The sequence below is a fragment of the Marinomonas phaeophyticola genome (assembly GCF_026966905.1).
In the GTDB taxonomy this organism is placed as follows: domain Bacteria; phylum Pseudomonadota; class Gammaproteobacteria; order Pseudomonadales; family Marinomonadaceae; genus Marinomonas; species Marinomonas phaeophyticola.
In genome coordinates, this window is record NZ_JAPUBN010000015.1 from 230,685 (window position 1) to 288,355 (window position 57,671).

At 41.2% G+C, this 57,671-nt stretch carries 54 protein-coding genes, 1 pseudogene and 1 riboswitch (2 of these 56 cut by a window edge); of the genes and pseudogenes, 30 read left to right on the top strand and 25 right to left on the bottom strand.

Going from position 1 to position 57,671, the window contains the following annotated elements; genetic code table 11:
- The 3 genes from O1D97_RS10160 to O1D97_RS10170 form a co-directional block, all read right to left on the bottom strand.
- Positions 1–7, bottom strand: partial view of a carbohydrate ABC transporter permease gene (locus tag O1D97_RS10160; protein WP_269125267.1) — the start only. Its footprint begins 923 nt before the window's first position; the window shows 7 of its 930 coding nt (coding positions 1–7); the start codon lies at positions 5–7; its stop codon lies off the left edge, out of view.
- A 67-nt stretch (positions 8–74) separates the two neighbouring features.
- Complete coding sequence (locus O1D97_RS10165; RefSeq protein WP_269125269.1) at positions 75–1,322, bottom strand: ABC transporter substrate-binding protein; 1,248 nt, start codon at positions 1,320–1,322, stop codon at positions 75–77.
- 265 nt (positions 1,323–1,587) lie between these two features.
- Positions 1,588–2,493, bottom strand: a complete 906-nt coding sequence (locus O1D97_RS10170) for a LysR family transcriptional regulator (RefSeq protein WP_269125271.1) — start codon at positions 2,491–2,493, stop codon at positions 1,588–1,590.
- A gap of 158 nt (positions 2,494–2,651) precedes the next feature.
- Between O1D97_RS10170 and O1D97_RS10175 the strand changes: the two genes are divergently transcribed.
- Entirely contained in the window at positions 2,652–3,341 is a 690-nt protein-coding gene (locus O1D97_RS10175; RefSeq protein ID WP_269125272.1) for a type 1 glutamine amidotransferase domain-containing protein, read from the top strand.
- Between the two features lie 92 nt (positions 3,342–3,433).
- On the opposite strand, the gene O1D97_RS10180 is transcribed toward O1D97_RS10175, so the two are convergent.
- On the bottom strand, positions 3,434–3,730 hold the full coding sequence (locus O1D97_RS10180) for a Dabb family protein (RefSeq protein WP_269125273.1): 297 nt from the start codon (positions 3,728–3,730) through the stop codon (positions 3,434–3,436).
- A 152-nt stretch (positions 3,731–3,882) separates the two neighbouring features.
- Here O1D97_RS10180 and O1D97_RS10185 point away from each other — a divergent pair, with 152 nt between their 5' ends.
- The gene (locus tag O1D97_RS10185; RefSeq protein ID WP_269125275.1) at positions 3,883–4,473 is read left to right on the top strand and encodes a LysE family translocator; all 591 of its coding nucleotides are present in this window, start codon (positions 3,883–3,885) and stop codon (positions 4,471–4,473) included.
- A gap of 34 nt (positions 4,474–4,507) precedes the next feature.
- Here O1D97_RS10185 and O1D97_RS10190 read toward each other — a convergent pair whose 3' ends face one another.
- Positions 4,508–5,359, bottom strand: coding sequence for an AraC family transcriptional regulator (locus tag O1D97_RS10190; RefSeq protein WP_269125277.1), 852 nt, complete (start codon positions 5,357–5,359; stop codon positions 4,508–4,510).
- A gap of 162 nt (positions 5,360–5,521) precedes the next feature.
- Here O1D97_RS10190 and O1D97_RS10195 point away from each other — a divergent pair, with 162 nt between their 5' ends.
- The 12 genes from O1D97_RS10195 (at position 5,522) to O1D97_RS10250 (ending at position 17,096) form a co-directional block, all read left to right on the top strand.
- Positions 5,522–5,767, top strand: coding sequence for a hypothetical protein (locus O1D97_RS10195; RefSeq protein ID WP_269125279.1), 246 nt, complete (start codon positions 5,522–5,524; stop codon positions 5,765–5,767).
- Positions 5,768–6,265: 498 nt separating this feature from the next.
- Complete coding sequence (locus tag O1D97_RS10200; protein WP_330221469.1) at positions 6,266–7,228, top strand: TRAP transporter substrate-binding protein; 963 nt, start codon at positions 6,266–6,268, stop codon at positions 7,226–7,228.
- A gap of 57 nt (positions 7,229–7,285) precedes the next feature.
- Positions 7,286–7,819 (top strand): TRAP transporter small permease, encoded by a 534-nt coding sequence (locus O1D97_RS10205; protein WP_269125282.1) that lies wholly within the window; start codon positions 7,286–7,288, stop codon positions 7,817–7,819.
- A complete protein-coding gene (locus O1D97_RS10210) occupies positions 7,819–9,126 on the top strand; it encodes a TRAP transporter large permease (RefSeq protein WP_269125284.1) in 1,308 nt (435 codons plus the stop codon). Before O1D97_RS10205 ends, O1D97_RS10210 begins: the two co-directional genes overlap by 1 nt.
- 4 nt (positions 9,127–9,130) lie before the next feature.
- A complete protein-coding gene (locus tag O1D97_RS10215) occupies positions 9,131–9,637 on the top strand; it encodes a winged helix DNA-binding protein (protein WP_269125286.1) in 507 nt (168 codons plus the stop codon).
- A 210-nt stretch (positions 9,638–9,847) separates the two neighbouring features.
- The gene (locus O1D97_RS10220) at positions 9,848–10,657 is read left to right on the top strand and encodes a putative hydro-lyase (RefSeq protein ID WP_269125288.1); all 810 of its coding nucleotides are present in this window, start codon (positions 9,848–9,850) and stop codon (positions 10,655–10,657) included.
- Positions 10,658–10,686: 29 nt separating this feature from the next.
- The gene (locus O1D97_RS10225; RefSeq protein WP_269125290.1) at positions 10,687–11,418 is read left to right on the top strand and encodes a 5-oxoprolinase subunit PxpA; all 732 of its coding nucleotides are present in this window, start codon (positions 10,687–10,689) and stop codon (positions 11,416–11,418) included.
- A complete protein-coding gene (pxpB, locus tag O1D97_RS10230; RefSeq protein WP_269125292.1) occupies positions 11,418–12,110 on the top strand; it encodes a 5-oxoprolinase subunit PxpB in 693 nt (230 codons plus the stop codon). The genes O1D97_RS10225 and pxpB overlap by 1 nt, the downstream gene beginning before the upstream one ends.
- Positions 12,107–13,033, top strand: a complete 927-nt coding sequence (locus O1D97_RS10235; RefSeq protein ID WP_269125294.1) for a 5-oxoprolinase subunit C family protein — start codon at positions 12,107–12,109, stop codon at positions 13,031–13,033. Before pxpB ends, O1D97_RS10235 begins: the two co-directional genes overlap by 4 nt.
- Before the next feature lie 50 nt (positions 13,034–13,083).
- On the top strand, positions 13,084–13,944 hold the full coding sequence (locus O1D97_RS10240) for a DUF4392 domain-containing protein (protein ID WP_269125296.1): 861 nt from the start codon (positions 13,084–13,086) through the stop codon (positions 13,942–13,944).
- A 58-nt stretch (positions 13,945–14,002) separates the two neighbouring features.
- Positions 14,003–14,860, top strand: coding sequence for a D-amino acid aminotransferase (locus tag O1D97_RS10245; protein WP_269125298.1), 858 nt, complete (start codon positions 14,003–14,005; stop codon positions 14,858–14,860).
- A 343-nt stretch (positions 14,861–15,203) separates the two neighbouring features.
- Positions 15,204–17,096, top strand: coding sequence for a methyl-accepting chemotaxis protein (locus tag O1D97_RS10250; protein ID WP_269125300.1), 1,893 nt, complete (start codon positions 15,204–15,206; stop codon positions 17,094–17,096).
- Positions 17,097–17,176: 80 nt separating this feature from the next.
- Here the strand turns inward: O1D97_RS10250 and O1D97_RS10255 are convergent, their stop codons facing one another.
- Both O1D97_RS10255 and O1D97_RS10260 read right to left on the bottom strand, forming a co-directional pair.
- Positions 17,177–18,565, bottom strand: a complete 1,389-nt coding sequence (locus tag O1D97_RS10255; RefSeq protein WP_269125302.1) for an ATP-binding protein — start codon at positions 18,563–18,565, stop codon at positions 17,177–17,179.
- A gap of 62 nt (positions 18,566–18,627) precedes the next feature.
- Positions 18,628–19,377 carry a response regulator gene (locus tag O1D97_RS10260; RefSeq protein WP_269125304.1) on the bottom strand — a complete coding sequence of 250 codons (750 nt, stop codon included), beginning with the start codon at positions 19,375–19,377 and terminating at the stop codon, positions 18,628–18,630.
- 161 nt (positions 19,378–19,538) lie between these two features.
- On the opposite strand from O1D97_RS10260, the gene O1D97_RS10265 reads away from it, so the two are divergent.
- The 7 genes from O1D97_RS10265 to O1D97_RS10295 all read left to right on the top strand — a co-directional run bounded on the left by O1D97_RS10265 (position 19,539) and on the right by O1D97_RS10295 (position 28,576).
- Positions 19,539–20,564, top strand: coding sequence for a carbohydrate kinase family protein (locus O1D97_RS10265; RefSeq protein ID WP_269125306.1), 1,026 nt, complete (start codon positions 19,539–19,541; stop codon positions 20,562–20,564).
- A 400-nt stretch (positions 20,565–20,964) separates the two neighbouring features.
- Entirely contained in the window at positions 20,965–22,332 is a 1,368-nt protein-coding gene (locus tag O1D97_RS10270) for an ABC transporter substrate-binding protein (protein ID WP_269125308.1), read from the top strand.
- Positions 22,333–22,495: 163 nt separating this feature from the next.
- Positions 22,496–23,506: a carbohydrate ABC transporter permease gene (locus tag O1D97_RS10275; RefSeq protein WP_269125310.1), complete on the top strand. Its 1,011-nt coding sequence runs from the start codon at positions 22,496–22,498 to the stop codon at positions 23,504–23,506.
- Between the two features lie 2 nt (positions 23,507–23,508).
- The gene (locus tag O1D97_RS10280) at positions 23,509–24,651 is read left to right on the top strand and encodes a carbohydrate ABC transporter permease (protein WP_269125312.1); all 1,143 of its coding nucleotides are present in this window, start codon (positions 23,509–23,511) and stop codon (positions 24,649–24,651) included.
- Positions 24,652–24,762: 111 nt separating this feature from the next.
- Entirely contained in the window at positions 24,763–25,860 is a 1,098-nt protein-coding gene (locus tag O1D97_RS10285) for an ABC transporter ATP-binding protein (RefSeq protein ID WP_269125314.1), read from the top strand.
- A 19-nt stretch (positions 25,861–25,879) separates the two neighbouring features.
- A complete protein-coding gene (locus tag O1D97_RS10290) occupies positions 25,880–27,496 on the top strand; it encodes an alpha-glucosidase (protein ID WP_269125316.1) in 1,617 nt (538 codons plus the stop codon).
- A 21-nt stretch (positions 27,497–27,517) separates the two neighbouring features.
- Positions 27,518–28,576 carry a LacI family DNA-binding transcriptional regulator gene (locus O1D97_RS10295; RefSeq protein WP_269125318.1) on the top strand — a complete coding sequence of 353 codons (1,059 nt, stop codon included), beginning with the start codon at positions 27,518–27,520 and terminating at the stop codon, positions 28,574–28,576.
- A gap of 3 nt (positions 28,577–28,579) precedes the next feature.
- Here the strand turns inward: O1D97_RS10295 and O1D97_RS10300 are convergent, their stop codons facing one another.
- The 12 genes and pseudogenes from O1D97_RS10300 to O1D97_RS10355 form a co-directional block, all read right to left on the bottom strand.
- Entirely contained in the window at positions 28,580–29,293 is a 714-nt protein-coding gene (locus tag O1D97_RS10300; protein ID WP_269125320.1) for a 3'-5' exonuclease, read from the bottom strand.
- Positions 29,290–31,155 (bottom strand): DUF294 nucleotidyltransferase-like domain-containing protein, encoded by a 1,866-nt coding sequence (locus O1D97_RS10305; protein ID WP_269125322.1) that lies wholly within the window; start codon positions 31,153–31,155, stop codon positions 29,290–29,292. Before O1D97_RS10305 ends, O1D97_RS10300 begins: the two co-directional genes overlap by 4 nt.
- A 4-nt stretch (positions 31,156–31,159) precedes the next feature.
- Positions 31,160–31,729, bottom strand: coding sequence for a TMEM165/GDT1 family protein (locus O1D97_RS10310; RefSeq protein WP_269125324.1), 570 nt, complete (start codon positions 31,727–31,729; stop codon positions 31,160–31,162).
- A 275-nt stretch (positions 31,730–32,004) separates the two neighbouring features.
- Positions 32,005–33,589, bottom strand: a pseudogene (locus O1D97_RS10315) (BCCT family transporter).
- A 342-nt stretch (positions 33,590–33,931) separates the two neighbouring features.
- Complete coding sequence (gene hemW / locus O1D97_RS10320; RefSeq protein ID WP_269125326.1) at positions 33,932–35,110, bottom strand: radical SAM family heme chaperone HemW; 1,179 nt, start codon at positions 35,108–35,110, stop codon at positions 33,932–33,934.
- A complete protein-coding gene (rdgB, locus tag O1D97_RS10325) occupies positions 35,110–35,715 on the bottom strand; it encodes an RdgB/HAM1 family non-canonical purine NTP pyrophosphatase (protein WP_269125328.1) in 606 nt (201 codons plus the stop codon). The genes hemW and rdgB overlap by 1 nt, the downstream gene beginning before the upstream one ends.
- Before the next feature lie 7 nt (positions 35,716–35,722).
- Positions 35,723–36,157, bottom strand: coding sequence for a DUF4426 domain-containing protein (locus tag O1D97_RS10330; protein ID WP_269125330.1), 435 nt, complete (start codon positions 36,155–36,157; stop codon positions 35,723–35,725).
- Positions 36,158–36,166: 9 nt separating this feature from the next.
- Positions 36,167–36,757, bottom strand: coding sequence for a methionine biosynthesis protein MetW (metW, locus tag O1D97_RS10335; RefSeq protein WP_269125332.1), 591 nt, complete (start codon positions 36,755–36,757; stop codon positions 36,167–36,169).
- Entirely contained in the window at positions 36,757–37,914 is a 1,158-nt protein-coding gene (gene metX, locus O1D97_RS10340) for a homoserine O-succinyltransferase MetX (RefSeq protein ID WP_269125334.1), read from the bottom strand. Before metX ends, metW begins: the two co-directional genes overlap by 1 nt.
- Before the next feature lie 217 nt (positions 37,915–38,131).
- Positions 38,132–40,015: a methyl-accepting chemotaxis protein gene (locus tag O1D97_RS10345; RefSeq protein WP_269125336.1), complete on the bottom strand. Its 1,884-nt coding sequence runs from the start codon at positions 40,013–40,015 to the stop codon at positions 38,132–38,134.
- Positions 40,016–40,196: 181 nt separating this feature from the next.
- Positions 40,197–40,796, bottom strand: a complete 600-nt coding sequence (gene rsmD / locus O1D97_RS10350; protein ID WP_269125338.1) for a 16S rRNA (guanine(966)-N(2))-methyltransferase RsmD — start codon at positions 40,794–40,796, stop codon at positions 40,197–40,199.
- The gene (locus O1D97_RS10355) at positions 40,793–42,103 is read right to left on the bottom strand and encodes a hypothetical protein (protein ID WP_269125340.1); all 1,311 of its coding nucleotides are present in this window, start codon (positions 42,101–42,103) and stop codon (positions 40,793–40,795) included. Before O1D97_RS10355 ends, rsmD begins: the two co-directional genes overlap by 4 nt.
- Before the next feature lie 190 nt (positions 42,104–42,293).
- On the opposite strand from O1D97_RS10355, the gene ftsY reads away from it, so the two are divergent.
- The 5 genes from ftsY to rpoH all read left to right on the top strand — a co-directional run bounded on the left by ftsY (position 42,294) and on the right by rpoH (position 46,341).
- Positions 42,294–43,589, top strand: coding sequence for a signal recognition particle-docking protein FtsY (ftsY, locus tag O1D97_RS10360; protein ID WP_269125342.1), 1,296 nt, complete (start codon positions 42,294–42,296; stop codon positions 43,587–43,589).
- Positions 43,590–43,661: 72 nt separating this feature from the next.
- Complete coding sequence (ftsE, locus tag O1D97_RS10365; protein WP_269125344.1) at positions 43,662–44,333, top strand: cell division ATP-binding protein FtsE; 672 nt, start codon at positions 43,662–43,664, stop codon at positions 44,331–44,333.
- Positions 44,334–45,152, top strand: a complete 819-nt coding sequence (gene ftsX / locus O1D97_RS10370; protein ID WP_269125347.1) for a permease-like cell division protein FtsX — start codon at positions 44,334–44,336, stop codon at positions 45,150–45,152. It abuts the gene before it with no gap.
- A 17-nt stretch (positions 45,153–45,169) separates the two neighbouring features.
- Positions 45,170–45,343, top strand: coding sequence for a hypothetical protein (locus tag O1D97_RS10375; RefSeq protein ID WP_269125348.1), 174 nt, complete (start codon positions 45,170–45,172; stop codon positions 45,341–45,343).
- Between the two features lie 131 nt (positions 45,344–45,474).
- Positions 45,475–46,341 (top strand): RNA polymerase sigma factor RpoH, encoded by an 867-nt coding sequence (gene rpoH, locus O1D97_RS10380; RefSeq protein ID WP_269125351.1) that lies wholly within the window; start codon positions 45,475–45,477, stop codon positions 46,339–46,341.
- A gap of 76 nt (positions 46,342–46,417) precedes the next feature.
- On the opposite strand, the gene O1D97_RS10385 is transcribed toward rpoH, so the two are convergent.
- From O1D97_RS10385 to metK, 6 genes are all read right to left on the bottom strand, one after another.
- Positions 46,418–47,275, bottom strand: coding sequence for an energy transducer TonB (locus tag O1D97_RS10385; protein ID WP_269125353.1), 858 nt, complete (start codon positions 47,273–47,275; stop codon positions 46,418–46,420).
- A 9-nt stretch (positions 47,276–47,284) separates the two neighbouring features.
- Positions 47,285–48,232: a glutathione synthase gene (gene gshB / locus O1D97_RS10390; RefSeq protein WP_269125355.1), complete on the bottom strand. Its 948-nt coding sequence runs from the start codon at positions 48,230–48,232 to the stop codon at positions 47,285–47,287.
- Between the two features lie 148 nt (positions 48,233–48,380).
- Positions 48,381–48,971: an OmpA family protein gene (locus tag O1D97_RS10395; protein ID WP_269125356.1), complete on the bottom strand. Its 591-nt coding sequence runs from the start codon at positions 48,969–48,971 to the stop codon at positions 48,381–48,383.
- Between the two features lie 5 nt (positions 48,972–48,976).
- Positions 48,977–50,452 carry a TolC family outer membrane protein gene (locus O1D97_RS10400; RefSeq protein WP_269125357.1) on the bottom strand — a complete coding sequence of 492 codons (1,476 nt, stop codon included), beginning with the start codon at positions 50,450–50,452 and terminating at the stop codon, positions 48,977–48,979.
- Positions 50,453–50,597: 145 nt separating this feature from the next.
- Positions 50,598–51,332, bottom strand: coding sequence for a 16S rRNA (uracil(1498)-N(3))-methyltransferase (locus O1D97_RS10405; RefSeq protein ID WP_269125359.1), 735 nt, complete (start codon positions 51,330–51,332; stop codon positions 50,598–50,600).
- 51 nt (positions 51,333–51,383) lie between these two features.
- A complete protein-coding gene (gene metK, locus O1D97_RS10410; RefSeq protein WP_269125361.1) occupies positions 51,384–52,547 on the bottom strand; it encodes a methionine adenosyltransferase in 1,164 nt (387 codons plus the stop codon).
- Positions 52,548–52,624: 77 nt separating this feature from the next.
- A riboswitch (SAM riboswitch) is annotated at positions 52,625–52,700 on the bottom strand.
- 191 nt (positions 52,701–52,891) lie between these two features.
- Here metK and tkt point away from each other — a divergent pair.
- The 4 genes from tkt to fba form a co-directional block, all read left to right on the top strand.
- Positions 52,892–54,886 carry a transketolase gene (gene tkt / locus O1D97_RS10415; RefSeq protein WP_269125363.1) on the top strand — a complete coding sequence of 665 codons (1,995 nt, stop codon included), beginning with the start codon at positions 52,892–52,894 and terminating at the stop codon, positions 54,884–54,886.
- A 78-nt stretch (positions 54,887–54,964) separates the two neighbouring features.
- Positions 54,965–55,984: a type I glyceraldehyde-3-phosphate dehydrogenase gene (locus O1D97_RS10420; RefSeq protein WP_269125365.1), complete on the top strand. Its 1,020-nt coding sequence runs from the start codon at positions 54,965–54,967 to the stop codon at positions 55,982–55,984.
- A gap of 36 nt (positions 55,985–56,020) precedes the next feature.
- Positions 56,021–57,184: a phosphoglycerate kinase gene (locus O1D97_RS10425; RefSeq protein WP_269125367.1), complete on the top strand. Its 1,164-nt coding sequence runs from the start codon at positions 56,021–56,023 to the stop codon at positions 57,182–57,184.
- A gap of 157 nt (positions 57,185–57,341) precedes the next feature.
- Positions 57,342–57,671, top strand: partial view of a class II fructose-bisphosphate aldolase gene (fba, locus tag O1D97_RS10430; RefSeq protein ID WP_269125369.1) — the 5' end (the start) only. 738 nt of this gene lie beyond the right edge of the window; the window shows 330 of its 1,068 coding nt (coding positions 1–330); the start codon lies at positions 57,342–57,344; its stop codon lies beyond the right edge, outside the window.

The window sequence follows — 57,671 nt, forward strand, 5'->3', positions numbered from 1 at the left end:
TTTTCATAGTGTGATGCTTCAATCAGGAGAGAATATAAGAGGCTGGCTCGCTTGTAGCCAGCCTCGAAGAACGCTTACATACTTGCTTTAACGGCTCTAGCTAATTTGTCTACAGCCACTTCTGGAGTCATAGATTCATCATTGAAGTAGTTTGTTACTACATCATAGATAGCGCCTTGGACCATTGAAGAAGCCGCCATTCCATGAGCCATACTTGGTAGTAGATTACCTGTAGATGAGCTTGCTAGGAATGAGTCCATAGAAGAGTGTGCACAGGTGTCAAACTTCTCACGAGACATGTTTAGACGTGCAGGAATAGAACCTTTATTCAAGTTGAATGTTTCTTGGAATTCTGGTTCTAGGATCAGACGAGCCAAATCTTGTTGTGCTTTTTGGTTGTCTTCGCCTTTCACTTTAAACATCGCTAAGCTGTCGATGTTGAAGGTGAACATTTCACTTGTGCCTGGTGCTGGGTAGCAAACGTAATCAATACCTGCTTTTTTACCCGCTGCTGTAAATTCACCTTTCGCCCAGTCACCCATGATTTGCATTGCCGCATCACCATTGATAACCATAGACGTGGCAATGTTCCAATCACGACCAGAGAAACCGGAATCAACATAACCACGTACTTTTTTGAAGGTACGGAATACATCAATCATGTCTTCACTGCGCAGTGTTGTATCAGAAAGGCCAATAAAGGCACTGTTGTAGAATTTTGCGCCTTTTTCTAAAGCAATTGCTTCAAATAAGGTCGCGTCTTGCCATGCTTGTCCACCGTGAGCAAGAGGTGTGAAGCCTGCGGCTTTAATTTTATCGGCTTCGGTGATGAATTGTTTCCAAGTGGTTGGAATGCTTGCGCCAGATTTGCGGAAGACTTCAGGATTCGCCCATAACCAGTTTACACGGTGAACGTTTACAGGCGCCGCAACGTAATGACCTTCATGCTTCATTGTATTGCTAACTACTTGAGGTAGAACAACATCCCAGTCGCCTTTTTTAGCCACATCATCAAGATTTGTTAAGAAGCCTAGATCACCCCATTCTTGGATAGTTGGGCCTTTGATTTGAGCACTGGCTGGTGGGTTACCTGAAATAGCACGGGATTTTAAAACGGTCATGGCGGATTCACCTGCGCCACCTGCTACAGCGAAATCTTTCCACGTATGGCCTTCCTCTTCCATCAATCCTTTTAGGACATTGATAGAGGCCGCTTCACCGCCAGATGTCCACCAATGAAGTACTTCTACTTCACCAGCGTGAGTAGTTGCAGCAGAGATGGAGAAAGCAACGGCGGTTAAACTTAATGCAAGTTTTTTCATGTTAGTAACCCTTGTTATTTTTTTTATAGTCACCCACTTAATTAAAGTGGATTTTTAAGAATATTTTATCGTTTTCTGATTGGGTGTTTTTTATTACGACTGTTCTTAGAACAGAGACTTAAAATACACTTAAGAAAGCAATGAGCTAAATCTAGCAAAGACTAAGGATCAATGGGGTAAAGTAGAGCAACCTATTGTAACAAAGTCTTGCATAGGCGCATTTTAGTGGTTGTTGAAGAGGATTAACTTACTGATTTTTATATCTTTATAGGCTTTTATTTAGATGATTAAATTCAGTTTTCAGGAAGTCGATTAATAGTCTAAGTTTTTTGGATGCGGCGGTACCTGGGGGGAAAACGGCGAATACATTAATATCAATACATTGATAATCAGATAACACGCGTTCTAAACGGCCTTGTTGTATCCTTGGTAGAGCGTCATACATGGGAATGCGTCCGATACCGTTGCCGCCTTCAAGGAAAATGGTTCTTGCGGCCGCATTATTAGTACTGACCGCACCGTGAACGGCTAGACTGAAAGAACGACGTCCTTGTGTTAGATGCACCGTATCCGCCGCTGGTTTATAGACAACCCAATCGTGTTGATGTAAATCGTCTGGCTTTGTCGGTACTCCACGTTGTCGAAAATACTCTGGTGAACCACATAAACACGTTTCAAAAGTAGCGAGTTTACTTGCTTGTAAACCTGAGTCGATTAATGGTGCACCTCGAATCGCGAGATCAATGCCTTCTTTCATAATGTTGACTACCTCATCGCTGAGGGACACATCGAGTTCAATTAATGGATAAAGGCGTCTGAATGAATTTAAGGCTGGCACGACGATTTGCAGTCCTAGATTCACAGGGCAAGAGATTTTCAGCTTTCCAATCGGTTCTTGCTTGGCTTGTTCAATTTGTAGATTCGCTTCATGCGCTTGATGAGCAATATTACGGCAACGAGTGTAATAGGATTGACCGGTTTCTGTAAGAGATAAGGAGCGTGTGGTTCGATTGAGTAATTTGACACCGAGTTGCGCTTCTAACTTTTTTAGATGGTAGCTGACCACGCCACGGGATATTCCCATTGCTTTGGCGGCGGCGGTTAAACTGCCTTGATCAACCACTTGGGAAAAGACCACCATACTTTTTAACTGTTCGAAAGAAATTTCCATACGGTACACCTTGAGTTTATACACGATCAAGCATTCAGTAAATTGTATCAATAATTAGAACAATGATGTCAATTCCAGTCTTATATTCAAGTTTTATGTTGTTCAATATACTAAACACCATGAATTGATATTTAATAATTGCTGTTTAGGAAAAAATTATGTCAAATAAAAAAGTGTTATTTGTTCTAACATCACATGATGAGTTAGGTGGTACAGGTGAGAAAACAGGCTTTTGGGTTGAAGAGTTTGCGGCACCGTATTATGCATTTATCGATGCGGGTGTTGAGGTGACATTAGTGACTCCAAAAGGTGGTATTGCACCGATTGATCCAAAAAGTGAATTACCTGATTTTCAGACAGAGGCGACTAAGCGCTTTTATGACGATCCAGTGACTCAAGATAAAGTTGCAGCGACTCACTTATTAGGTGATGTTTCTGAAGCTGATTTTGATGCCGTTTTTTATCCAGGAGGTCATGGACCGCTTTGGGACCTAACGGAAAATCCCTTGTCTATTGCATTGATTGAAGCGTTTATCCGTGCGGAAAAAACCGTTGCTTCAGTGTGTCATGCGCCGAGTGCCTTTTTAAATATAAAAGATGCTAATGGTGAGTTTTATGTGAAAGGACGTTCTGTTACTGGCTTTAGTAATAGTGAGGAAGAGGCGGTGCAGTTAACGAATGTTGTGCCTTTCTTATTAGAGGATGAACTGATTGCTCGTGGTGGCAATTATCATAAAAATGCAGACTGGACGCCTTTTGCGGTTCAAGATGGGCTCATGATTACCGGTCAAAATCCTGCAAGCTCTGAGTTGGTTGCTGAAAAGTTATTGGCGATATTGAAGGCATAAGCTTTTGAAGTGACCATTCTTTAAAAGAAAAGAAAAGAAAAGAAAAGAAAAGACCTCATTGAAGGTCTTTTCTTGTTTAAACAGTGGTAAAACTAAACTTCGTAATCTAGCACCACGATGTCTTCTAACATGGGAATAAATTGTTGTTTGAGTTCTTCATGATCTGGATGAGGTAGATAAGCATCTCTTGCACTTTCATCTACAAAGTCAATTACCACACAATGGGTGTAGCCCTTGTTTAGACCTTCTTGACTGTTGTTTTTCCCGCAATCAACCGTCTCTATACCGGGGATTTTTGTGTTTATCCCTCTGAACACCATAAAAATAGATGCGATGTCCTTTTCTCGAACGTCTTCATTAAATTTAATAAAAAGTATGTGTCTAATCATAGCGATCCCTCTCATCAGTAAGTGAATGTCTGGTTAATGAGCAGACAGTAAAGCAAGTAAAGAAAGAAATGTAAAAGGTCAATTTTGTACAATACTTAGACGGTCGTAATAGGGATAGTAAAAGCCTCTTTTATTATGATGGAATTATTGAAATGACTTTATCGTTAATTGTTTCTATGTCCTTGTTTTCATTAGCGGCATCCCTTTCACCTGGTCCCGTCAACTTGGTGGGTATTGGGAGTGGCGCTCGTTATGGTGCTTTTATCGGGCTGAGGTTTGTTACCGGAGCAACGGTCGGTTTTATTGTCTTGTTTGTGTCTGTGGGCTTAAGTTTGCAGTACATGGTGGCTTTCTTGCCTATGATTACACCCGTATTACAATGGGGAGGAGTGATCTTCTTATTACACTTAAGTTATCAGTTATTTCGGGATAATGGTGAAATTAATATAAAGGATGCCACTAACGTACCTTCCTTTATGACGGGCGCTTATATGCAATGGTTGAACCCTAAAGCGTGGTTGGCTTCGCTAGCTGGTATTGTGTCCTACATTCCAGAGGCAGATGGCCAGAGTTTGGTGATATTTTCTAGTGTGTATTTTGTTATTTGCTGGTTGTCTTTAAGTGTCTGGGTTATGGCCGGTGTTATACTAGGACGTTTTATTGAGGAGACTAACACAATGAAAAGACTGAATAAGGTATTAGCTATTTTACTCGCAGGCAGCTGTGTTTTTATTATTGTATAAGTTTTACTAAAAGGTTTTTGTTGCACGTGAGTCGTCACTTCTTGCTTTGATATTGTTTTGGTGTTGCCGCCACTCTTTGTTTAAAGCTTCTCTGAAAGTGGGCTTGATCATTAAAGCCTACAGTTTGAGCAATATCGACAATATTGCATCCTGATTTTAAGGCGATCTGTCCTTCTTGGATGCGTTTATTTAGCCGGTAAGCATGAGGGGACATACTAAAATGCTTAGTGAAGGATCTAACAAGGTAGCTCGTGCTGATATTGAAACGCTGACTTAATTGCTTGATAGACTGATTATCTAAATAATATTCATCTAGGTAGGCCGCCACCGCTAAAATTGTAGCGGGTGGTGATGGTTTCTTACGGCCAATTCTTTGCTGATTTTCACTATATAAGTATTCAAATAAACGCACTAAATACGATTTTAACATGGCGGCTTTTTGCGCATTAAGTTCGTTTTTTTGGGTACACGTATCCCTCATTAAACAGTGAGCTAATTGTATGAACTTTTTATAGAAATATTCTGATTTGAGGGTATCCATATTCGCTGAATAAAAGTCAATGTGGGGCGATAGCCCAGACTCATACAGAATACCGGCTAGCCAGGAGACATCAATGTGCATCATATAATAGGCCCAAGGAGAGTTAGGCAATGGATTGCATGCATGCACAATATTTGGGTCCATCATCACTATGTCGCCATGAGACACTGTGTGCTGTCTATCCGCACATAAAAACGCACTTTTCCCATCCAATATAGCGCCAATCGACCATTCTCTATGGGAGTGGGCGGCATAAGCGACTTTGTGTCCATCAGGAACGTATCTTAATTCAACTTGTGGCAGTGCATCATCACGCCAGAATAAAGGATGTGTGGATGGAGTCATTATGGATGCCATAAGTGATTTATGAATCACAAGTATGGCATGGAATGGGTACAAATGCCGATGAAGATCGTAAAAAAATAACCTTAAAAGTACTTATTCAGCCGCATTAAATGCTCTTTATTTTCCTTTGTATCCTTTTGACATAGGCTGAATGAAACCGACGTGTTTAATTCATATGAATTTCGTCGGAGCATAGAAGAACAAGCGGCAAGACTGACTGTATTACGGGCTTCGGGTGAAGATTTGTTCAGTGTCAGGCAAGACGCAATTCATTACTCCGATCTGTCTAGTGGTGTCAGCAAAGAAGAGTTCGTCTTAATGGATCAAACGATTCATGAAAACTTAGTGTCTCTTCAGTGTGTTATGAAGATGAGAGGCTCATGCTTTTCTCTCACTCTTGTTTTTTAATCCTTACTTAGTTGTTTTCTTTACGGGTAGATAACATCACCTTCAACATCAGTATAACGCTAAGAGATATCGCCCAAAATAGCGTTTAACCTATCTGTCTACTATGATTTTACTATCTTGAGCTTAGGCCGTGTTTTATTGCTTATGACAGAATGAGGATGGTTCAAATAAGAATGCACTTTAATCTAGCGCTGTTGCTTCCATCTGGATTTCGCGTGCACTGATCTGAAACAGAAAAAATATTTTCTACCGAAACTTATAGTAATAAAAACCTCCTCTATAGTTAATGTAATAATAGCGTCAATAGCAAGCTAGATGAATCATCTTATATTGTTTAAATATATGGTTTTATAAACTATTGGTTCATTAATTGCTTAAATTATAAAACGTTAACAAAACGCTGGTGTATTGTTGTTAAGTCGTTTAATAATTAGTTTCTGTATGTAGAAAACTGCAAACTGAACTAATAATAAAAACAGTGGAGAATGAGAAATGTTGATGAAAAATATAGTAACTGGTTCTATTTTAGCAGGTGGCTTAGTTGCCTCAGCGAGTGCTGCTCAATGGCATATGCCGACCCCTTATGGTGATTCGAACCATCCAACTAAAATTGCTTACCAATTTGCAGAAGAAATTAAAGAGAAAACAAACGGTGAGTTAGACATTACCGTGCATTCAGGTGCGTCTTTAGTTAAGCATCCAGAAATCCCTCGTGCCGTTAAAACTGGACAAGTGCAAATGGGTGAAGTGTTTATTGGTATCATGGGTAACACACACCCTATCTTTAAACATGACAATATTCCTTTTTTAGCGACTAACTATGATGACGCTAAAAAATTATGGAATGCCGCAAAACCTGAGATGCAAAAGCAATTGAATAAAGAAGGTATGACTCTGCTTTATTCTGTCGCTTGGCCTGCTCAGAGCTTGTACAGTAAAGACGCCGTTAACTCTTTAGCGGATCTTGAAGGGTCAAGAATGCGAGCTTACAGTCCGTCAACATCACGTTTGGCGGATCTAATGGGAACCACTCCAACAACGATTCAAGTACCAGAGATTCCTCAAGCATTCAGTACTGGGATCATTGATGCCATGATTACTTCTCCCTCAACTGGCGCTAATGGTCAAGCATGGGATTATGTGAAAAATTATACGGATATCCAAGCTTGGATTCCTAAAAATGTGGTTGTTGTGAATACTCGATCGTTCAAACGCTTGGATAAAGGGACTCAAAAAATTATCCTAGATGCGGCGGCAAATGCAGAAAAGCGTGGTTGGGAAATTGTTCAATCAGAAGCAAAAAAAGATACTCAGACTCTAATTGATCATGGCATTGTGGTGGCTCAACCTTCTGAAACTTTGTTAAAGGAATTGGCGGTTATCGGTGAAACTATGGAAGCAGAGTGGTTGGCTGAATCCGGTCCAGAAATTAAAGCTTTGATAGAAAATTACAAAAAGTAACTCTATAAAGGTCATTAGTATTCTTTGCTAATGGCCTTATTTAAAAAGGCTTTTCTTATGCGTAAATTTTTAAATAACATGTATTTGGCCTCTGGCTACCTTTCCGGTTTTTGTATTCTTCTTATTACTTTGTTGATTGTTTCTCAAGTCATTGGTCGCTTATTTGGCTTTATTGTTCCATCTGTCGAAGATTTTTCTGGCTATAGTTTAGCGGCGGCGACTTTCTTTGGCTTAGCTTATACTTTTCGAGAGGGTGGTCACATTCGTGTGAGCTTAGCAATTAAGTTTTTGCCTGCTAGCTCAAGGCGCATTCAGGAATTGTTTATCTTGGCAGTTGCTTTACTACTTTGTGCGTTTATGTCGTTTTATACCATCCACCTTTCTTGGGAATCGTACATTTTTGAAGAAGTCTCTTATGGCTATATACCTGTTCCTATTTGGTTACCTCAAGTGCCTGTTGCCTTAGGTATGGTGATGTTCACTATTGCTATCGCGGATGATTTTTTCTGTACATTGTTGGGTCAAACACCTAACTATTTGAAGCATGAAGACGAACTTGATGTTGAATCGGGTTTAGGGGGAGATAATTAATGGATACCCTTATTTTATCGACGGTATTGGCCGTTGCGTTATTACTTATGCTTGCTTCTGGTTTCTGGGTGGCACTGTCTCTTGTTGGAGTGGGTGTGCTAGGTCTGGTTTTATCTGGAAACGATCAAATAGGTTTATTATTTGCTACCGCGACCTGGGGAGCAAGTACGTCTTGGTCTCTTACGGCTCTGCCTTTATTCATCTGGATGGGCGAGATTCTGTTTAGAACAAGGTTATCAGAAGATCTTTTTAAAGGTCTGTCGCCGTTATTAAGTGGGCTACCTGGGCGTCTATTGCATGTAAATGTATTGAGTTGTGGCATTTTTGCTGCTGTTTCTGGTTCTTCTGCTGCAACGGCCGCAACAATAGGGCGCATGACACTGCCTGAGTTAAAAGCGCGTGGTTACAGTGAACGTATGGCTGTGGGGACCTTAGCGGGATCGGGAACCTTAGGGCTATTGATTCCACCCTCTATTATTCTGATTGTTTACGGTGTGGCAGCAGAAGTCTCGATTGGTCGATTGTTTATTGCTGGCGCTTTACCTGGCCTCTTATTAGTAACCTTGTTCATGGGGTATACGGCATGTTGGGCTTTATTAAATAAAGATGAATTACCAAAAAATTCCGATGAAAAAATTAGCGCTAAAGATAAAATTTTAGCCTTACAAAAACTGTTTCCTATTGTTGGTTTGATTGTTTTTGTTTTGGGTTCTATTTATGGCGGCTTAACTACCCCGACTGAAGCGGCGGCGTTAGGTGTTGTGGGTGCATTGTTTTTAGCGTTTGCTTCCAAGGCTTTGACGCGTAAAAGTTTTCTAGAGAGCTTACAAGGGGCGGTAAAAAGCTCTTGTATGATAGGTCTTATTTTAGTTGGAGCGCACTTTCTCACCTTGGCGATGGGTTTTTTAGGTATCCCAAAATCATTAGCATTTTGGATTTCTGAAATGAGTTTGTCACCTGTAGAGCTGCTACTTTACTTGACAGTATTGTTTGTTGTTCTTGGTTGTTTTTTAGATGGTATTTCTGTGGTGGTTTTAACAACGGCCGTTGTCTTACCTATGGTGCAGCAAGCGGGTATTGATCTATTGTGGTTTGGTATCTATATCGTGTTGGTGGTTGAAATGTCGCAAATCACGCCTCCCGTAGGGTTTAATCTCTTCGTCATCCAGGCGCTGACAGGTAAGGACATATTGTATGTTGCGCGGGCGGCACTACCTTTTTTCCTCCTTATTTTATTTGCTGTGGTATTGATTACTTGGTTCCCTCAAATAGTAACCTTTTTACCAACTAATATGACCGGGGGATAAGGCAATGCCAGATAAAGTGATTGTTGCATCTTCTCACTTGTTGTCGGAAAAAGGTGCATCATTAAGTGAGTTTGAATTCGGCATGATTATCGCGAACAGTGCTTTTCAACGTTGGATGATGCACTGTGCGAAGACCAGTGGTGTGGTGGATTTAGCGCCTTTGGATATTTTAATTGTGCATCATATTAACCATAGAGAGCGCTCTAAACGCTTGTCTGATATTTGCTTTGTACTAAATGTTGAAGATGTGCATACGGTCAACTATTCTGTGAAAAAGCTGTTAAAACGTAACCTTATCCAAGGTGAAAAAGTGGGTAAAGAAATGTTTTATAGGACCAGTGAAGAAGGGCAGGTTTTTTGTAAACGTTATCGAGAAGTGAGAGAGGATTGTTTGGTTGATTCTCTTAAAAGTTTCAATTTCTCTCCGGATAAATTGACTGAGATTGCAGAAAACTTGCGGGCGTTATCTGGCTTATATGATCAAGCCTCTAGAGAAGCCGCATCTTTATAATTATCGCCTTGAAAATAGGTGATAGAAAGAGAGGGTTGCCTAAATAGGTGGCCTTTTTTTTGAAATAAAAAACTTTTAAAATTTATTTATTAGGATGATTAAACTTTTAATATTCAATTTAAAAGTTTATATGACCAAGTTATTGTCTGATTATAGAATAATCTGAAATTAGATGATTTAATTCGAAAATACGTTATTTGAGGTGTGTTTATGTCTATTGAAAATGGTACTCCGTTAGCGCTTCTCTCTCCAAAACAGGTGCGAGAGCAGATTCGTTCCGGTCAATGGAAAGCGAATACGTCAGGAGTCGCATCAGGATACGTTCAAGGGAATATTGTTATTTTGCCGAAAGCATGGGCAGATGACTTCTTAAAGTTTTGTCAGATGAATCCTAAGGCTTGCCCAATTGTTGGTATGTCGGATGAGCCTGGTGATTTTTTATTGCCTTCCGTTGGTGACGATGTGGATATTCGTACCGACGTTCCTAGTTATAAAGTTTTCCATGATGGTGTTTTTGTGGAAGAAGTGCATGATATTACGTCTATTTGGCAAGATGATTTAGTGACGTTTGTTTTAGGTTGCTCCTTTTCTTTTGAAGAACCTCTCATTGCCGATGGCTTAGAAGTGCGGAACATTACTGAAGGCGTTAACGTGCCTATGTATCGTACTAATATTGCATGTCGTTCAGCTGGGCCATTCTCAGGAACTACAGTGGTCAGTATGCGCCCAATGGTTCCTAAAGATGCGATTCGTGCCATTCAAATCTGTACTCGCTTTCCTTCTGTACATGGTGCACCTTTACATTTTGGTGATCCAGCGGCGATTGGTGTACACGATATCGCTGCTCCTGACTTTGGTGATGCGGTGACAATTAAAGAGGGCGAAGTTCCGGTGTTCTGGGCATGCGGAGTAACACCTCAAGTGGCATTGGAACAAGCCAAACCTCCTTTTTGTATTACTCACAGTCCTGGTTGCATGCTAGTGACCGACATGCGTAATAGCCAATTGGCTATTTTATAAAACTGACTAGTGATGTAGGAGAAACGAAAATGACGATGAAATTAAATTGCGATTTGGGTGAAGGTTACGGTTCTTGGAAAATGGGCTTAGACAGCTTAGCTATGCCTCATATTGACCAAGCGAATATTGCTTGTGGTTTTCATGCTGGCGATCCTCAGTGGATGCTAAAAACGCTGGCTTTAGCGGCAACACATGGGGTTGAAGTCGGCGCTCATCCTGGGTATCCAGACCTAGTGGGTTTTGGCCGTCGTAGTATGAAATGCTCGGCAGACGAGGTTCATGGATTGATGTTGTATCAAATGTCTGCTCTTGATGGTATGGCACGCAGTCACGGACTGGAAATGACGTATGTGAAGCCTCATGGTGCGTTGTACAACGATATGATGGCAAACAGCGAACTCCGCGGCCAGATTATGCAAGCCGTAGCCAAATTTTATCGACCTATTCGCTTAGTATTGCAAGCGACGCCTGAAGCATCAGAACATCGTAAAGAAGCGGCTCAATACGGTATCGAAGTGGCGTTTGAAGCCTTTGCTGATCGTTGTTATGCGGACGATGGCAAATTACTGGCTCGCTCTAAAGAAGGTGCTGTGCATACTAAAGATAAGATGCTTGCTCAAGTTCTGCAATTAGTTGAGAAAGGCACTATTACTACGGTGAGTGGGCATGAGTTGACCTTAGATGTGGATACGCTTTGTGTTCATGGTGACAATGAAGCTGGAGTACGCTCAATTGAAGCCATTAGGGAGATGTTGTCCTAATGAGTGCTTCGATGAGGATAGACATCGCTGGTGAGAATACGCTGATAGTGTATTTTGCCGAGGTAGCCAGCGAGCAGTCTGCTGCGGATGTATTCACAGCAACTCAAGCGTTAGAAGAATTGGTTGGTCATGGTGTTATTGATTTCATTCCTTCTTATGCGTCTTTGTTAGTCATTTACGACGATGATGTGTTTGATTTTTACGCCATGCGTAATGAAATTGTTCAGCGTTTGAAATCGAATCAAAAAGGGGCTCTGACTAAAGAAAGTCGTTTAGTGGCGCTCCCTGTCTATTATGGTGCCGATGCGGGTCCAGATTTAGCGGAACTTGCCGAAACAGCGAAATTATCGATAGCTGAGGTGATTGAAATTCATCAATCGCAAGCCTATCAAGTTTTTGCGATTGGCTTCGCGCCTGGTTTTGCTTTTCTAGGTGAGGTTGATCCACGGATTGCCGCTCCTAGAAAGTCGACGCCGAGAAAAGCGGTACCAAAGGGGGCCGTTGCGATTGCGGATCGTCAAACGGCCGTTTATCCAAGTGTTTCACCTGGCGGCTGGAACTTAATCGGTTTATGTCCAACCCCTATGTTTGATGCTAAAGCGACGCCTTGTATGCCAGTAGAAGTGGGTGACAAGGTGAAGTTTTATGCAATTAGTAAAGATGAGTATTTGGCGCTAGGAGGTGAGTTATGAAAATCCTGCAGCCAGGTGTGTTGGCCTTGATTCAAGATTTAGGGCGTATTGGGAAACATCGCATTGGATTAACGGTGGGTGGACCTATGGATCCATCGGCTTTTCGTTGGGCGAATCGTCTTTGTCATAATCCAGATAATGCCAGTGCTATAGAGATCAGCATTGGTGGTTTTGCGGCCGAGTTTTTAGAACCAGCGCAAATAGCGATTACTGGTGCGACGGTAGAAGTGAAAATTAATGGCAAAGCGGTCTCCATGTGGGAAACGTTAAATGTTCATGCTGGAGATACTTTAAAGCTGGGGTTTGCCACCGAAGGTTGTCGTATTTACCTTGCTATCCAAGGTGGTATTGAACTTGAGGCACATTTTGGCAGTACCGCCACAGTGGTGCGAGAAGGATTAGGTGGTTTGTCTGGTAAGCCCTTAGCAAAAGGGGATCTCATTAATGTATCGCATCGAGATAACAAGGCAAGACTTTCTATGCCGACCCAACATAGGCCCAATTATGCCGATCAATCGCCTCTTAGAGTCGTACTTGGTTATCAAGCTGAAAGTTTCAGTAGTTTGGATAAAGCACGTTTCTTTCATGGTGAATACACAGTAAGTGAGCGTATGGATCGAATGGGGTACCGTTTGACTGGTCCTGCTTGCCACTCGTCTGTATCGAGCTTGTTGTCTGAGGGGATCTCCCATGGTGCCATTCAAGTGCCGCCAGATGGGCAGCCTATTGTTTTATTGAATGATCGCCAAACGATTGGAGGTTATCCAAAGCTGGGTTCTGTAATGGCGTTAGATACAGCAAGATTGGCTCAAATGACCCAAGGTAAAAAAGTGCACTTTACTCCGGTGACAGTAGAAGAGGCGCACGTAATAAATATGCTAGCGCGTAATAAAGACGCGAATATAGAGCTTTTGCCTCTTTAACTTATGGCTAAATCAGCCCTGTTAGATTACATAAGATTGTCGGAGAAACTATGACAGATAATTTAGAGTCGATGAGTATTGCCATAGAAAATGCATTGGTAGCTAGAAACCTTCGAGGGATGGCAAGTGTGCGGCCTAGTTTAAAGCCAGGGTACTGCTTAAGGGCAGCCAAAACCTTATTTAGTGCTAAAGGCGTTGTGTTAATTGGCACGGGGTTTCCTGTGACAGACACCTTTGAAACGGATGGCCCTTTAGGTGCGATTGCTCTCTACCAAGCTTTAGAAGCGGTTGGCTCAACACCCTATATTGTCTGTGGTGCACCATTGTCAAAAGCATTAAGAGACGATTACCGAATTGTCGAGATTGAAGTGGGTAAACATGCGTATCAAGCTCAAGAGGCGAAAGCGGTTTTAGATGATTTGAAACCCAGTGTGGTCTTGTCTATTGAGAGACCCGGTCAAGCTGAAGACGGTAATTACTATAACATGCGTGGTGAGGACATCAGTGCTCGTACCGCGTGTTATGACACTTTCATGAAGCAAGCAAGCTGTCCTACGATTGCGATTGGTGATGGCGGTAATGAAATAGGCATGGGGAATGTGGCGCAAGCATTGAAGTCTTTGGACATTGTTGCTGCTCAAACAGGATGTGATGAATTGTTGGTTGCGGATGTCTCAAATTGGGGAGGCTACGGTCTTATTGCCATAATGGGGTATTTAGAGAACCGTGATTTACTGGCTGAATTTGAGCCGGTAGTAACGCTTCAGTATTTGTCTAAACTGGGTAGTGTTGATGGTGTCACTCGTCTTAATCAATTAACTGAGGATGGCTTGGATTCTTCAGTTGGTGATGAGGTGATATTGGAGTTACGTAAATTGACCGGTTTTGATGTGTCTAATAAGACAAAATAAGCACTTTGTGGCGTAAGCCATTATTTATTATTGATTGATTTTTTATGTGGAGAACACTATGAACACTGTTTATTTGAATGGCTCATTTATGCCTATTGAGGAAGCGAAAATTTCCCCATTGGACCGTGGCTTTTTATTTGGTGATGGTATTTATGAAGTGATTCCTTCTTACGAAGGCAAGACAGTGGGATTAGAGCCACATATGCAACGTATGTTTGATGGCATGTCGGCTATTGGCATTCAATGCAATAAGTCTCTTGAAGAGTGGAAAGCATTAATTCAAGAATTAATTTCACTTAATGGAGGGGGCAATTTAGGCATCTATTTGCAAGTAAGTCGTGGAGCCGATGTTAAACGCTATCATGCTTATCCTAAAGATGTTGAACCAACTGTCTTTGCGATGGTAATGGCGATTAAACCGGCTGTCGAAGCGGATGCAAGTACAGCAAAAGGCTTCTCTGTTGCGACTACTCAAGACATGCGCTGGAAGCGTTGTCAAATTAAGTCTACTGCGTTACTTGGTAATGTAATGCATTTCCAAGAAGGCTATGCGAGCGGTAATGATGAGATTCTTTTATACAATGAAGATAATTTCTTAACTGAAGCAAGCTCTTCTAATGCCTTTATCGTTAAAGATGGTGTTGTGCTAACGCCTATTCAAGATAATCAAATTTTACCGGGGATTACTCGTAAGCTCATTCTTGATATTTTAGAAAAAGACGGCTCGATTCCATTTGAAGTGCGTAATATCTCAATGGAAGAAGTCTTTAATGCGGATGAAATTTGGGTGACCAGCTCCAGCAAAGAGTTAGCTCCAGTCACTGTTATTGATGGGAAACCAGTCGGTAATGGAAAGGTAGGTGGCGTTTGGGAAGCCGCGTTTAAACTTTATACTCAATTTAAGTTTGACTATTAAAAGATAAAACAATTCTCTGTTTTGGGTAATAGCATAGTGAACAGTATCTATCATGTTGCTATTACTCATCTAGACTCCGTCAATATTCAACAACCTGTCTACAAAACCCTACAAAATATAACTCCTGTCATCTGAGTATCTTTTACTATAATAGGATAATGACACTCTGATTAGTGACTTGAGGATAGTTCTCTTGCTAATTTAAGAGTACAGTTTCTAAGCCATTAGCAATGTGATTGTCTTGTTTTCTTTTCTTGATAAGATTTTATGACATTGACCGATTGGTTGATAATTATAGGGCGGTCTAAAATAGGGCGTCATAGTGGATAAGAGGAAATGACTCATGTCGGTAAAAGTTCGTTTAATTTATGCTTTTGTGATTGCCGTGTTAACGACAACAATAGCAATGGGGCTGTTAAGTTTCTTTCAAGCTCGATCTGTGATGTTAGAACGTACAACCAAGACTGAGTTGCCAGCTCAAATAGCGCAAATAAAAAATGAAGTAGAAAATCAGATTGAAACACTTTCTATTAATGCTGAAATTTTAGCGAATAATCCGATGATTTTAGACTGGGCTAAAAAAGGCTTTACTAAAGATGGAGAGACGTCTTTAGTGGCCTTGTTAAGTAGCTTACGAGAACGTTTAGGTTTAGATGTTGCTTCATGGGCGGACAGGAAGTCTGGAAAATATTGGAACCAAGACGGTTTTTTACGAGTCATGGCAAAAGAAACGGACAGCTGGTTTTTTGATTTTACTTCCTCGTCTAAAAGTAAAAATGTTAGCGTTTATCGTAGTAAATCTACAGGCGAAGTCAGTTTGTTTGTAAATTATCAAAATTTGAATGGTCAAGGTTTAGCTGGCTTTGGTATGAAGCTAACTCAAATGACGAACTATTTAAACAGTTTTAATATTGGTGATGGTGGCTTTGTTTATCTTGTATCACAAGAGGGGGTTGTTAAGGTTCATCGTAATGGTGAATTATTGGAAAAAAGTAATCTCACGGATTTATATGGAGCACAAGTAGGTCAAGCCCTCTTAGTAAAAGAAGGCGTAAACATTCAAATGACGGGAAGCTCTGTTTTAGCAAGTCAATTTATACCTGCTATGGGGTGGATATTAGTCGCTGAAATACCTAATGAAGCGGTTTTTGGTAGTGTTTCGGATATGGGACATACATTACTTATCCTAGGTATCATATTAAGCATAGTAGCGGCTGTAGCGGCATCATTTATCGGTGCGACTTTAGTGAGGCAGTTAGGTGTCGTCGCAGATAATTTAAAAGAAATTGGTGAAGGTAACGGAGATTTAAGTCATCGTTTAAGTGCGGATGGTCCAGTGGAACTGGCTGATATCGGTAATGGATTTAATAAATTCGTGATTGTGATTCATAATATGGTTAAGCAAGTGCTACAAACCAGCAGCCAGCTTAACCAAGCATCAGAGCAAATGTCTAACTCAGCAGAAACAATACTCAAAGATGCGCGGTTACAAAGTGATCGCACTTCAATGGTGGTATCAGCGGTCCATGAAATGGAAATGTCAGTTAGAGAGGTTTCTGAAAATGCAGCCGAGGCTGCTACATCTGCTCAGGATGTCAATAGAGAAGTGAATGAGGGCCTTAAAGTGGCTGACTCTGCCAAAATCATTATTGAAAACTTATCATCAGAGAGTGAACGTATTGCTTCCACGGTGGCCGACTTAGCGAAAAACTCGGAGCAGATTGGGAGTATTCTAGAGGTGATTCGTAGTATTTCTGAGCAAACAAACTTATTAGCATTGAATGCGGCTATTGAGTCAGCTCGAGCTGGTGAACAAGGCCGCGGCTTTGCTGTTGTTGCGGATGAAGTTCGTAACTTGGCGAAGCGAACCGCTCAATCAACAGATGAAATTCAAGTAATGATTGATAAGCTGCAGTCTGAATCTCGAAAAGCATTATCTGCATCTCAAGCCGGACAGGAAAAAGCGAGCGAAGGCGCTGAATCCGTTAAGAGTGTGGCGCTTGCACTTAATACGATTTCTTCTCAGGTAGATAAAATGAATGCACTTAATCAACAAGTTGCTGCGACTACAGAGCAGCAATTATTAGCGATGGGAGATGTTGGCCAAAATATAACAAGTATTCAAGATTCAGTGAATCACAGCGTTATTACCGCCAATGGACTGACTGAAAATAGCAAATCGTTACGAACTCTTTCAGTTGATTTAGAAACATTGGTTGCTCGTTTCAAAGTGTAGGTAAATCTATCAATCACAGCTCTTCTTATTATTTGAAGCCCAATATCATTGGGCTTTTTTTTACTTATTCATCGTGACGGCTAATGTCTAGGCAATTTTACAACCGCTTCCAGTCCTTTCTCGCTATCGAGGTTCCTCAAGGTCACTTCTCCTCCGTGGGCTCGAGCTATGTTACGCGCAATGCTCAGCCCTAGTCCCATGCCGCTTGGATGTCCTGAATGGTCTGAAGTAAGTCTTGTATAGGGCTGAAATACTTTGTCGAGCTTATCTTTTGGTATTCCGGGGCCTTCATCTTGGATACGAACACATAACCTTTCTTCATTATCGTCGATATAAACCGTCGCGGAAGTTCCATAGTACATAGCATTATCAATGAGATTACCTAAGCAGCGTTTAATCGCAAAGGGTTTACCTATGTAGGGTGTTTTTAATTCACCGTGAATGATAATACGCTTATGAGCTAATTGAGCGCTGGATTGCATATCTAATAACATATTTTGAATGTTTACTTCGACACGGTTTTCATGAATATCTGTTTCTTTCACACTTTGCAGAGCGCCTTTCACTAACATATCGAGATCTTCTAAGTCGCGAATCATTGCTTCTCTTACATTATCTTCATCCAGCATCTCGGCACGTAATCTCAGTCGAGTAATCGGTGTTTTTAAATCGTGAGAGATAGAGGCAAACAGGCGCTCTCTATCGTTTAAATATCGCTGTAATCGGGTTTGCATATCATTGAAGGCATGCGCTGTATTACGCACTTCTGTACTGCCTATCTCTTTGAGAGGTCTCCAATCTCCTTGACCAAATTGCTCCGCTGCTTTTGCCAGTGTGGCGAGTGGGCGAGTGACACGGCGGATGACGAGTAAACTCAGAATTAACACTGTAATAATGGAGGCGGCTAGAGAAAATAACCTTTCAGAGGAAATCGGGGATGCGCCCTCAAGAAAGTATGGGTCTGGCATTAATGTGGCCAAATAGAGCCATTCATCACTGTTGATTGGAATCTGAATGACAAGGATCGGAGGGGCTAATGGCTTTACTAAGAGGCTGTGGTGTCCCCAGCGCTCAGGCAAATCGACAAGCTTTATGCTGTTACTGATGACATGTAGATCATCTGGATTTGAAAAGGCAATTTTAGGGTTAGTGATACCGAGTTGTTTTGATAATGTATGACGAAACTCTTCAATCACAATATCCTTTAATTGTGAGTCGGGGAGGTCATTAATAATAATTTCTTCTTTATTTACCGTAACAAAAAACCGTGTCCCTCCCATATCTTGTAATTGATCAATCACTATATGGCGATAGCTTTTAGGTAAGGAAGAAAAGTAGCTAATGGTGGCGGCCACACGAAAAGACATAGGCTGAGAGACTTCTCTAACATTTTGTTCTGCATCGGCTTCTAGCTGTTTTAACCAAATACTGGAGCTGATAAATTGAGCAAGCGCTACTCCAAAGGTCATTACTATCAACATTTGTCCAGAGAGTGATTGGAATAGCTTACGAAGCCTTGGCCAAACCGTGATCATAATGAATCGGGAGTCAATATGGATTTACTGACATCCGCTGTTAAGATGTAACCTTCACCTCTCACTGTTTTAATAAGCTGTGGATGGCGTGCGTCTTCTCCTAATCTTTGTCTTAAGCGGCTAATGTGGACATCGATAAACCGATCCAAGGGAGCACTGTCTCGCCCCCTTGTGGTTTCGGCGATTTGATCCCGTGACAGAACTTTGCCAGGGTGTTGCAGAAATAAGGTTAAAAGATTGTAGTCTGCGCCAGTGAGGGAATCGGTATTTCCTGAGGGATCCGTAAGTTCTCGTGAGACAGTGTTCAAGGAGAAATTAGCAAACGTCAATATCGTGTGGGCCTTAGCGGTTTCAGAAGGCGATGGTTCAATGTGCTCCATTCGACGTAAGATGGCTTTCATGCGAGCTAATAATTCACGAGGGTTGAATGGTTTCGCTAAATAATCATCAGCTCCAATCTCTAAGCCGATAATTCTATCCATTTCATCTGAATTTGCCGTCAGCATGATGACCGGTACATGAGACTTTGTTCTTAGTTGGCGACAAATAGAAAACCCGTCTTCACCTGGTAGCATAATATCCAGAATGACTAAATCAAAGCACGGATTTTGATTAAAAATCTCAAGAAAAATTTCACCCGTTTCAGCCGTCTCAACGTAGAATTGATGCTTCTCTAAATACGCTTTTAATAAAGAACGAATTTCATCGTCATCATCCACTACAAAAATGCGTCGTGCTTTTGTCATTCTCATTCTCTTTTATTGATTTTATGCAAATGGCGTTTTTTTATTAACGCTACTATACCTAATTGAGAAGAAGTATAGAAAAAAACCTTAAATACATTAGATTGATTTAATCTTTTGCTAGCGTCATACTCTGCATATTTGAACCTTTAGGAAGTATAACTATGTCCGACATAAAATCATCCACGCCTTTTTTAGATAATGATAACAATGAGGAGAAGTCACTCGCAAAAGTGATGTCTTTTGGTGAGGCTTTAATTGATTTCCTAGCTCAAAATACAGGTGTTGATGACGTGCAAACTTTTGCTAAATACCCAGGTGGAGCGCCCGCAAATGTAGCGGTTGCTGTGGCTAAGCTGGGGGGAAACAGTCATTTTGTTGGGCAAGTAGGAAATGATTCATTTGGGCATTTTTTAAAGGATTCTTTAAACGAATACGGTGTAAATACGAATGCACTCTTGATGACCAGTGCCGCGAAGACGGCGTTAGCCTTTGTGAGTTTGGATGAAACAGGCGAGCGCAGCTTTGAGTTTTATCGGAACCCATCTGCGGATATGTTGTTTCGTCCGGAAGACTTTCTGTCCGAATGGTTCTATACCTCAAAAGGGGTATTTCATACCTGTTCTAACACATTAACAGATGAATCGATTAGCCAAGCAACGACTGTTGGTGTGCGATTAGCAAAAATGGCAGGCTGGATTGTCAGTGCAGATGTTAACCTGCGTACAAACTTATGGCCCGAATCCGGTGTTGATATTGAACGTGTGATTGACTGGTTCCAAATGGCGGATGTTGTTAAAGCCAGTATGGAGGAACTAGAGGAACTGTCCACTGATCCAATGGCATTAATTCATTCATCTCTTGAAAAAGGTGTGAGCTTATTTGTGTTAACAGATGGTGCTAATGCGGTTCGGTATTTCCATAAAAATGGCACTACCGGTGAAGTGATCACCCCTAAAGTCTCAGTACAGGATACTACGGCGGCAGGGGATGCTTTTGTTGGAGGCTTACTTTTCTGTTTATCTGAAATAGCAGGAGAAACAAGCGTTGCTTTAATGACGAAAGAGGAATTACAGAAAGCCGTTTCTTTTGCCGTTGCCTGTGGTGCAATCGCAGTAACGAAATTGGGCGCCTATCCTTCTTTACCATCAAAAATTGAAGCGGATGCCATGCTACGCTCGTTTTCTTAATTTAAGATTATCGAAAAGCACTATTTAAACGTTTAAGTAGTGCTTTTCTTTTTTTGGAATGGCTTTATTTCCTCTGTTACGAATAATAAATACGTTATGCGTTCTCACGGGTATTTGTCTGTATTCTTTTAAAAAATATAAGATATTGATTTTATTCTTATTTAATCTGCTTTTTTGCTTCTTATCTTTGCTTCTTCTTCCGCCCTCTTATTTCTGGTTAAAAAGTATTCAAAATTAAGTGAATATTAAGAACAGTCCTATGTTGAAAAAATAGCCCTCTTTGACAATAATTTTATAAACGTCTTAATCCTTAAAGAAAGCATTAAGACGAGCTCATAAACTTATTAATAATAAAAATAAGGAATCTCTGAATTATTTAGGGTTCCGAAAAGGAGTGGCAATGAATAAATCAATTCTTTCAAGCGCAATTGTTTTCGCTATTACGACAAGTGCTTTTTCTGTATCCAGTGCGCAAGCTGAGGATCTTATTTTTCCCCCTGGTGAAGATGATAGGTTTAGCTGGTCGAGCTATGAGTCATTAAAATCAATGGATTTAAAAGGTGAAAAAGTCTCTGTGTTTGGACCTTGGCTTGGTTCAGAGAAGGAGCATTTTGATCATGTCATTGCGTACTTCGAAGCAGCCACTGGAGCCGATGTTGAATACGCCGGTTCAGATTCCTTTGAGCAACAGATCGTTATTGATACACAAGCAGGCAGTGCGCCTAATGTATCGATATTTCCACAACCTGGATTGGCCGCTGATCTAGCCGCTAAAGGATTGGTTACGCCATTAGATAGTGCTGTTAAGCAAGGTGTGGTGAATGATTATGCCGCAGGTCAATCATGGGTTGATCTTGCCACTTTCAAGGATGCACAAGGCAAAGACGATTTCTATGGAGTATTTTACCGTGCCGATTTGAAGTCGTTGGTGTGGTATTCACCTGATAATTTTGATGATGCCGGATATGATATTCCAGAAACAATGGAAGAATTGAAAACATTGACTCAACAGATTGTGAGTGATGGTGGAACACCTTGGTGTATTGGTTTGGGCTCCGGTGCTGCGACTGGCTGGCCTGCAACGGATTGGGTTGAAGACTTAATGCTTCGCACACAATCACCTGAAGTATACGATCAATGGGTTAAAAATGACATTCCATTTGATGATCCAAGAGTGGTCAACGCGATTGATGAATTTGGTTGGTTTGCTCGTAATGATACGTTTGTTGATGGTGGCGCTGCTTCGGTTTCATCGACAGATTTCCGTGATAGTCCTAAAGGGTTATTTGCCTCTCCTGCTAAGTGTTATATGCATCGTCAAGCGTCCTTTATTCCTGCGTTCTTCCCTGAAGGAACCGAGCTTGGTGTTGATGCTGACTTTTTCTACTTTCCATCTTATGAAGCAAAAGATTTAGGCAATCCCGTCTTAGGGGCCGGTACCTTAGTTAGTATTACGAATGACTCAAAAGGCTCACGTGCATTTATTGATTTTATGAGATCGCCTATTGCTCATGAATTATGGATGGCTCAAACCGGTTTTATTTCCGCCCATTTAAAAGCCAATCCTGATCTTTACTCTTCAGAGGTTGCGAAAAAACAAGGTGGAATCTTACGTGATGCAACGACATTCCGCTTTGATGCATCAGACTTAATGCCAGGTAAAATTGGTGCAGGGGCTTTTTGGACTGGCATGGTGGATTACACCAGTGGTAAAGAGTCACTTGAAGTCGCTAAAGGCATCCAAAAATCATGGGATGCTATTAAGTAAGAGAAAACAGCATCGGAACACTGATTCTGATGCTTTTATATGAGTGAGTTAACGGTAAAGGTTTGCTTAGTAACTCTCGGCAAAGTGATCAAGGACGATCATGAGCCTTATTTCATTTGACGCTATCTGATTATTTGATAGCACATTCCAAACAGGAGCATTCATGGGGCAATTAGCGTCAGCATTGGTAATCGTTATTGTCGGAGTTTTAGGCTGTGCCTGTTATTTCTATGGCTCAAACTTCCTTTTAGATAAATTGTTACCTTCAAAAAATAAGCCCTACGATGTAGTGGCTCGTAATTTGCGTATTGCCGGTTATATTCGACCTTGGCTATTTTTAGGCCCCGCTTTTTTAGCATTGGGGTTTTATTTAGTTTACCCGGTAGTTGAATCTTTTAGATTGTCATTTTTTGGCCGTTCTGGTGAGGTATTTGTCGGCTTATCGAACTATGCGTGGTTATTTAATAGTGATGAGTTTTATCAAGCTTTCAAAAATAATATGTTGTGGTTGATAGTAGTGCCAACGGCGGCGACGTTTTTTGGGTTAATTATCGCGGTTATGACTGACCGGATTTGGTGGGGCAATATAGCAAAAAGTTTGATATTCATGCCTATGGCCATTTCGTTTATAGGCGCGTCTGTTATTTGGAAGTTTATTTATGACTTTAGAAGTGGAGATGACCCGCAAATAGGCTTGTTAAATGCGGTTGTGGTTTTCTTTGGTGGTGACCCTCAACCTTGGATAACTCTGCCATTTTGGAATAACTTCTTTCTCATGGTCATTTTGGTCTGGATTCAAACCGGGTTTGCTATGGTGATTCTATCAGCGGCATTGAGAGGCATTCCTGATGAAACCGTGGAAGCAGCAGTGCTTGATGGTGCAAACGGTTTTCAAATTTTTTATAAAATAATGGTTCCTCAAATTTGGGGGACAATCGCTGTGGTATGGACGACAATCACCATTCTAGTTTTAAAGGTGTTTGATATTGTTTTAGCCATGACCAATGGTCAGTGGGGAACTCAGGTGTTAGCGAACGAAATGTTTGATTGGATGTTCCGTGGTGGTGGTGATTTTGGTCGTGGGGCTGTCGTCGCTATCGTCATTATGGTGCTAGTGGTTCCGATTATGGTTTGGAACATTCGCCGTGCAAATGCTGAAATGGAGGGCCGTTAATCATGGTTCAATCATCAAAACGCTCGCCTTTAACCTGGTTGGTTCATGCTACGGTTTTATTTTTAGTGGTGATATGGACGATACCTACGGCAGGATTATTTATATCTTCCATTCGGGATAAGGATCAACTGTCGGTTTCAGGCTGGTGGACGGCGTTATCGACATCCGAACAAAGAATGGTTACTCGCGTTACTGTGCCGAAAAAACCGCTGCAAGAAGACGGTTTATATGTGTTAACTGGGAATGTCTTTGAAGATAATAAACAGGGAATCGTGACTCGTTTTGGCGATAGTTCTTTAAGGCCAAGTGAATTTGAATCTGGAAAAGTAGCCGAGCTTAAACGTGAACTCACCTTAACCGTATTGGCTAACGGTGATTATAAAATGACCTCTCCTAAAGCCTTTAGCAGTAGGGGTAAGCGAATTTTCTACACGGCTGAAATTCCCCCTAGGTTTACTTTAGATAATTACAGAGAAGTCCTAGGTTCTGAAGGGTTAGGTAAATCCTTTTTGAATTCGCTGACGGTGACGATTCCAGCAACTATTATTCCCATTTTAGTGGCGGCTTTTGCGGCTTATGCTTTGGCTTGGATGCAGTTTCCTGGAAAAGCGCTGTTTATTGCCGCGGTAGTTGGCCTATTAGTTGTGCCTCTGCAAATGTCTTTGATTCCGTTGTTAAGAAGTTATAATTTTATTGGTGATATCTTTGGTGTAGGTTCGAAAGGCTACCTAGGGGTTTGGTTGGCACATATGGGCTTTGGTCTACCGTTGGCGATTTATCTCTTACGTAATTATATTGCTGGACTCCCTAGAGAAATTATTGAGTCTGCGCGGGTGGATGGCGCAACGGATTTTGATATTTTCCGTAAAATTGTGTTGCCGTTATCCTTTCCTGCATTAGCGTCTTTTGCCATTTTTCAATTCTTATGGGTTTGGAATGATCTACTCATTGCGATGGTCTTTTTGGGAAATAATCCCGACGAGTTAGTGTTAACTGGACGTTTACGTGAATTACTTGGTTCCCGTGGTGGTAACTGGGAGATCTTAACCGCCTCTGCATTTATTACAATTATTGTTCCTTTATGTGTGTTCTTTGGCTTACAGCGTTTCTTAGTAAGGGGGCTGTTAACTGGGTCAGTGAAATAAATTCAAAGTGAATAAAACGACCACCTAAACAGTAAGACAGAGTAAAAACAAATAACGGCACTGTGGTCCTATTAAGAACCTATGAGCTAAGTAAGTTTTAGAGGCAAGAAGATGGCTGATGTTAAGTTAACGAATGTAAAAAAAGTATATAACAATCAAGTAGAAGTCATGCGAGATATTAATTTAGATATCAAGCAAGGTGAGTTTATTGTATTTGTGGGTCCTTCTGGGTGCGGTAAGTCCACATTGTTAAGAATGATTTCAGGGTTAGAGAGTATTACCGATGGTACTTTAGAAATTGATGGACAGCTAGTAAACGATATACCTCCGGCGATGAGAGGCATTGCAATGGTCTTCCAAAGTTACGCCCTTTACCCACATATGAGCGTTTACGATAACATGGCCTTTAGTCTACAAATTGCCAAGCTCAGTAAAGAAGATATAGATACACAAGTCAGGAAGGCCGCAGATATGTTGCAATTGACCGAGTATCTAGATCGTTTACCAAAAGCCCTTTCTGGTGGTCAGCGGCAACGGGTAGCCATTGGCCGAGCGATTGTTCGTAAACCTAAAGTGTTTTTGTTTGATGAACCCTTATCAAATTTAGATGCTGCATTGCGAGTGGCGACGCGAATGGAAATTGCCAATTTAAAAGAAAGTATGCCTGAGTCTACAATGATTTATGTGACCCATGATCAGGTAGAGGCAATGACCTTAGCAGATCGAATTGTTTTATTGTCAGCGGGTAATATTGAACAAGTAGGTGCACCGTTAGAATTATATGAAAACCCACGAAATGTGTTTGTTGCAAAATTTATTGGGGCGCCAGCGATGAACATTTTACCTGCTACCCTAATGCAAGCGGGCGAGGGCACCAATATTCAGATTCATTCTCAGCAAGCGGTTTGGGTTCCGGTAGCGACCCCTAAAAATGATGAGCAAGCCGCTGTTAGCTTTGGTGTGCGTCCTGAGGATTTATTTGTTGTCACTGAAGGCGAGTATTTAGTTGAAGGGGAGGTTGCCTTTATTGAAGCATTAGGTGAAGCAACCCTTTTGTATATCAAAGCGTTTGGCTGTGAAGACATGGTAATTTGTAAGTTGTCAGGCACGCCTCAATATAAGCGTGGCGCCTCTATTAAACTGATGACAAAACCTGAAAAAATGCATCTATTTAACACGATAGGACTAACCTATCGAAATCGAGTTTGATGATTGGAGAGTATGGAGTATGACGAGTAATTTAAATTGGTGGAAAGGCGGTATTATCTACCAAATTTACCCGCGAAGCTTTATGGATCAAAATGGCGATGGTGTCGGGGATTTAGCGGGTATTACCTCTAAACTAGATTATGTGGCTTCTTTAGGCGTGGATGCAATTTGGTTGTCTCCAATTTTTACCTCACCAATGAAAGACTTTGGCTATGATGTTTCTAATTATCGTGATATAGATCCCTTATTTGGCACATTAGAAGATTTTAAACGTTTGATTACGACGGCTCATGATTTGGGTTTAAAAGTCATGATTGATCAAGTATTAAGCCATACATCGGATCAACACCCTTGGTTTGAAGAAAGTCGTCAAAATAAAACCAATCCTAAGGCGGACTGGTTTGTTTGGAGCGATCCGAAACCGGACGGTTCACCTCCGAATAATTGGCTCTCCATTTTTGGAGGCAGTGCATGGCAATGGGACAGCCGTCGCTTGCAATATTACCTACATAATTTTCTGACGAGTCAACCGGATGTGAATTTTCATAATGATGAAGTCCGTCATTTACAGCTTGATAACATGCGCTTCTGGCTAGAGTTAGGTGTTGATGGATTCCGCTTAGATACCGTTAATTTTTTCTATCATAGTCAAGGTTTGGAAGATAACCCACCTGTGCCACCAGGTGAACCGAAAACCATGGGGGCGCCTCACGATAATCCTTATACTTATCAACGTCACGTGTATGACTTAAGTCGTCCAGAAAACTTACTCTTTCTAAAAGAGTTAAGAGCGTTAATGGATGAATATCCAGGTACAACAACAGTAGGTGAAATTGGTGATGATTTTCCCCTCGAAAGAATGGCTGAATACACATCTGGCGGTGATAAACTGCACATGGCGTATACGTTTGATTTATTGAATACACCGCATTCACCCTCCTACATTCGATCTGTATTACAAAACATGCAAGATATTGTTGGTGATGGTTGGCCTTGCTGGGCGCTATCCAACCATGATGTGGTGAGGGCCATTACTCGATGGGGAGAGAATGAAGATCCGATTGCTTATCCATTGGTAGCGATGGCGCTAATTACCTCTTTACGTGGAAGTGTATGCTTGTATCAAGGGGAAGAGCTGGGTTTGCCAGAGGCTGATGTGCCATTTGAGCGTATTCAAGATCCTTATGGAATTCCTTTATGGCCAGTGTTTAAAGGACGCGATGGCTGCCGGACGCCAATGGTTTGGGATAACAGCCTTAATGGAGGTTTTTCTGACGTTGAGCCATGGTTACCAGTGGATAAACGTCATCTAGCCCTTAGCGTGACGCAACAAGAGTCTAACCCTGATTCATTACTTCATAAAGTACGTCAATTACTACAATGGCGGCAGCGACAACCTGAGCTTATTCAAGGTGAGTTGACACAGATTGACCTCGGGAATGATGATTTGATTGCCTATATAAGAACGCTTAATCATAATCGTATGTTGGTAGTGATTAATATGACAGGGTCGCAACAAACGGCCGACTTACCGCATAATGTGACAGTCTTGGAAGGACATGGCTTTATCTGTGAGGTAGAAGGTCAAAAACTGATGTTGCCAGCATATCAGGCCTTTTATGCACGTATAGATTAATTAGTTTGAAGGTATTGATATATGACGTTTAAGACACCTCGAAAATTGACACTAAAAGATGTGGCCGATAACTTAAACGTCTCTACGGCCACCATTTCTAATGCGTTTAATCGACCGGATCAACTGTCTGCCAACCTGAGGGATAGAATATTATCTGAATGTGAAAACATGGGGTATTTTGGACCTAATGCGGCGGCGCGCAGTTTGCGTACAGGACGAACAGGCATTGTGGGCGTTGTCTTATCTGACCGTCTTAGTTATAGCTTAAGTGATCCTGTGGCGAATCAGTTTCTCAAGGGGATGGCGGATGTATTGGATGCACATGAATACAATATGTTGCTGTTATCGTCGAATCCTTTAGAGCAGGATGCTCAACATAGAATGCAAGCGTCTATGGTAGACGGTTTTATTGTCTATGGTCACAAACCTCAGCAATGTCATAACGCTCCTTGGTTAATGCCGAATAAACACGTTATTACCGTTGATGGCTTTATCTCTGGTTGTACATCGGTCAATATAGGAAATTATCAGGGGGCAAAAGCGATTGTTATTCATGCTTTGCGACATAAGCCGGATAAAATTGCCATTTTAGGATTAAGCCTCCTCAGTACCAATCGTGTTTGTCGTATGCAAAGTGATGAACTCTTAGAAGAAGCCGCTTCTATTTCTGTGCAGCGATTGAATGGGTATTTAGATGCTTTAAATGAAAATGGTTATGGTGTAAGTTCAGAAAACGTTTGGAATATCCCCACCAACTCTCATAAGCAAGCCTATCAAGCGGCCCGCGAAGCGTTAACAATAATGGATCGTCCGCAGTTATTGCTCTGTATGAGTGATCGTATTGCCATTGCTGCGATACAGGTTGCCTTACAAATGGGGCTTCGAGTTCCTGAAGACTTACAAGTTGTTGGGTTTGATGGTATTCCTGAGGGGGCGAATTTACACCCTTCTATTACGACTATTCACCAACAAAGCGAAGAAAAAGGACGTATAGCGGCCGAGCTTTTCCTTGGTTTACGAGAAGCCAAGGACGTGGTTTTAGAAACAGAATTGGTGGTTCGTGAGAGCTGTCCAGAGTAGATATTAAAGCCAGTAATTTGAAATGGGTTGATCCTCATCTAGGTGATGAGCCATTTGAGCTTGTAGTAACTCGGCGGAAGAGTAAGCATCGGTTAGAGCATGATGTGCTTTATAGCGAGGTAAATTATAACGTTGCCGACAAGCGTCCAATCTGATGGAAATTCTGCCCTGTTTGAGTTTTTCAATCCAAGATCGTTGTTTCAAGATCCGGTTTTCAATCTCCATGGTATCCAGTATTGGAAAGTACAGTGGCTGTCCATATAGCTTAAGTGATGCTTTCAACAAAAACTCTCGTTCAATATGTACACAATGGACTATGACCACTTTTTTAGCGAGTGCGGCCAGAACCTCTTCAAAACAGTCTTCTAAAGAAGGTGCACCGTTAAGGTCCTCGTGGGTCATTTCATGAATGGTAACGGATTTATGGGAGAGAGGGCTGTCCGGTGTAAACATCCAATATTTCGACCCACGACATTGAATCCGTTGATGATTTAATGGCACTAGTCCCGCACTGACAATAGCGTCTTTCTCTGGATTTAAGCCAGTTGTCTCTAAATCTAATGAGACCATTGAGGTGTCTCTTAGTGGCGTATCGTAAGCAACCGCACCTTGTTCGTAAAAGCGCTTCAATGGCCCCTGGGGAGCGTTTTTTTCTAATGTTTGAAAGGATTGCTTCCAATCTAAGAGGGAAGGGGCAGGCTTTTTGTTAAATATCAAGATCTTTCTCCTGCATAGCGATACTTGATAAACTCCTGTTGTCGAGACACGATATGAAAGGCATCTCTAAGGTGCCGTCTTTCAAAAGAGGACAGGCTCTCAGGGTCAACGTGGTTATTAGGTTCAATACCGGCTTCGATTTGATTCGTTTGGTGACGAATACGTACCATGCCAATCATCTCTAATGCCGCGGCTAAATCTTTCGCTCTCCCGTTTGGAAGCAACCCCGCGTTTTCTATATCATCTAATCTCTCCATCGTATTGAGTTTTTGACTTCCACAGGCGAGGGCATGTACCCGTACAATATCAATGATGGGAGCAATGCCTCTTTCTTTCAAATTGAAGGTTCGTGCTTGTTTGCCACTGCCATCTAATACGAATTGTCTGAAGAAACCTAACGGTGGATTTCTCTGATTGGCATTGCGAGCCATATGCGACAGAAAGCCTCGATGTGATTTGGCTAAATAGCGAATGTGTTTATTTAACTCCCTTGCTAACTTTTCATCGCCATAAATACTTCGGATATCAAAAAAAATCGACATACGCAGCAAAGATTCTGCTTTAGGTTCTTGTATCCATTGGGAAAAATACTCTTGCCATTGCTTTAATGGCTGTCTCCATTGATTGTTACTGGCCATGATGTCTCCAGTACATAATGGATAGCCGCACTTATCGAGCCCATGGCATACATAATCCGCTAAGCGTTTAAAGTAGGTGCCATGTATTTCAGCGTTATATGCATCCGATAAGATAAGGGCATTGTCTTGATCTGTACTGATGGTCTGCTCTTCTCTTGCTTGCGAGCCTAGGGCAATAAAGCAATATGGAATGGGTGGTGCGCCCAACTCCTGCTCAGCGAGTTGTAATATACGCTCTACAAATGCAGTCCCAATACGTGAAATGGCGTTCCCTATCATTACGGTATTCGCATCCGCATGAACCAGTTGAGTGAAGGTGTGTTGTATTTTTTTACTGATCGAAATAAGACTGGCTAAATTTTGTTGCTTAAAGATATCACTAATTAAGTAAACACTGCCGTGGCTTTCTTTCTGAACAATATCTCCCGCACTAATTACGCCAATGGCTTTTCCATTTTTAGTGACAGGTAAATGATGGACATTTTGCCCCATCATTTTTATCACGGCTTCTGATGCAAAATCGCCACTATCTAGGGTAATAGGGTGTGCTGTCATGATGTTTTCTATGGATTCCTCATAAGACAGCCCTGCGGCAATACAGCGGGTGCGTAGATCTCTATCAGTAACGATACCAACTAACTCATCTGCTTGTGTGATTAATAAGCTGGAGACTTTGAATTCGGCCATTTTTAGGGCCGCCATACGAATACTGTCATTCAATTCAATACTGATGGGAGGTCGTCGCAGTAAACTGGTGACAGGGCATGTCATGAGTGACACGTCCGAAGTTTGGGAGGTTTGGGAATCTATGGCTGCACGTAAACGAATTTCTCTAATGATTTCAAAAAAGTCTGAGAAAGTGTCGTTTTCATCATAGAGGCGTTTAAACCAAGAGCCGGGAATTAAGTACAATAAACTGTCTTCAATGGCTCGTATTTCTTGAGTCACCTTGCCTCCTCGTAATAAAGAGGCATAACCAAAGAGTTCGCCTTCTTCCATACGCCTGAGTAGCTTATCTTCTTTTGACAATACTTCTACGGCACCACTACGAATGAAATACAAGTGCTCATTGGTTACGTTCGGCACAATGACGCCTGTGCCATTGCGGACGTATTGTATTTCTATGTCATGCACCATTCCTTGCAGTAAGGCATTGTCCTCCATTTCATTAAAAGGGGCGTGTTGAGAAATAACATCTAAAATTTCAGAGAGTTCGACTTCCATAACTTTATCCTTTTAAAAGAGGGCGGCAGAGCGTAATAATACCGATCAATATAAAGAGTGCGCATGCCCATTTATGCATGATTGTCGGATTGATTCTGGCGATCAGCCATTGGCCAGCAAAAACAACGGGCACGTTGGCGAGCATCATTCCAATAGTTGAGCCAATAACAACGGCAAGCGTATCATCAAAATGAGCACCTAATAATACGGTGGCAACTTGCGTCTTATCTCCTATTTCTGCGAGAAAGAATAGAAAAGTAGTGGCGGAGAATGCCCCCCATTTTAAGAACCTTGCAGATGGTTGCTCATCTTCATCTGGAATTAATAACCATAACCCTAATAAAATGAAGCTGATTCCAACAAGAATAGACAGCCAGAATTCTGACATAAATTGACTTATTGAATTACCTAGCCAGGCTGAAATTCCATGATTTAATACGGTGGCGACAAAAATGCCTAAAATAATCGCCGTTTTATTGCGGTATTTAGTCGCAAGGAACAGGGCAAGTAGTTGCGTTTTATCACCGATTTCAGCAATAGCAACCGAGGTAATTGATGTAAGAATGGCTTCCATTAGATTGTCCTAGGTGGGCAAAAAACGAAAGGCAAAGACCAATGCCCACCAGGCTTGGTTTTTGACTTAAGTCTCATCAATTCCAAAACTGAGTCTCAGCTTATAGAACTTCTTTGCCACACACTTGAGGTGTGATTATGTTGACAAAGAATCTCAAAACAGGGTTTGAGAAGATTACTCCCCTAAGAAGGAGGATATCTTAAAGTATATGAGGTAGGGATTCTAGTAAATTCCTACCTCATAGCTTAACGATAATAAACCTTAAGGCTTAGTGATTATTTATACAAGTGTAGATCGGATTTGAGTCCTTTGTATAAACCAATACACATAACCAACATGAGTAGAGTAAACGGCAGTCCTATGGTAATAGCGGCCGCTTGGATGGCTGATAAGGCTTCTGCGCCACCACCTACTAACAAGGCAATTGCAATGATACCTTCAAGTATTGCCCAGAATACACGTTGCACCATAGGCGCATCTGTTTTACCACCCGCCGTAATACCATCGATAACTAGAGAGCCTGAGTCGGATGAGGTAACAAAGAAAACCAATACTAAGATGATACCTACAAACGAAATTAGGTTTGTTAATGGCAAGTGTTCAAACATTTGGAACATGGCAAGGGAAACATCAGTGATACCTTTGTCGCCCAATACACCAATTGAGTTTTTTACTTGGTCAATGGCTGAACCACCAAATATGGCCATCCAAAAAACAGTAACAACAGTAGGTACAAGCAATACGGCTGTGAGGAATTCACGAACGGTACGTCCACGAGATACACGGGCAATAAACATTCCTACGAAAGGTGCCCAGGAAATCCACCATGCCCAGTAGAAAACAGTCCAACCATGGTAGAAGGTTTCGTCATCACGACCAATCCAATTACTCAATGGAATGATGCCATCAATATAACCAAATAAAATAGCGCCAACAGAACCTAAGATAGCGCCTGTGTTACCTAACACTAATACAAAAACGGCTAAACTGGCGGCCATAATCATATTGATGTTACTTAATAGTTTCACCCCCTTCAAGACCTCGAGCAACGGAGACAATAGCAACCGCCGTCACCACTAAAATGACAATGATTTGCGTCGTTAAAGTATTTGGAATTCCGAAAAGAAAGTTCAGGCCACTGGTGGCTTGTTGTGATCCAAGTCCTAGGGAAGTCGCTAAACCAAAAATGGTCGCAATAACTGCTAGTACATCAATCACATGACCAATCGTTCCCCACACTCTTTCTCCAAGTAACGGATAGAAAGCTGAGCGAATCGTCAGAGGTAAGCCTTTGTTATAAGCGAAGAAGGCAAGTGACAGAGCCACAACGCCATAAATAGCCCAAGGATGTAGCCCCCAATGGAACATAGTTGCGCCCAATGCCGCTTGTTCGCCTGCAGGGGTATGTGCTTCTACATTCAGTGGCGTACCATACCAGCCGGTATAGTATGCAACTGGTTCAGCGACACTCCAAAACATCAAACCAATACCCATGCCTGCCGCAAATAACATGGCAAACCAGCTCATTGTGGAGTGGTCTGGCTTGGCGTTCGCTCCACCAAGGCGGATTTTTCCGAAAGGAAGTACGATTAACGCAAGACAAAATAGCACAAAAATATTGCCGGCGATCATGAATAGCCAGTCAAAATTAGCGATTGACCAACCTCGAGCGCCAACAAGAATTTCTTTTGAGTTCGCTGGAAATAAAATGGTTCCGATAATAAAGGCAAGTACAATAATCGCACTGGTACCGAACACCGGGTTGAGTATGTCCAGTCCAAAAGGTTGGATATTATCCTGTCCAACTTTATAGGCGGTACTGTACTCGGCCCGACCATCGTCAGGTTTTTTTAGGTTCATATAGCGTTCCTTAGTCAGAGTATTTTAATAATTATTGAATCTAAGTTGTGCGGTAAACACAGCTCCCCCAGATCAATACTATGTTAAACAATATAAAAAATTGTTCCAAAAACGTCATAAAGTGTTCTAATGCAAATGAACAAAAGTTAATCAACATAAAAATGTTTATTAAACGACATTCATTGTGTAGAACACTCTATTTGAGTTGCGCTAGAGTCTTATTAGTAGCGCGGAGCTTTTAAACAGCATAATGATTAAAAGCATTTTGTCAGTCTTCTAGAGACTTTTTTGAGTCGCGTTCTGTTTGCCATTAAGGTAAGACAGAAGCTATGAATTGATGTGCTAAATAGGGAGAAACAATTCCAATAAATCATTTAGAAAAAGCTGACCTTTTTCTGTTGTTTTGATGGTATTGTGTTCCCATGAAGACGCACATATGAGTCCTTTATCAATGGCTATTATACAGCTTTTAATAAAATTGTCTGGTGGTGGTTGATAACAAAACTTATTGTAGTCAGATAATTCAAACTCCTCAAATAATCGTAGTCGGTTCATCATAAATTCAAAAGGTAAATCTGCCGTGGCGATGGCTTCTTTAATGCTTAGTGCTTCGGCCAAAGTACTTAAGTAATGATTTGGATGCCGGGTTTTTCGAGTGCGAAATATTTGTCCATCCATAAGTGTTAATTTTCCATGGGCACCTGCTCCAATGCCTATATAGTCGCCAAAACGCCAATAGTTTAGATTATGAGAGGCTTGTTTCCCGATTTTTGAATTGGCCGAAATTTCATATTGCCGATAGCCATGTTCTTTAAGCGTGGCTTGGCCTTCTTCTTGGATATCCCAAAGCATGGTGTCTTCAGGTAATGTGGGTGGGCGGCGGTAAAACTCAGTATTTGGTTCAATAGTAAGTTGATACCAAGATAAGTGTTCAGGGTTTAGTCGTATAGCGGTTTGTACATCGTCTAGTGCTTCTTCTATAGATTGACCCGGTAAACCATGCATTAAGTCAATATTGATATTCTCAAAACCTGCAATGCGTGATTTTTCTACAGCGGCTATCGCTTCTTCCCGCCCATGAATTCGACCTAGTGCTTTTAAAAGGTGAGGTTGGAAACTTTGGATACCAATTGATAAACGATTAATCCCCGCTTTTCTGAAAGCCCTAAATTTATCTTGTTCAAAGGTTCCTGGATTGGCTTCCATGGTGATTTCAATGTTATCAATAAAGGGGATTTTTTCCTGTATTTTCTCCAATAAGTGACGATAAAATTCAGCACTCATTAAGCTGGGTGTGCCACCACCAATAAATATACTGTGGAGTTTACGATCATAAGCGAAAGCTAAGTCTTGATCTAAATCCGCTAAAAGTTGTGTCAAATACGCTTCTTCAGGCAGTTTTCCTTCATCTTCAAAACGATCGGCTTGATGTGAATTAAAATCACAGTAGGGGCATTTTTTCACACACCAAGGCAAGTGAATATAAAGACTAAGAGGGGGTAATGAGAGCGCTAATGGCATTAAAAAGGTACTTTTGGTGTTAGATAGGTTAACAATTGAGCCAGAGCTTGTGAGCGGTGACTAATGGCGTTTTTTACTTCTTTTGGCAGGCTGGCGGCACTGCAACCGCATTCCGGTACAAAAAAGACCGGATCGTAACCGAAGCCTTGTTCGCCTTCGATGGATTCTAAAATCCGGCCTTCCCATGTGCCATGTACGACGATTGGAGTGGGATCGTCTTTATGTTTCATATAGGCGAGTACACAATGGAAGCGGGCGGTGCGCTCGTGGGTTGGTACACCGTTGAGTTTTTTTAACAGTAATTCATTGTTGGCTAAATTATTACCGTGTTCCCCAGCAAAGCGAGCGGAATAAATGCCTGGTGCACCGTTTAAATAATCGACTTCTAAACCGGAGTCATCGGCTAACGACGCTAAACCTGTTTGCGAACACGCGTGGCGGGCTTTAAGAATGGCGTTCTCTATAAAAGTGAGCCCATCTTCCACCGCATCTTCCACATTGAACTCTCCTTGAGGCTTAATATCGTAACCTAGAGGCGATAGTAAATGATTAAATTCGGCAATTTTACCTTGGTTGTTACTTGCCAAAATAATGGTTTTTGTCATAGTAATCCTATTTATCTACATAAACATGTCGTTGAAAAGAGGCTTCCATTGGTACGGCGTTAGCATTTAATTTGGCATTGATGGCAAAACGCAGTATTTCATCGTTTGTCTTAGTAAAAGGGGCGATGTAATAAATGGCATCGCCCTCATCTATGGTTACAAAGGATAAGCGGACGATTTGCCCAAGTAAGTTAGTTACTGTACCAGTAACAATGGCGGGTTGCGGTGTTGGCAGTTCGCCATCGTTTCTCTTTGTTATCGCAACGTTTAACAGCCCAAGACCTTTGCTTCGAGTAAAACCATATTGCTGAGCAATCTCTGGTGTTAAAAATGTTGACTCAAAAGTATTAAAATGCAAATCGTGCTCAGCAAACGATTTGATTTGTTCTGCCATGCCTAATGTTGAAAACAAAAGAGCGAAGCAAGTAATTATGTATTTCATGGTATGTTCCTATCTACTTACGTGGAAAATGGCGGTTTCACTCATGACATTGGGAAGGGCTCTGATCCACCAGTGATCTCTTAGGTGACCATCAACAGCGGCCCAACGTTTGATGTGTATGCCTTTTTCATCACATAGCCTGGTGAAGTCAACAAAGGTACAAAAGTGTATGTTAGGCGTATCATACCAGTTATACGGTAGGAATTCCGAAACAGGCATGCGCCCCTTGATACCTAAATGCAGACGGTTACGCCAATGACCGAAATTAGGGAAGGTAATAATGCATTCTTTGCCTATTCTTAACATTTCATCAAGGAGTAGGTCAGGACGACGAAATTGCTGGAGAGCATGGGTCATTACCACGAGATCGAAACTCTGATCACCAAAATTTTGTAAGCCATCATCGATGTTTTGATCGATAACCGGAATACCTTTTTCTATACAATTATTAATTTCGTCTGCATTGATTTCAATACCGTAACCCTTGACGTTCTTTTTCCCCATCAAATGTTGTAATAACTCACCGTTACCACATCCAAGGTCGAGTACTTTACTGTCTTCTTGTATCCAATCATTGATGATATCTAGGTCGGAACGCATTAGTTGCTCTCCTGTATAAGGATATTATGTGCTCGATTTAAAAAACCATTGAGTGCGGACATATAGCGAGGAATTGGGAATAAAAAGGCATCATGACCCTTATTAGAGTCAATTTTTGCGTAACTGACGTGTTTGCCTGCTCGGACCAGCGCATCGACAATTTCTTCGCTTCTGGCTGGAGAAAAGCGCCAATCAGTAGTAAAAGAAACGAGTAAAAAGTCACATTGAGCGGAACTCAGTGCTTTAGATAAATCACCGTTGGTCGCGGATGCTGGGTCAAAGTAGTCGAGCGCTTTGGTCATCAGACGGTATGTGTTGGCATCAAAGCGCTTGGTAAATGCTTCGCCTTGATAGCGAAGGTAACTTTCTACTTCGAAATCAATGCCATAGTTATATTGATAATCGTCATGGCGCATTTTTCGGCCGAATTTTTTACCCATTGAGTCGTCGGATAAATAGGTGATATGCCCTAGCATGCGAGCGAGTCCCAGGCCATTAACGGGAATGGTATTGTTGGCTGTGTAATGACCGTCATGAAAGTCTGGATCACGGCTGATTGATTGCCTTGCCACTTCATTGAAGGCAATATTTTGCGTTGATAGCTTGGGAGCGGAGGCAATAATAACGGCATTTTTGATTCTGTCAGGGAAACGAATGCTCCACTCTAATACCTGCATGCCTCCTAAACTTCCGCCGATCACCGCTGCCCAGGTATTTATATGTAAATAATCCGCAAGGCGTGCTTGGCTTTCTACCCAATCGGTCACAGTAACGATTGGAAAGTCGGCGCCCCATTCCTTGTTTGTCTTTGGATTTAAACTAGTGGGTCCTGTACTACCGCAACAACCACCTAGATTATTTAAACAGACGACAAAGAATTTGCTGGTATCAATCGGTTTTCCTGGCCCGATAGCAGAATCCCACCACCCTGGCTTTTTATCATCCATTGAATGGTAGCCCGCCGCATGATGATCTCCACTTAACGCATGGCAAATGAGAATGGCGTTGGTGGCTTTTGCATTTAACTTGCCATACGTTTCATAGATCAGCTCATATTGTTCAAGTGTCTGTTTGCTCGATAAGGCGAGAGGCGTTTCAAATACGGCTATATTTGGGGTGACAATACCAACAGAATCGGCTGGAATAGTGTCCGGCATAATAATTTGACTTCCTGATTGGAGTTGGATGTACGGGAAAGGCGGCCAAATAGTAGAGAGGCACAACTGCGTTATAGTCTAACTTTTGCGCTAATTGTCATCAAGAGGTTTAGTTTAAAAAGGTCATGAAAGAGAAATTGAAATACGCGTTTTTTTAGTGAGACTGTAAGCGATAGCACACTTGATCCTGATATCGCTTACAGAGGGTCAAAAAACATTAAGAGAGAGTAAATACACTGGTTTTATTACCTAGCTCTACAGCTTGTTGTTCGATTTGATGTGTCTTATTAGAAATCGTCTCAATAGAGGCGGTATCATTGGCTAGTTGTTGTGCTATATCATCCATATCTTGGTTCATTTGTACCGCGGTTAAGGCTATTTCTTGAATGATTTGTGCCATCTCAATAGACGCCGATGAGCTGGTAGAGGCATTGTTTTCAATCTCATACATGGCATTTTCGGCGGCGGCACCGTTCTCTTGAATCGCATTAAGACTGGTTTGCCCACTTTCCATTGTATCGATGGCTTTCTGTGTGGAAGTCTGGATCGTACTAACAATGGAGGTGATTTTTCCAGTTGCTTCGACGGTTTTTTCTGCTAAAGAGCGAACCTCATCGGCGACAACAGAAAAACCTCGACCGGCTTCACCGGCTCTAGCGGCTTCAATAGCGGCGTTTAAGGCCAATAGATTTGTTTGGTTTGCTAGATCATTAATCATTCCGATAACGGTATCAATATCCTTCGATAGCCTTCCTAACTCGTCCAGTTGTAAACTGGTTTTAGACACAACCTCTACAGTATGACTGAGGTTTTCAAGGGCTGACTTGATGGTTTTCGCGCCTTTTTTGGCTGACTCATAGGTTTCATTAGAATCGATTTTTAATTGGTCTGTCGTATGAGACACTTCGGATAAACGATTAGAAATATCTCCTGTGGAGCCAGCAAGAGAGTCTGTTTTATTACTTGCTGACAGGTTATTTTGAGCAATACTTGTGATCGCCGTATTAAGGTCAATGACCATGCCGCTTACATCGGTAGTGGTGTTGACAACTTCACTGAGTACATGACCTAGGCCTACGGTCATTTCGTTGACAGATCGACTCAAGGAATCAAATTCATCATTTCGCTTTTCATTTACAAACGCTTTCGCGGTTAAGTCACCGTCTTTTATCTTATTTAAATCCTTGGAGATTCGAGAGATTGAAGCGCTTACGCTGAGTCCTATGCTATACATGATAAAAGCCGCTAAAGCGGTAACAATAATACTGACAGAAATCAGCGCGACATTGGCCTTTTTTGCACTTGCCGCCGTTTCTTTCTCTGCACTGATCACAGCTTGTTTAATAATATCTGCGGTCTCTATCCGTTGATTGTTAAAGGCTTCTTTCACCGTAGAGAATTCTTTTTGGGCCTGATTAAGATGCACTTGCTTAGCCGAATATTGATTAATTAAGTCTATATAATTGGCTGTTATGCTGAGTTTCTCTGTTAGACCAAATGAATTCACGCGTTTTTGAAATTTCTCAAAGCTCTCATGCACTAATGCTAGGTTTTCTTCCGTAGATTCGAACAAAAAGCTGGTCTCTATTTTCCTGACATTAACGAATTCTCGTTTTAATAGGGATAACTTTGCAACCGCCTCCATTATTTCTTCACCCTGATGGACTATCTTTCCTTTTAAGCCTGATGATGAATTGAAGCCAATGATGGATTGGTGATCTAACAAATTGATAAAAATAGTAGAGTAACTATCTAAAAATGTTTTTGTTTCTCTTAATGATTTGCGAATTTGTTCCACATCCGTTAAATGAATGCTTTGATCAAGGCTTTTCTGAAAACCTAGGTTGCTCGTTTCTATCGATGTGAGAAAATCGCCTAAATTATTGTTGTTAACGGTTGATAGTGCTTCTGTTTCTTTCAAGATGGCAATCGCTAGTGAGTCCATATTCTCTTTAATAATAAAGAGGTCATGCAATTTTTTACTGGAATCTTGTTGATTACTTAATCCATTAAAGGCTACTAAGGTGACGAGTAAGAACCCTGCTATAGAGGATGCTAATAGACAGACTAGTTTTGCGCGAAAGCTAAAGTTTGAAAACATAGAGAAGCCTTATATTCTAATCATATTCAGTTAAGTCGATTTCGTTACGGCAGTGGATAAAGAATCTAGAAGAAATACTATCCTCTATAATAGTTGTAAGCTGAGACTGAAAAAAATACAATAATTGTTATCCGCTTTCATGTATTTTTTGATGTAAGGCATTCTATCTATGTAAATTATTTTAGACAGGTTTGTTTACTTCAAAAAGTCGATAGCAAAGTTGCCCTGCCATTTTTTCTTTTTTAAGAGACCAAAATGTTGGTAATTCAGGAAGCGGTGACTCTTTTTCCATTTCAATATAAACCCAAGCCCGATTTGCGAGCCAATTGTCATTGAGTAATGGCATCAGTTTTGCTAACCAACCTTGTCTGAAAGGAGGATCTAAGAAAATAATATCTAATGGTCTTACTGGTGGGGTTTTTAACAGATCAACGGCGCTTTGTTGGATAACATTCGCGTTTGTTGCTCCTAGAGTCGCTAAATTGGCCGTCATTTGTTGAGTAACGATACGACTAGTGTCGGCAAATAGACAGCTGGATGCGCCTCTCGATAGTGCTTCTAATCCCAATGCGCCACTGCCGCAAAAAAAGTCACCACAATGAGCCCCTGGAATCCATACGGAAAGCCAGTTAAATAGCGTTTCTCGGACTCTATCTGGCGTTGGTCTAAGCCCTTCTATATCTGGAATGGGGAGGGTTCTTGAACGCCAATCGCCGCCAATTATACGCAATTTTGACTTCGTTAATTTTGTGTTCTTAGTGCTTTTTTTAGGTGGTTTCATTGTCTGATTTGAACCTCATGTAGGCGACTGGTTTGAATAAGTCTTTCAAGTTCCTCTTGATAGACGGTAAAAGAAAACTCGTTTAGCTGTAGCGAGTATGTGTTTATCCAATTTTGCAACGCTTGCTCATTTCCAAAAGGCACATTGGAGGCGATATTGGCCCACCACTTTGTTTGTTTGGATTGTTGTTGCATTCGTTCTTGAAAAAGGTCAACAGTCGTATTGAATACGTCTTCTTCTAGAAGGGTTTGCTCTAACAACGTTTTAGAATAATAGCTAAGCTTATCTGAGCCAGAGGTTGGATAGTTTGAAGATTGTAGTATATTCGGTGCGTGCATAATTCGCCACCATATCCAAGGTGCTGGCTGAGATGCTTCAATGTGGAGTTCTACATGATTGGCTATATTGTCTGAGTGAATTTCTTTAAGAAGGTATGTGGCCCAAAACTGTAAAGTAAACCATTCTTTTGGTTGACTGAGTTGGGGAATAGCGACGGCCGCATAACTTTCAACTAAGTTTAGTCCCTCGTTCGCCTGCAAACTCATGGTCTGGGTTGGATCTTCTCGATTAGACATGGGCGCTGTAACGGAAAAACTGTTACTAATTGAATCTATTTGTTGTTTAAATTCTTCTATGTTTGATACAGAGCCTACAAAAACGATCTTACTTACGTGTTTTTTTAATTCCTGATAGCTGTTATTGATATCTTCAATGGTGATGGATTCGTTAAACGAACGTGTTGAGGTGTGATTACTTAACGTATCGAAGGTGGCATTTAATAGTTGTTGTTTGATTTGTGATTGTTGTCTGTCTGGATGTTTCCAGTTTGAAAAAGTTCTCTGCTTAAAGTCAGGTTTAGGCAGCCACAGATTTAAAAAGTCTAAGCTAGGAAGTAATAAAGAAGGATGTCCATCCATTGTGATGGCAAGTTCGCTTCTATTGGACTGAACTTTATACTTGATGGTAGCCCCAAGGAGTTTTAAGCGATCATTTATACTTGTTGTGCTTAGTGGCAAAGTGTCACGTAGCAAAAGCTCGAAAGTGGCATCGGTTAATGATAATTTTAAATCATTACTGTATCCGTGGTTAAATAATATTCGTATCTCAAGGTTATCCTGTGGTTGCCACTCATCTAGAGTCAGCCAAGTGACGGGTATACCTGTACTGGTTTTCCATGTGTATATATCCGGCATCGAATAGTGTTTTTCTTTTGACGTAACATTTAGCAGTAAAACCATTGCTGGAATGATAACCATCAATGCTGACAAAAATGGACGACTAAATAATGGTTTTTTTGCCTGTGACATTCTATGTTTATTCCAAAAAAATAGATTTAAGCGCCAGATCGACTGCTTCAAGACTGTTAGCTGAATTGAAAAATGTTAAAATTACATGTTTTCTGTGTCTTTTTACCACAGAATCGTTAAAAAATTGAGTTTAACCACTGAGTTTCTTTAGCAACAGTGGTTAACGACATTCATCTTAGAGATCAACTTAATGGAATTTGTAAATCAAATTATTAGTTTTTTTACTCCTTATTTAGGTGAATATGCCCGTTACGTTCCAATTGCTATTGGCACGCTTATGGCCGTAATCGCATTTTATATTCGCCGTAGTTATGTTAAAAAAATAGATACAGAAATAAAAACAGCCCATGAAAAGGGTTCAGAAGAGGGAAATAAGACATGTTCTCCTGAGTCAAATAATAAAGATTCTTCTGTTGATGCGCATCTCGAATCGATAAAGCAGGATCTGAAGCCAATTGATGGTTCAAGTGCTGCAGAGAGTGAGACGCTAATATCTCAACCAATCGATACACCAGAAAGTCCGACTCCTTCTAATGTACCTGTTGCTCATGAGCCGCAGGAGACATTGACTTGGGCTCAGAGAATTAAGTCTGGTTTGTCTCGAACTCGTAGTGGCTTTGGCAATGGTTTAGCGTCTTTAATAGTTGGGCGAAAACAGATTGATGATGAATTATTAGAAGACATTGAAACACAACTGTTGACCGCCGATGTTGGTGTGGAGGCAACGCAAAGTTTATTGTCATCTATTACAGAAAAACTCGGCCGTAAAGAGTTGAAAGACTCCGATGCTTTATTATCTTCATTAAAAGCGGAATTGAAAGACATGCTTTCTTCTTCCGAAAAGCCATTACAAATTGGGCCACAGGAAGGTCCTTTTGTTATTTTAATGGTTGGTGTGAATGGAGTGGGTAAAACAACAACCATTGGTAAATTGACAAAAAAATTCCAAGCGGAAGGGAAAAGTGTTCTATTGGCAGCAGGAGACACATTTCGTGCCGCCGCTGTAGAGCAATTACAAGTATGGGGTGAAAGGAATGATGTTCCTGTTATTGCTCAACATTCCGGTGCTGACTCGGCCTCTGTTATTTTTGATGCAATTGAATCGGCCAAAGCAAAAGGTATTGATGTTGTGATTGCTGATACGGCGGGGCGCTTACAAAATAAGAGCAATCTAATGAATGAGCTTTCAAAAGTGGTTCGAGTTATGAAGAAACTTGATGTTAATGCACCCCATGAAGTTATGTTAGTTCTTGATGCTGGTACGGGGCAAAATGCCCTTAGTCAAGCAAAACTGTTTACAGAAGCCGTTGGTGTGAGCGGTATTGCTCTTACCAAACTTGATGGCACGGCAAAAGGCGGTATTATCTTTGCCATAGCGAAACAATTTGGTATACCTATACGCTTTATTGGTGTTGGTGAACAAGTAGATGACTTACGTCCTTTTGTTGGTGCAGAGTTTGTAGACGCATTATTTGATGATGTTTGATTTCTAAATGACATTTGTTAATAGCGGAGTTTTTGCTTAAGTCTTTTATTTATATGCATGTGAGTAATATTTGTGGAAATAGAATTTCAGCGTGTTGGCAAAAAATATGAAACTGGGCAAGAAGCGCTTAGTCAGGTTAGTTTTCATTTGCAACAAGGTGAAATGGCTTTTCTTACAGGGCACTCAGGTGCAGGAAAAAGTACCTTACTTAAGTTGATTATGATGATTGAGCGACAAAGTCATGGGAAAATCATTATTGATGGTGAAGATTTACTTTCTTTGAGTCGAAAATACATTCCATTCCACCGGCGTAAAGTCGGTGTTGTTTTTCAAAATCATCAGCTATTATTTGATCGAAGTGTTTTCCATAATGTCGCTTTACCTTTACAGGTTAGTGGAGCAGATCCTCAACATGTAGCCAAACGGGTAAGGGCGGCATTAGATAAAGTAGGACTATTAGGTAAAGAAAAATATAACCCCATGGCTCTTTCAGGCGGTGAGCAACAGCGCATCGGTATTGCTCGAGCCGTGGTTAATAAGCCGCAATTATTATTAGCGGATGAACCAACAGGTAACTTAGACCCGCGACTGTCGGCGGAAATCATGAATCTTTTCCAGGAATTTAATCGAGTTGGTGTAACGGTTCTCGTGGCTAGTCATGACCTCTCTTTGATTGCTCGAATGCATCATAGGGTTCTTACTCTTAACCAAGGTAGGATAGTTAATGACGGAGGCTTTTCTTAAATGTCACAGAAACCTGAACCTAGAGGCGCAACTAGACAAACACTTTCTGGCACAACCTCTAATAAAACCCGTTTGTCTCAACCTTTTAATTTTACTAGCTACTTACGTGATCATCAAAGTACTTTATTGGAAAGTTTGATGCGACTCGTGCAGGATCCGTTAGCTAGTATTATGACAGTAATGGTAATAGCAATTGCTTTGTCACTCCCTGGAGGGCTATACGTTGGCTTAAAAAACGTTCAATCAATCACTGATCAGTGGGACAATCAGTCCGTTATCAGTTTGTATTTATTTGCTGATCTTGAAGATACTAAAGCACTGGCTTTATCACATCAATTATCAAGCCGCAGTGATGTGTTAAATGTAATGTATATCTCTAAAGAAGAAGGTATGAGATATTTCGAACAGTCTAGTGGGTATGAGCAAATCTTGTCTGCCTTACCTGAAAACCCATTACCTATCGTGCTTCAAGTTATTCCGACCTATGATGTTTCCGTTGAAACGCTTTCTAGTTTAGAGGCGTTGCGTACTGAATTAGCCAGTGCCCCTGAAGTTGAATATGCCGAATTGGATGCTCAATGGTTGCATCGATTGGCGAGTGTTTTGAGTTTTGGTCAACGGTTTGTGTATGCATTATCAGCATTATTGATTGGGGCCGTTTTATTGATTGTTGGTAATACTATTAGAATGGCCGTGGAGCGTCGACGTGATGAAGTGCTGGTCATGAAGCTTGTAGGTGCAACCGACTTTTATATTCGTCGACCTTTTTTGTATATGGGGTTCTGGTTTGGAATACTGGGGGGGTACTGGCTTGTGTAACCATTGTGGTTATTAGTTTGTGGGTAAGTACTCCTGCAGAAAGAATTATTGCTCTTTATCAAAGTGATTTTTCATTGCAATCTTTTAATGCAGATGAAGTCGTTTTATGCTTAACTATGAGCGCTTTTATTGGAGTTGTGGGAGCATGGATTGCCGTAAATCGGCATATTTCAGATATTGAATTGCAGTAGTTTTTTGAGAGTTGTGCATATTTGTAAGCACGTTTACGTTAATATCTCAGAAAATGCACATTTTTGTCACACTCACACTCTGTTTACTTGCTAGTATTTATTACAACTAATTTATAGAGGTAGAAATAAAGATGGGTAAAGCTCTTCAGCCTATTGATATGATGACTCCAGGACAAAACCTAGAGTCATACATTCAGGCAGTTAGCACAATTCCAATTCTAACTGCTGAAGAAGAACACCAATTAGCAGAACGTCTTTATTATCAAGAAGACCTTGAAGCGGCTCGAACATTGGTTATGTCACATTTACGTTTCGTTGTTCACATCGCGAAAAGTTATTCAGGCTATGGCTTGAATCAAGGCGATTTAATACAAGAGGGTAATGTGGGTTTGATGAAAGCAGTGAAACGTTTTAACCCTGAAGTAGGGGTTCGATTGGTTTCATTTGCTGTTCACTGGATTAAAGCAGAAATCCACGAGTTTATACTGAAGAACTGGCGTATTGTGAAAGTCGCAACGACTAAAGCTCAGCGTAAAATGTTTTTTAATTTACGTAGTGCGAAAAAGACATTATCTTGGTTTAGCCATAAAGAAGTTGAATCTGTTGCGGAAGACCTAGGTGTATCTCCTGAAGTCGTTCGTCAAATGGAAGGGCGTATGAGTTCGTCTGACATGACGTTCGATGCTTCGTCTGATGATGATGACGATAGCGCATTTCAGGCACCGGCAAACTATTTAGAAGACCATCGCTACGATCCTGCTCAGTTATTAGAAAATGGGAATTGGGAAGAGGATTCTAATCGACGCTTAGAAGAAGCCATGTCGGTATTAGACGATAGAAGTCGCAATATACTGGTTCAACGTTGGTTATCTGATGGTAAATCAACACTGCATGAGTTAGCAGATGAGTATGGTGTTTCTGCTGAGCGCATACGTCAGCTTGAAAAAAATGCAATGAAAAAGATCAGAGAGTCCATGGGTGAGAATCAGTTTTCTTAATCTGATTAATTACTTGGAGTCACACACCATAAAAAAACCTGCCTAAACGCAGGTTTTTTTATGGTGTAAAGTGCCGCTATTTACTTTGCAATTGGTTACCAGAAAGAAATTGCCAAGTACGTATGATTTCTAATTGATCAATCTCTTTAGACAGTTCCATTGGAAAGGCCTGAAAAGGTTCTGCCAATCGTACAATTCTTATGGCTGCGTCATCTAATATACGAACCCCTGAAGATTGTAGGATTTCAATTTCTTTTACGTAGCCATTAGAAGATATAGATACCGCTAATCTTAGCTTTCCATATAATTTGTTTCGTTTAGCTTCAATTGGATAATGAATATTACCAATACGCTCTATCCTCCTCCTCCAGTCATCTAGGTATTGCGCATCAACGGATGACTTTGCAGAAACAGAGGTTAATCGCCTTATTCTTGGCCGTTTTGCAAACTCTTGTCGTTGTTTATCTAATAGGGCTTCTAAACTCGCAATGTCTGATGATAGGCGACTAGGGAGCTGTGTTTGTCCAATAAATTTTTCTTCTAAAGTTTGACTGTTATTATCCGGTTCGTCTAGAACTTTAAATATAGAGTCTTGTTGAGAAGAAATGATTTTTTTATCTCTGGTGCTTGTGTTTGATGCTAGCTGAGGTTTTACTGGTGGTGTAATTTCTCTAATTTCATCGGCTATAAACTGAGCGTCTTCAGTCGATGTTAATTTCTCTTTTCTAATTTCTGTGCCACTAGCTTGCTGGTTTGCTTGAGCGATGAAGTCTGCTTCTTTAGGTGCTTCCGATTTGTGTTGTACTATTGTTATTTCAAGTGATTTTGCTGGTGGGGGGGCAATACTAAAATCAAAATTAATAAAAACCACCATAAACACATGCATGCTTATGGCGGTAAATAATGCAATGGAAAATCGATCAGCTGTGCGCATAAAGAGATTCTAGTTTAAGCGTTTCTCTATCGCTTGAATTAAATCCATTGCGATGTTTAAGTTATATTGTGTATTTAACTCTCTAACGCAAGTTGGGCTAGTTACATTAATTTCAGTGAGGTAATCACCGATTACATCAAGTCCTACAAAAAGAAGCCCCTTTTCTTTTAATGTAGGGATAACTTGGTTACAAATCCATAAATCTCTATCTGATAGAGGTCTGCCTTCTCCGCGACCACCTGCTGCGAGGTTGCCTCTTGTTTCGCCTGATGCAGGGATTCGAGCTAAAGCATAGGGTACCGGAACGCCATCAACTATAAGGATGCGCTTATCACCCTGCTTGATTTCCGGAATAAACTTCTGAGCCATGATTTGTTCGTTACCCAATTGTGTCAAGGTTTCAATGATAACACTGATATTTGGATCATCTTGACGTAAACGAAATATTGAGGTGCCGCCCATGCCATCTAGTGGTTTGAAAATGACATCTCCATGTTCTTTGTGAAATTGCTTTAATAAATCTGCACGACGAGTAACCAGTACGGGAGGACAGCAATCAGGGAACTGGGTTGCGAATAGTTTCTCATTGCAATCCCTGAGGCTTGAGGGTTTGTTTACTACAAGTACTCCCTCTCGTTCAGCCTGTTCCAAAATCATAGTACTATAAACAAACTCTCCATCAAATGGAGGATCTTTGCGCATTAGAATCACGTTAAGCTCTGAAAGTGAAGCCTTTTTCTCTTCACCTAATTCATAGAACTTGTAAGGCTCTTGAAACACTTTAAGACTTTTCATCATGGCAAATGCTTTTCCTGAGTCTAGGAAAAGGTCTTTTTGCTCTATATAAAAAAGCTCCCAGCCTTTTTCTGCTGCGGCCCATAGCATAGCAAGTGAAGTATCTTTTTTATAATTTATAGACGCGATAGGGTCCATAACGATGCCAAGCTTAATTGTCATTGAATATTCCTGTAGGGTAAAGAGGCTGAAGTTACGCCAAAAATATGAAATATGTTGAAAGCTATGCTATAGAAATATGAGGTGTAAGAGAAGAGAGGAACAGCAACAATGATTCCATTGTTGCTGTTTTTTCACAATTAGTGTTTGTCTACTTGTCTACACTATAAATATCCCAGCGCTCAATTTTTTGAGTGGATTGAGCGAATACTTCAGCCACAACTCGACGGTTTCTAGCTCTACCTTCTTTGGTCGCATTTGATGCAATGGGTTTGCTTTCACCAAAACCAACCGCTTTGACGCGAAACGCATCAATTTTAAAGCTGTTAATCAAGACGTTGAGAATGGAGGAGGCTCTATTTTGTGATAAGTTTTGATTGTACTCATCTGAACCTATGCTATCCGTATGTCCTTCAATGACGGTAGTACTGCCCACATTTTGATTAAGAAAATCAGCCAGCTTTTTTACCTCACTATAATAGACGGGTTTGACATCATATTTGCCAGTATCGAAGAGGATATTAAGCTCCATAGATAGTAGCTTGGTACTATCCTCATGACATCCAATATTGTCTACGGCTGCATTCACTGGTGTGTCAGGGCAAGCATCACGGATGTTTATAACACCATCCTGATCTTGGTCCTTTAACGCATCAGCACTAACTTGATCGCCATAGACGGAGAGTGCAATAGCTTGTGATGACATAACTAAGGCACAAATTAATAGTCCTATCGTTTTCATAAGTATTACCAACCACTACCGTCTTCTGATTCTATAAATAACTCACTTTCTGTAGGTTCGCTGTTTCGACCATTTTGAAAGGAGCTATTGCTTGTATTATTAGGTAATTCAGACTCTGCTACATTTAATTGCTCAAATGCGCTTTCTCTTGGGGTCGTTACATTAGATTCGTCTTCAATCTCATCTTCAAACCCTAGAATCGCCGGCCTATAGATACGTAAAGCTCTCATCAATTCACCTTTAGAGTTAAACAGTCTAAATTCAGAGAACTGCTCGTCATAATCAGCGTTGACATAATCTTGGCGAGCTTCAAATAGCTCGTTTTCGCTGTCCAAAACATCTAGAAGTGTTCGTCGACCTAATCTAAATTGGCTTTCATATGCTTTTTGAGATTGCTTTGTTGCGATAACATGTTGTTGAATATGTCGTTTCTGAGCGGCGACGGCCTTGTGTGCAGCCCATGCTAAGCGAACGGTTAATTCTGTGTCCCTGATAGTATTTTTTCGTACTTCGCTTGCTTGAATTATTTGTTGTTCAGCGATTTTGCGCCTTTGTGTATCTGCTCCACCACTATATAAGTTATAGCTTAGGCGAACCATTGCTAGTAGATCTTCAGACGGACCATCTGTACCGTCAATGTTATTATCCCAAGTACGTTCAACAACAAAGTCTACTTGAGGATAATTCGCTGCGGTAGTGGATGCTTTTGCATTCTCTGTCGCTTGTACATCCCAGTTAGTTACCTCAATCGCTGGATTTTTCTCAAGAGCTTGCTCTATTGCCATTTCAAGAGTGGTTGGTAGCAAATCTCTGTCTGGCACAGGATGAATCATATTTTCATCTGGTAGTTGGCCTACAACACGAAGATATTGGCTTTTTGCATCGACTAGGTTATTTAATGCGGCTAGTCTGTTTGAGTGGGCTTTCGCAAGACGTGCGGTAATAAGCGACAGTTCGGACTGGCGTCCAACGCCGGTATCACTTTTTAATTTTAATTGTTCGTAAATACGCTCGTGCGTTTTTAAATTTAGTTCAGACAGTTTGAGAAGTTCTCTAAAGCGTAAAACATTCGAATAAACTTCAGCTACTTGTAGTGATGTATTTTCAACCGCAATAAGTGCTTCCCATCGACTTGCTTCAGTTTCATTCTTAGTTCTCTTCACTTCATTTTGAGTTTGAAATCCTCTAAATAAAGGTTGAGAGAAAGATAAAGATAGCTCACGACGAGTCAGTTTAGTATCGTCTGCACCATCATTATAGGTGGTCTCACGACCTATTCCCGCGTTTAAGTCGAGTGATGGCTTGTATCCAGACCGGGATAGGTCTATTGAATTTTTGTTTTCATTGTACTTTGAAATTGCTTGGCGGACACTGGGGTCATTTTCCATGGCGATATAAGTTGCTTCTTCTAAGGTTATAGCAGAGCTTGCTGCACTATATAGAAGAGAGGTTAGTAAAACCGTTTTTGAAAAGCTTTTCATATTATCAGTACCTATGCTCTTTTATTTATAAGTATTAAGTCCATCTATACTTTACATTGTAAATGTCTGTTTTGAATATGTATGTACGCTTTTTGTACTTATTTTATAAAAAAAATCACACTGTGAGACATTTACGTGTAAGAAATTAGATAATATCTCCCCATAGGGTATTTAATGTGGATAAAATGACTATCGGAGCCGTTTCTGTTCTTAATACTCTTGGGCCCAATGAAATTGCTGTAAAACCTCGATCTTCTGAGAACTTCACTTCTTCTTCTGTTAATCCGCCTTCAGGGCCAATAAGTGCGGCAACCGTATTATTGGAAGGCTGGCTCAGTTGTGTGAGCTTATGTTCAGTGTGATGGTGTAATGTGAGTTTTAACATTTCTTTACAATTCTCTACCCATTCTTTTAGTGTAATTGGATGGTGTATTTGAGGGATAATTCCTCGACCACTTTGTTCAGCTGCACTGATGGCTACTTGTTGCCAATGTTGAACGCGCTTTTCAATTCGGCTGTCGTTGAGTTTGACTTCGCATCGTTCACTGAAAAGAGGTTGTATTGCAAAAACGCCTGTTTCAACGGCTTTTTGAATGGCGTAATCCATCCGTTCACCGCGGGATAAGGTTTGTCCCAAAGTAACTTTTAAAGGTGATTCGTTATCTAATGCGATGAAATTATTTATGATGATTTCTGCTTGTCGCTTTTCGACTTTCTTGAGAATGGCATTGTATTGACCACCAGTGCCATCAAAAACGATTAGCGGATGTTCAGACTTGAGGCGTAACACTTTACATAAATAATGAAAGGTATCTTCAGGAAGAGAATGGAGTGTGTTTTCGGAAAGTGGTAGATCGATATAAACTCTAGGAATACGCATAAAAATAAAAGCCCTCAATGTAGAGGGCTTTTATAACGGAAAATAGAGAACTTATAAACCAGCAGATGCTCTTAATGCGTCGGCTTTGTCTGTTTTCTCCCAAGTAAAGTTATCACCAGTGCGGCCAAAGTGGCCATAAGCCGCTGTCGGTAGGTAAATTGGACGTTTTAAGTCTAACATCTTAACTAATCCTGCTGGACGCAATTCAAAGTGTTCACGCACGAGCTGACGAATGACGTTATCACTTACTTTGCCCGTACCAAATGTGTTGATACTGATGGAAGTCGGCTCGGCCACCCCAATAGCGTAAGAAATTTGAATCTCACACTTGTCCGCAAGACCCGCTGCAACGATATTTTTTGCCACATAACGACCTGCGTAGGCGGCAGAACGGTCAACTTTAGATGGATCTTTACCAGAGAAGGCTCCGCCTCCATGGCGAGCCATACCACCGTATGTGTCTACTATGATCTTACGACCTGTTAGACCGCAATCGCCAACTGGACCGCCAATAATGAACTGACCTGTTGGGTTGATGAAGTATTTGGTTTCTTTAGAAAGCCATTCTTCAGGTAGTACAGGCTTAATAATTTCTTCCATGACCGCTTCACGAAGGTCACTTTGTTTGACGGCGGCACTGTGTTGTGTCGATAACACCACGGCGTCAATCGCACATGGTTTGCCATTCTCATCATATCTAAAGGTGACTTGGCTTTTTGCGTCAGGACGTAAGAAATCTAGAGTGCCGTTTTTACGCACTTCAGCTTGACGTTGAACTAAGCGATGGGCATAAGTAATAGGTGCAGGCATTAATACATCAGTTTCATTGGTGGCGAAACCAAACATTAACCCTTGGTCCCCCGCGCCTTGTTCATGGTCACCAGCTTCATCAACACCAACGGCGATGTCTGCAGATTGCTTGCCTATAGCATTCATAACCGCACACGATTCCCAGTCGAACCCCATATCGGAACTGTTATAACCAATTTCACGTACTACGTTACGGGTGATTTCTTCAATATCAACCCAAGCGTTAGTACGAACTTCACCTGCTACTAAAACCATTCCTGTTTTTACCAGCGTTTCACAAGCAACGCGAGCTTCAGGGTCTTCGGTTAAGATAGCATCAAGGATCGCATCGGATACTTGGTCTGCGATTTTGTCTGGATGTCCTTCTGAAACGGACTCGGAGGTAAATAATGAATATTCTGACATGTCTAGTGCCTCGATCAATAAATGAATAAAGCGCTAAACAGGCATAAAAAAACCCGCTTAGCTTTGAATAATAACTAAACAGGCGATACTGCTTCTGTTTAGCTGATTTTATATAGCGTCCGCAAGCCGAAACAAATCGACGCTGTTAGTGGTTAATTCTGAACCAGAATAAAAGTAAAATCAACCAATCTCTAAAGTATATTACGCTTGATCCGTTTGTGTTTTATGAATGATCCTTTATTTTTTTTACTATATGGGCATTATATGGGGGCTAGGGCGTTGCATAGGGCGACGATAGAGGTGAGAATAGTTGTATATTCTAACGCCATCAGGAGCCGAAATAGATGTCATCTCGTAAAGAACTCGCTAATGCCATTCGCGCATTAAGTATGGATGCGGTACAAAAAGCTAACTCAGGTCACCCAGGAGCCCCTATGGGCATGGCTGATATTGCCGAAGTCCTTTGGAACGATTTTCTAAAACATAACCCAACTAATCCTAGTTGGGCGGATCGTGACCGTTTTATTTTGTCCAATGGTCATGGGTCAATGTTAATTTATTCTTTATTGCATCTTTCAGGTTACGATTTACCTATCGAAGAGTTAAAGCAATTCCGCCAACTGCATTCTAAAACGCCGGGTCACCCAGAGTATGGTTATACGCCTGGTGTAGAAACCACAACAGGCCCTCTTGGTGCGGGTGTGAGTAATGCTGTTGGTATGGCCATTGCTGAAAAAACCCTTGCAGCACAATTTAATCGTCCAGGCTATAACATTGTTGATCACTTCACTTATTGCTTTTTAGGTGATGGTTGTTTGATGGAAGGTATTTCTCATGAAGCTTGCTCATTGGCTGGGACATTAGGTCTTGGTAAATTGGTGGCATTTTGGGACGATAACGGTATTTCTATCGATGGCCATGTAGAAGGTTGGTTTACGGATGATACTCCTAAGCGCTTTGAAGCTTATGGGTGGCATGTTATTGCTGGTGTTGATGGGCATGATCCAGAAGCTATACGTGCGGCGATTAAAGAAGCTCAATCAGTAACAGATAAACCATCGATGATTTGTTGTAAAACCATTATTGGTTTTGGCTCCCCGAATAAGTCCGGCAGCCATGATTGTCACGGCGCACCTCTTGGGGACGCTGAAATTGCGGCGGCACGTGAATTCTTAGGTTGGGAGCACGCTCCTTTTGAAATTCCTGAAACGGTTTATGCGGGTTGGGATGCTAAAAACAAAGGCTCTGAGAATGAATCGGCATGGAATGATAAATTTGCGGCCTATCAATCGGCTTTTCCTGAGTTGGCCGCTGAATATGAGCGTCGAGTGTTGAAAGGTGAGTTACCTGCTGACTTTGAAGAAAAAGCTCAGGCTTTCATCCAAGAATGCCAAGATAAAGCGGAAGGCATTGCCAGTCGTAAAGCATCGCAAAATTCAATAGGTTTCTATGGCGCTATGCTACCTGAGCTACTTGGCGGTTCGGCTGACCTTGCGGGTTCAAATTTAACACTTTGGTCCGGTTCGAAAGGCATTCAAGACGATGCTGCGGGTAACTATATTTATTATGGTGTGCGTGAATTCGGTATGAGTGGCATTATGAATGGCGCCTCTCTACACGGTGGTTTCATTAATTATGGCGCCACTTTCATGATGTTTATGGAATACGCTCGTAATGCGGTTCGTATGTCAGCACTAATGGGTATTCAGAATATCTTTGTGTATACGCATGACTCAATTGGTCAAGGTGAAGATGGACCGACTCACCAACCTGTAGAGCAACTTGCTAATTTACGTATGACGCCTAATATGTCTGTTTGGCGCCCATGTGATGCAGCTGAAACGGCGGTAGCGTGGAAAGTAGCGATTCAGCGTCAGAATGCACCGACTTCCCTCATCTTCAGCCGTCAAGGTTTAAAAGCACAAGCTCGTACCTCAGAGCAATTGGCGAATGTTGAAAAAGGCGGTTATGTACTGCAAGACTGTCAAGGTATACCGGATGTGATCTTGATTGCTACCGGCTCTGAAGTTCAGCTAGCTCGTGAATCGGCAGCAGCATTGGCTGAACAAGGCAAGAAAGCTCGTGTTGTTTCTATGCCTTCAACGAATGCATTTGATCAACAAGATGCTGACTATAAGGAATCTGTTTTACCAAAATCAGTAACAAAGCGAGTTGCTATAGAAGCAGCGCATGCAGATTTCTGGCATAAGTATATTGGTTTTGACGGTGCTGTTGTTGGTATGACTTCTTTTGGAGAATCTGCTCCAGGTGGTGAGCTATTGAAATACTTTGGCTTTACTGTTGATAATGTAGTTAACACTGTAGACAGTATTTTATAGATATAATGATCAAAAAAAGGGGCCATAATGGCCCTTTTTTACTGAGGCAATACATATTGTTTAAGGTGCTATAGATCAATGATAAGAGTAGCTATAAATGGATATGGGCGAATAGGTCGCTCTGTTTTACGGGCGCTTTATGAAAATGGTTACCGGGAAAACATACAAGTTGTTGCTATAAATGAATTGTCTGATTTGGATACAATAAGTTATTTAACTCGTTATGACAGTACTCACGGCCGGTTTCCATTGCCGGTATCATGTGAGGGTAGATCGTTAAGAGTTGGGAATGACTTAATTCAATACTTTTCTGAAGCGGAACCTGACGCGATTAATTGGCAACAACTTAATATAGATATGTTGCTGGAGTGCTCAGGTAGCTTTTCTTCTCGTGAACATGCTCAGGTGTATATTGATGCTGGTGTGAAGCGAATGTTGCTATCACAGCCTGCGGATAGTGATGTAGATGCCACTATTGTTTATGGGTTTAACGAATCTGAAATTCGTTCTACTCACTCCATCGTTTCAGCTGCCTCTTGTACAACTAATTGCATCATTCCTGTGTTAGAAGCGATTCAGAATTTAGCGGGTATTGAGCATGGAACCACACAAACGATTCACTCCGCAATGAACGACCAGCCCATTATCGATGCTTACCATAAAAATGATTTACGTCTGACTCGGTCTGCAATGAGTTCCATTATTCCAGTAGATACTGGGTTATCTAAAGGTATTCATCGGTTGTTGCCTGATTTAGGTGCGAAGATTGCCTGTAATGCGTTAAGGGTTCCAACGATCAATGTCTCAGCTATAGATCTTGTTGTGCGAACTGAAAAAGTCGTGACTAAAGAAGAGATTAATACGTACTTTGAGTCATTATCACTTGGGAAGTATAAAAATATCTTAGGCTTTACAAAAGAGCCTCATGCGTCTGTGGACTTTAATCACGATGCACGCTCTGTCATTATTGATGGTACACAAACACAAGTAGTGGACGGGAAACTAGTAAAGTTGCTTTGCTGGTTTGATAACGAGTGGGGCTATGCAAATAGAATGTTAGACGTCGCTGATTATTGGGGACGTAAAATTTCAAAATAATGTTTCAAATGTGTTTTTATTTAATGGGGAAATGACATGACCGTAGTAAAAATGGTGGATTTGGACTTAGCCAATAAGCGAGTTCTGATCAGAGAAGATCTTAATGTGCCAATTAAGAGTGGTAAAGTGTCTAGTGATGCGCGAATTCGTGCTGCTTTGCCTACGCTAAAGTTAGCTTTGGATGCGGGTGCGAAAGTGATCGTCATGTCTCATTTAGGGCGTCCAACAGAAGGCGTTTTTGATACGGAATTTTCTATGCAACCTGTTGCAGACCATTTGTCTGGTCTATTAAATCAACCTGTAACCTTGGTAAAAGATTGGCTTGAAGGTGTAGCTGTTGAAGCGGGACAATTGGTGTTAGTGGAAAATGTTCGTTTCAATGTGGGTGAGAAAAAAGACGACGATATTCTGGCCCAGAAAATGGCGGCATTATGTGATGTCTTCGTAATGGATGCTTTTGGTACGGCCCATCGAGCACAAGCATCTACTCATGGTGTTGCAAAATTTGCTCCAGTGGCTTGTGCTGGCCCTCTTTTGGCCGCAGAGCTGGAAGCATTAGAGAAAGCTTTGGCGGCACCGGAGAAGCCAATGGCGGCCATTGTAGGTGGATCTAAGGTATCGACAAAGTTAACCGTACTGGAAACCCTGTCTGATAAAGTGGATCAATTGATTGTGGGCGGTGGTATTGCGAACACCTTCCTAGCGGCCGCAGGTTACCCTGTAGGTAAGTCACTCTACGAAGAAGATCTAATTCCTAAAGCAAAAGAGTTAATGTTAAAAACTTCCATTCCTCTACCTGTTGATGTTGTCGTTGCTAAAGAGTTTTCGCCAACGGCGGTTGCAACCATCAAAGATGTCAACAATGTTGCTGAAGACGATATGATTTTAGATATTGGGCCAGTGACAGCACAAAAGCTAGCCGCTCTATTGTCAGAATCGAAAACCATTATTTGGAATGGTCCTGTAGGTGTTTTTGAGTTTGATCAATTTGGCGAAGGAACAAAAACGTTGTCTATGGCTATTGCAAACAGCTCTGGTTTCTCTATTGCCGGTGGCGGAGATACATTGGCAGCGGTTGATAAGTATGGCATTCAAGATAAAGTGTCTTATATTTCTACTGGCGGTGGTGCTTTTCTTGAGTTTGTGGAAGGAAAAGTCTTACCGGCCGTTGCAATGCTAGAAACAAGATCAAAAAACTAGTTTAATAAAGAACATAAAAATATTATAAGGCAAAAAGCCACGAATAATGAGGTAGCAATTGATACCTCATTCTTTGATAACAACTAGAGAGTTTACATACACCCATAGAAGTTCGTTATTTTTACTCAGTAACGATATACATTCAGAGGAAACATTTATGCCTTTAATTAGTATGCGTCAGTTGCTAGATCACGCAGCAGAACACAGTTATGGTTTACCCGCTTTTAATGTGAATAACATGGAGCAGGTAAAAGCTATTATGGAAGCGGCAGATGAAGTAAATTCTCCTGTAATTATGCAGGCTTCAGCTGGTGCTCGTCAGTATGCGGGTTCTCACTTTCTTCGTCACTTAATCGCAGCAGCGATTGAAGATTACCCACATATTCCTGTTGTTATGCATCAGGATCACGGTACTTCTCCCGCTATATGTCAGCGTTCTATCCAGCTTGGCTTTTCGTCAGTTATGATGGATGGCTCTTTAATGGCC

What these genes read in the sequence shown, in the direction of transcription:
- metX (WP_269125334.1), bottom strand. Translation starts at nt 37,914, where the DNA reads ATGCCGGACACTATTCCAGCCGATTCTGTTGGTATTGTCACCCCAAAT.
- O1D97_RS10355 (WP_269125340.1), bottom strand. Translation starts at nt 42,103, where the DNA reads ATGTCACAGGCAAAAAAACCATTATTTAGTCGTCCATTTTTGTCAGCA.
- O1D97_RS10385 (WP_269125353.1), bottom strand. Translation starts at nt 47,275, where the DNA reads ATGCGCACAGCTGATCGATTTTCCATTGCATTATTTACCGCCATAAGC.
- O1D97_RS10210 (WP_269125284.1), top strand. Translation starts at nt 7,819, where the DNA reads ATGGATACCCTTATTTTATCGACGGTATTGGCCGTTGCGTTATTACTT.
- O1D97_RS10260 (WP_269125304.1), bottom strand. Translation starts at nt 19,377, where the DNA reads ATGACAAAAGCACGACGCATTTTTGTAGTGGATGATGACGATGAAATT.
- hemW (WP_269125326.1), bottom strand. Translation starts at nt 35,110, where the DNA reads ATGCCATTAGCGCTCTCATTACCCCCTCTTAGTCTTTATATTCACTTG.
- rdgB (WP_269125328.1), bottom strand. Translation starts at nt 35,715, where the DNA reads ATGACAAAAACCATTATTTTGGCAAGTAACAACCAAGGTAAAATTGCC.
- ftsY (WP_269125342.1), top strand. Translation starts at nt 42,294, where the DNA reads ATGGAATTTGTAAATCAAATTATTAGTTTTTTTACTCCTTATTTAGGT.
- O1D97_RS10295 (WP_269125318.1), top strand. Translation starts at nt 27,518, where the DNA reads ATGACGTTTAAGACACCTCGAAAATTGACACTAAAAGATGTGGCCGAT.
- O1D97_RS10165 (WP_269125269.1), bottom strand. Translation starts at nt 1,322, where the DNA reads ATGAAAAAACTTGCATTAAGTTTAACCGCCGTTGCTTTCTCCATCTCT.
- O1D97_RS10405 (WP_269125359.1), bottom strand. Translation starts at nt 51,332, where the DNA reads ATGCGTATTCCTAGAGTTTATATCGATCTACCACTTTCCGAAAACACA.
- ftsX (WP_269125347.1), top strand. Translation starts at nt 44,334, where the DNA reads ATGTCACAGAAACCTGAACCTAGAGGCGCAACTAGACAAACACTTTCT.
- O1D97_RS10400 (WP_269125357.1), bottom strand. Translation starts at nt 50,452, where the DNA reads ATGAAAAGCTTTTCAAAAACGGTTTTACTAACCTCTCTTCTATATAGT.
- tkt (WP_269125363.1), top strand. Translation starts at nt 52,892, where the DNA reads ATGTCATCTCGTAAAGAACTCGCTAATGCCATTCGCGCATTAAGTATG.
- O1D97_RS10170 (WP_269125271.1), bottom strand. Translation starts at nt 2,493, where the DNA reads ATGGAAATTTCTTTCGAACAGTTAAAAAGTATGGTGGTCTTTTCCCAA.
- O1D97_RS10185 (WP_269125275.1), top strand. Translation starts at nt 3,883, where the DNA reads ATGACTTTATCGTTAATTGTTTCTATGTCCTTGTTTTCATTAGCGGCA.
- O1D97_RS10215 (WP_269125286.1), top strand. Translation starts at nt 9,131, where the DNA reads ATGCCAGATAAAGTGATTGTTGCATCTTCTCACTTGTTGTCGGAAAAA.
- O1D97_RS10250 (WP_269125300.1), top strand. Translation starts at nt 15,204, where the DNA reads ATGTCGGTAAAAGTTCGTTTAATTTATGCTTTTGTGATTGCCGTGTTA.
- O1D97_RS10265 (WP_269125306.1), top strand. Translation starts at nt 19,539, where the DNA reads ATGTCCGACATAAAATCATCCACGCCTTTTTTAGATAATGATAACAAT.
- O1D97_RS10330 (WP_269125330.1), bottom strand. Translation starts at nt 36,157, where the DNA reads ATGAAATACATAATTACTTGCTTCGCTCTTTTGTTTTCAACATTAGGC.
- O1D97_RS10245 (WP_269125298.1), top strand. Translation starts at nt 14,003, where the DNA reads ATGAACACTGTTTATTTGAATGGCTCATTTATGCCTATTGAGGAAGCG.
- rsmD (WP_269125338.1), bottom strand. Translation starts at nt 40,796, where the DNA reads ATGAAACCACCTAAAAAAAGCACTAAGAACACAAAATTAACGAAGTCA.
- O1D97_RS10290 (WP_269125316.1), top strand. Translation starts at nt 25,880, where the DNA reads ATGACGAGTAATTTAAATTGGTGGAAAGGCGGTATTATCTACCAAATT.
- O1D97_RS10395 (WP_269125356.1), bottom strand. Translation starts at nt 48,971, where the DNA reads ATGAAAACGATAGGACTATTAATTTGTGCCTTAGTTATGTCATCACAA.
- O1D97_RS10235 (WP_269125294.1), top strand. Translation starts at nt 12,107, where the DNA reads ATGAAAATCCTGCAGCCAGGTGTGTTGGCCTTGATTCAAGATTTAGGG.
- O1D97_RS10310 (WP_269125324.1), bottom strand. Translation starts at nt 31,729, where the DNA reads ATGGAAGCCATTCTTACATCAATTACCTCGGTTGCTATTGCTGAAATC.
- O1D97_RS10205 (WP_269125282.1), top strand. Translation starts at nt 7,286, where the DNA reads ATGCGTAAATTTTTAAATAACATGTATTTGGCCTCTGGCTACCTTTCC.
- O1D97_RS10425 (WP_269125367.1), top strand. Translation starts at nt 56,021, where the DNA reads ATGACCGTAGTAAAAATGGTGGATTTGGACTTAGCCAATAAGCGAGTT.
- O1D97_RS10270 (WP_269125308.1), top strand. Translation starts at nt 20,965, where the DNA reads ATGAATAAATCAATTCTTTCAAGCGCAATTGTTTTCGCTATTACGACA.
- O1D97_RS10200 (WP_330221469.1), top strand. Translation starts at nt 6,266, where the DNA reads ATGAAAAATATAGTAACTGGTTCTATTTTAGCAGGTGGCTTAGTTGCC.
- O1D97_RS10280 (WP_269125312.1), top strand. Translation starts at nt 23,509, where the DNA reads ATGGTTCAATCATCAAAACGCTCGCCTTTAACCTGGTTGGTTCATGCT.
- O1D97_RS10420 (WP_269125365.1), top strand. Translation starts at nt 54,965, where the DNA reads ATGATAAGAGTAGCTATAAATGGATATGGGCGAATAGGTCGCTCTGTT.
- rpoH (WP_269125351.1), top strand. Translation starts at nt 45,475, where the DNA reads ATGGGTAAAGCTCTTCAGCCTATTGATATGATGACTCCAGGACAAAAC.
- metW (WP_269125332.1), bottom strand. Translation starts at nt 36,757, where the DNA reads ATGCGTTCCGACCTAGATATCATCAATGATTGGATACAAGAAGACAGT.
- gshB (WP_269125355.1), bottom strand. Translation starts at nt 48,232, where the DNA reads ATGACAATTAAGCTTGGCATCGTTATGGACCCTATCGCGTCTATAAAT.
- O1D97_RS10175 (WP_269125272.1), top strand. Translation starts at nt 2,652, where the DNA reads ATGTCAAATAAAAAAGTGTTATTTGTTCTAACATCACATGATGAGTTA.
- O1D97_RS10225 (WP_269125290.1), top strand. Translation starts at nt 10,687, where the DNA reads ATGACGATGAAATTAAATTGCGATTTGGGTGAAGGTTACGGTTCTTGG.
- pxpB (WP_269125292.1), top strand. Translation starts at nt 11,418, where the DNA reads ATGAGTGCTTCGATGAGGATAGACATCGCTGGTGAGAATACGCTGATA.
- O1D97_RS10275 (WP_269125310.1), top strand. Translation starts at nt 22,496, where the DNA reads ATGGGGCAATTAGCGTCAGCATTGGTAATCGTTATTGTCGGAGTTTTA.
- O1D97_RS10345 (WP_269125336.1), bottom strand. Translation starts at nt 40,015, where the DNA reads ATGTTTTCAAACTTTAGCTTTCGCGCAAAACTAGTCTGTCTATTAGCA.
- O1D97_RS10255 (WP_269125302.1), bottom strand. Translation starts at nt 18,565, where the DNA reads ATGACCTTTGGAGTAGCGCTTGCTCAATTTATCAGCTCCAGTATTTGG.
- metK (WP_269125361.1), bottom strand. Translation starts at nt 52,547, where the DNA reads ATGTCAGAATATTCATTATTTACCTCCGAGTCCGTTTCAGAAGGACAT.
- O1D97_RS10180 (WP_269125273.1), bottom strand. Translation starts at nt 3,730, where the DNA reads ATGATTAGACACATACTTTTTATTAAATTTAATGAAGACGTTCGAGAA.
- O1D97_RS10220 (WP_269125288.1), top strand. Translation starts at nt 9,848, where the DNA reads ATGTCTATTGAAAATGGTACTCCGTTAGCGCTTCTCTCTCCAAAACAG.
- O1D97_RS10285 (WP_269125314.1), top strand. Translation starts at nt 24,763, where the DNA reads ATGGCTGATGTTAAGTTAACGAATGTAAAAAAAGTATATAACAATCAA.
- O1D97_RS10305 (WP_269125322.1), bottom strand. Translation starts at nt 31,155, where the DNA reads ATGGAAGTCGAACTCTCTGAAATTTTAGATGTTATTTCTCAACACGCC.
- O1D97_RS10240 (WP_269125296.1), top strand. Translation starts at nt 13,084, where the DNA reads ATGACAGATAATTTAGAGTCGATGAGTATTGCCATAGAAAATGCATTG.
- O1D97_RS10190 (WP_269125277.1), bottom strand. Translation starts at nt 5,359, where the DNA reads ATGACTCCATCCACACATCCTTTATTCTGGCGTGATGATGCACTGCCA.